This is a genomic window from Pseudonocardia sp. DSM 110487 (genome assembly GCF_019468565.1).
Lineage (GTDB): Bacteria > Actinomycetota > Actinomycetes > Mycobacteriales > Pseudonocardiaceae > Pseudonocardia.
Window position 1 is genome coordinate 1,703,010 of record NZ_CP080521.1, and the last position, 54,738, is coordinate 1,757,747.

Sequence of the window (54,738 nt, forward strand, 5' to 3'; positions counted from 1 at the left end):
GGCGGGCGAGCGAGTACGCCCGCCGCCCGTACCTGTCGTAGAGCGCCGCCAGCGCGGAGTGCGCGCCGGCCACCACGGCCCGCACGAGCTCCTCGTCGGGCTGGTCGAGCGCATCGGCATCGGCCACCGGCGCGGTCCTCACGTCACGTCGTTCGCACCGGAGCGGTCACCGGTTCGTGTGAGGTGAACCATAGGACTCAGAGAGCTCCTGCCAAGCCCCGAACGGCGATACCGACACCGACCACGAGGACGAGCGCGGCCGTCAGCACGGGTGCACCGGCAGCGAGCCGCCCGGCCCGCCGTCGCAGACCATCGGACAACCGGACCCGCTCCATCCGGTCTCGCAGGCCCACGAGCAGCAGCCCGGCCGCGGTGAGAGTGGCCGCCATCCCGAGCCCGTAGCAGAGCACGAGGACGATGCCGAACCAGCTCCGGCCGAGCCCGATCGCGCCGAGCAGGACCAGCAGCGCCGTGGGGCTCGGCACCAGCCCGCCCGCCACACCGAGGCCGACCAGCGCGGCACGCCCGAAACGGGGCGCCGGATGGCCGTGCCCGTGCCCGTGCCCGTGTCCATGCCCGTGTCCATGGCCGTGGCCGACCGGCACGGCAGCGTCCCGCCGGACCGCCGAGCGCATCAGGCCCACCCCGACCCCGGCCACGAGCAGGCCGCTGCCCACCGCCAGGCCGCGCAACACACCGTCGGGAGCGAACGTGGTCGAGACGCTGACCAGGACGCCGAGCACCAGCACACCGGCGGTGTGGGTCGCGGTGACGGTGGCGCCGACCAGCAGTGCGTCCCCCCGCGTTCCGCGACGACCCGCCAGGTAGGCGGCCATCACCGTCTTGCCGTGGCCGGGCAGCAGCGCGTGCGACGCACCGAGCACCAGCGCGAGCGCAACCGCCAGGAGGCCGACGCCACCGGTCAGCTCGGCGACGCCGATGAGACTCGTGAACCACCCGGTGAGCTGGCCGAGTAGCCGGTCGAGCGGGGCGAACACCGGCGGGCCTGCGGTGCCACCGCCACCGGTTCCCGGCTCCACCAGCAGCGATGCCGCGCGGACGTCGAGGGGGTCGGCGAGCAGGTCGACCGGATAGGTCCGCAACTGCTCGCTCACGCTCTCGGCCGGCACCGTCGAGTCGGCCAGGTGGACCCCCGCACCGGTCGCGGTGATCTCCCGCCACCCGGCGCGATCGGAGAGGTAGGAGTCAGCGAACCGGACGTCCGCCTCCCCGTCCAGCGCCGCATCCGCGCGCAGCTCGCACTCGACGCGGGTGGTGGCGAGGCCGGCCTCGCCTTCAGGCATGGTCAGCGTGGCGCGCAGCACGGACCAGACTGCCGCGGACCCGTCGACCGTGAGGGACACCGCCGTCGAGAGGGCGGCGCACTCGGCGTCGGCGCCGCTCTGCGCCTCAGCGGGGGAGACGGCGCCGTCGGCGTCGCCGTCCAGCACGGGCGCCAGCTGCAGGGTCGGGATCTCGGCGTGGTCGACCACCGCGGACAGTTCGACCCGGTCCGGGTAGAGGCGCAGCGCGTCATAGTGGTTGATCGTGACGTTGCCCAGCGGGTGCGCCGTGGCAACCCCGGCGGGCACCGCAAGCGCGACCATGCAGCCGATCACGACAGCCGCCCTCCACCACCAACGGTTCATCGCTTCCCCCCGAGCGCGTCGAGGGTCTGCCGCGCCACCGGCGCGTGCAGCGGCGAGAAGTGCGGGTTGGTGTGCACCGCGTCCTCGAGGGTGGCGATCGCCTCGCCGGTCCGGCCCAGCGCGGCCAGGATCATGCCGCGGTGGAAGGTGGTCATGGCGTCGCGCCGGCCGAGCTGCGCGGCCTGCTCGGCGTACGGGAGGGCCTCCGCGTGGCGGCCGGCCCGGTGCAGCGCCCATGCCAGCGCGTCGGCGGTGAACACGCTGTGGCGCCGGTCCCACTCCGCCTGTGCGAGACGGACCGCTTCCGCCGGGTCGCCGTGGTCGGCCGCCACCTGCGATGCCGTGAGGTCGTCGGAGGAGCCCTGTGCGGCGTAGAGCCGCTGCTGATCGATGATCAGCCGGTACTGGGCCCGCGCCTCGTCGGCCCGCCCGGTCGACTCCAGCAGCTCGCCGTACTCCAGCAGGTACTGCGGCAGCGGCACCCGCTCGGTCAGCAGGCGGTAGCCCTCGTTGGCCTCGTCGGTGCGCCCGCGTGCGGCGAGCACCTTCGCCCTGCCCTGGAGCAGCGCCGGGTCGCCGGGCACGGCGGCGAGCCCGCGGGCGTACTGCGCCTCCGCCTCGTCGAGGTCGCCGCCACCCCAGGCCAGCTCGCCGAGGTGGTAGTGGCAGAACGCGAGCTCGTCGCGGCCGGTCGCGGCCGCGAGGGCGCGTTGCATGGCCGCCCGGGCATCGTCCGTGCGGCCGTGCAGCTCCAGCTCGTAGGACGCCCGGGTGAACGACGCGACGCCGGGGCGCATGTCGAGCATGCGCTGCACCGCGTCCGTTGCGGCGGTGGTGTCGCCGAGCTGGGTCGTGGCGTCCGCGAGCACGCCGTACGCCTCGGCGCTCGCCGGGTTGAGCGCCACGGCGTCCTCGCCGTAGCGGCGGGCGGCGGCGAAGTCGTGCCGGGCGTTCGCGAGCGCGCCGAGACCGACGAGCGCGGCGGCGTTCTCGTCGGGTTGCAGCTGCACGGAACGGTCGAGTGCGCCCTGCGCCTGCGGGTAGTAGGCCGGGTTGGCGAGCGCCCTTGCCTGCTCGACATACGCGGCGCCGAGGTTGGCCCATGTCATCGGGTCGTCGGGCACCCGGCGCAGGCGGTCGCGCAGCTGCTCGATCGTGGCGGTGAGCCGATCGCCGACGGGCTGTGGGGTCGCTGCTCGTGGGGCGGCCGGCTGGAACGCCAGGCCGACGACGAACAGGCCAGCGATCACGAGGGCGGTGACCGGGAGGACCCGGCGCCACATCGCTCGGGGCGCGGGCAGGGTGGAAGTCGGCATGCGAAGTCCTGTCCGTGGGCGGGGAGGTGGGGGCGCGGGGGCGGCCCGGTCGGTCCGGGCCGCCCCCGGCCGATCAGCGGGGCGGCGCCGGTGGGCGGGCGGACCGGCCGCGCCGCCGCACGGCGAGCAGCACAACGGAGGCGAGCAGCGCGCCGCCGATCCCGGCGCCCAGCGCGATCGGCATCATGGGCGAGCTGAACGCCGCGTTGCCGATCCAGGAGTCGCTCTCCGCCGGAACGCTCGCGGCCCCGCCGCCCGTGTCGGACGACCCGGTCGCCGACGGCTGCGCACCGGCCGCGACGGCACGGGTCTCGTTGCCCGGCAGCGCGACGTAGGGGAACTCGTCGAGGAACGTGACGTCGTTGGCGTCCACCCCGTCGCCCGCCGCCAGGGCGTCGACCAGCTTTCCGGCCTGCGCCGCGCCCGCTACCGCCTGCACTTCGATGTCGATGACGTCGTCGGTGAGCCGACGCCCGTTCGGGAAGCCCTGCAGGTCCCCGCCGAGGACACCCAGCCGGTTCGGGTCGGACGCAGGCGCGATCGACGTGTTGAGCCGCAGCATCTCCGACGGCTGGAACTGCTTCGGGTCGGTGTCGGCGTTGAGGACGTGGCTGTTCAGATCCGCCTGGATCGGGGCCTGCGTCCCGTCGAGCGTCGGCGCGTTCTTGGCGATCCCGGTCAGGAAGATCTCGACCAGGTCGTTGCGCGGCGTCGCGGGTGCCGGCACCCCGTAGATGCCTTCGAGGAGCCTCGCGAGCTCCGGATCGGTCACCCACTTCACGACGTCGGGGATGGTCGCGTCCTTCGCCGGGGCCAGCCCGTTGAACGCGTCCTTCAGCCCCGCAGGCAGCACGACCTCGTTGACCAGCGGGTTGCCCAGCCGGGACACCTGCACCGGCTCACCCACCGCGGTGGCCGTGCCCGGGGAGAGCTGCAGCGAGCGGCGCTCCGTGTCGCTCCAGACGCCGATCACCGGGTTGCGCTGTGGGTCGCCCCCGGCCGTGACCTCCGACAGGGGCACCTGCAGCGCCCAGGTGTTGACGTTGGTGCCGGCGAGGGTGTCCTGGCCGACCTCGGACAGGTCACCCCCGTAGAGCAGGTCGAACACGCGCAGGTCGGCGAAGAACGGGTCCTCGGCGGAGCCCACGTAGACCTGGCCGCCGCCCGGAACGTCCTTGATCGCCTGGTCGCGCAGCGTCGCGTAGTCCGGGATCGACGCGGCACCGAGCTGCGACGGCGCGACCTGGCCCTCGAGCAGCTTCGTCCAGCCGCCGCCCTTGCTCACCGAGAGCGTGTAGTACTGGCGGAACAGCAGGTTCTCGTCATCCAGGCTGGTCACCGGGCCGTTGTTGTAGAGGAACGTGTCGTTCCCCCGCCGGTCTTCCGTGCGGAACGTGAGCCGGTAACCGACGTCGGGCTTGGCGTTGCCGTCGGTGTCGATGTTGATGTCGTAGTTCGCGTCGGTGGCCCACGGGTAGAAAGTGGGGCCGCCGTTCGGTTCCTGAAGGCCGAACCAGTCGGCGACGAACGTCACGGTGTCCGGCTTGTCGGGGCTGACGAACGCGTAGACGTCCGTGTTGTCCACGGCAGGGTCCGCGGCGATCAGGGGCGCCTCGCGGTGGCTCGAGGCGGTCGCCGGACCTGCGCCGACGCCGGCCAGTAGCGCGGCGAGCACCACCGCGCCGGTTGCTGCGAACGCAGCTGGTCCGTGACCTCGTGGTCGGGATGGACGGGACATGCGCTTCCCTCCATGGGCAGCACGGGACGACCGGGCACGACACGTCGTCCCGGTTGTCGGATGGGCGAGACCACACGGCCGGCCGCCGGCCCGCGCCGTGCGGGTCCGGGTCGTGCCGGTCTGCCCATGCCTTCGCACGACCCCCCGCGCGCGGTTCGCCGCAGTCAGGACGAGGTGATCCAGAAACGCTGCGTAGGGTGGCTTCGTGGGAACCATCGTCTCCTTCCATGCGCACCCCGACGACGAGTCGATCGCGTCCGCCGGCACCCTCGCCAGGGCGGCCGCCGCAGGTCACCGCGTCGTCCTGGTCTTCGGCACCCGCGGTGAGCTCGGCGAGCCCGTCCCGGGCGTTCTGGCGCCGGGGGAGCAGCTGTCCATGCGCCGATCCGCGGAGTGCTACGCGTCGGCCGCGGCGATCGGGGCCAAGCGCGTGGAGTTCCTCGGCTACACCGACTCCGGGATGATGGGCGAGCCGAGCAATGCCGCTCCGTTCTGCTTCTGGCAGGCCGACGTCGAGCACGCGGCCCGCCGCCTCGCGGTGATCCTCGACGAGGAGGAGCCGGACGTCCTCACCACCTACGACGACAACGGCGGCTACGGCCACCCGGACCACATCCAGGTACACCGGGTCGGCAAGCGTGCGGCCGAGCTGTCGGCGGTCCCGGTGGTGGCCCAGCACACGATCAACCGCGACTGGATGGTCCGCGGCATGCGCGGGATGGCCGAGTCCGGCCAGCTGCCGGAGGGCTGGCAGGGGCCGAACTTGGAGGAGCCGACGTTCGGCAAGCCGGAAGCGGAGATCACCCACCGGGTCGAGGCAATCGACTTCGTCGAGCAGAAGCGCGCCTCCATGCGCGCCCACGCGAGCCAGATGTCGCCCGAGCACTTCTTGCTCGCGATGCCCGATCCGGTCTTCGCGCTGGGGATGGGCACGGAGTTCTACATCGTCGACCCGATGCCAAGCCCGGCGGCGGCGCCGGAGCTGTTCGAGGAGCTGTTCACGTCCCTGCCGTGAGCGGGCGGCGCACGAGCCCGCGGCACACCAGCTCGAGCATCAGCGCCACCGCCACCGTCTCGACGGCCAGCAGGAGCACCAGCACCAAAACCTGCACTGCGCCCGCCTGCACGGGGGTGGCGCCGCCCAGCAGCATGCCGACGAACGCGCCGGGGAGGGTGACGAGCCCGACCGTGCGGGTCTGGTCGAGCGCGGGCACCAGCGCATGGCCCGCGCTCGGCCGGGCGATCTCCAAGGCGGCGTCGCGGGGCAGGAACCCGAGTGAGAGGGCGGCCTCCACTTCGCCCCGGCGGGTCTGGAGCTCGTCGAGGGTGCGGCGGCCGGCGAGCGACGTGGCCGTCATCGTGCCCCCGATGAGGATGCCTGCCATCGGGATCACGGCGACCCCGACCGGCGGCACGACACCGGAGAGCACCAGCAGCGCCGTGACCGGGAGCGGGGCCACCGCGATCGGCAGCACGGCCCACCAGCCGCTGCGGTGCGGCGTGATGCGGCGTGCCGACGTCCATGCCGCGACGGCCACCATCACCAGCACGAACACCGCGCTGAACAGCACCGAGCCGACGATCGCGCCGATCAGCAGCGAGACCGCGCCGAGCTGGAGAACGGCCCGCGCGCCGGCGATGAGGGTCGGCCGGCCGGTGCCGAGGTGCGTCACCGCCGCGAGGGCAGCCGCCACGACCACCGCGAGCACACCGGCCACGGCCAGCCCCGGCCCGATGACCACCGTCGTCGTCCCCATGCGGGGATCATCGCGGCTCAACCAGCTCCTCGCTGGCGCTCGTCGCGGGCGTTCGCCCAAGGCGCTGTGTCCATGATTCGCTCGCAAGCTCGCTCAGTGCGTCGCGTGTCCGTGCGTGCACCGCGTGTCGCATGGACGTGGGGCCTGCCACCCGGACGCCGCCTTCGACGGCGGGTAGAGCTAACATCCTGGGCTGGGTCAACAGGCCCGCCGATCGCGCAGCCGGCAGTTCCAGGAGGACCAGTGACCGCCGTCGCCCCCAAGCCGATCGCGCCGGAGTACCCGGCGCGACAGTCGCCCAAGGGCTCGACCTTCCTGAAGATGCTGCGGACGACGGACCCCAAGGACATCGCGATCCTGTACCTGGTCACGTCGTTCGGGTTCTTCCTCGCAGGCGGCGCGATGGCGTTGCTGATCCGTGGCGAGCTCGCGGTGCCGGGCCTGCAGTTCCTGTCGACGGAGCAGTACAACCAGCTGTTCACGATGCACGGCACGATCATGCTGCTGCTGTACGCGACACCGATCCTGTTCGGGTTCGCGAACTACATCGTGCCGCTGCAGATCGGGGCGCCCGACGTCGCGTTCCCGCGGCTCAACGCCTTCTCCTACTGGCTGTTCCTGTTCGGCGGGCTCACCGTGCTGTCCGGGTTCCTGACGCCGGGTGGGGCCGCCGACTTCGGCTGGTTCGCCTACACCCCGCTGTCGGACGCCATCCGCTCGCCCGGTGCCGGCGCCGACCTGTGGATCGTCGGCCTCGTCGTCTCCGGTCTCGGCACGATCCTCGGTGGCGTCAACTTCATCACCACGATCGTCTGCATGCGCGCGCCGGGCATGACGATGTTCCGGATGCCGATCTTCACCTGGAACATCCTGGTGACGGCGATCCTGATCCTCATCGCGTTCCCGGTGCTGACCGCCGCGCTGCTGGGCCTGCTGGCCGACCGCCACTTCGGCGCCCACGTGTTCGACCCCGCCAACGGCGGCGTGATCCTCTGGCAGCACCTGTTCTGGTTCTTCGGCCACCCCGAGGTCTACATCGTGGCGCTGCCGTTCTTCGGGATCGTCAGTGAGATCTTCCCGGTGTTCAGCCGCAAGCCGGTGTTCGGCTACAAGACGCTGATCTACGCGACGATCGCGATCGCCGCGCTGTCGGTGGCCGTGTGGGCGCACCACATGTACGCCACCGGCGCCGTGCTGCTGGCGTTCTTCTCCTTCACCACCTTCCTGATCGCGATCCCCACGGGCGTCAAGTTCGTGAACTGGATCGGAACCATGTGGAAGGGCCGGCTGACGTTCGAGACGCCGATGATGTTCAGCATCGGCTTCCTGGCCACGTTCCTGTTCGGCGGGCTGACCGGCATCCTGCTTGCCTCGCCGCCGCTCGACTTCCACGTGTCCGACACCTACTTCGTGGTGGCGCACTTCCACTACGTGCTGTTCGGCACGATCGTGTTCGCCACCTACGCCGGCATCTACTTCTGGTTCCCGAAGATGACCGGCCGGTTCCTCGACGAGACCCTCGGCAAGGTCCACTTCTGGCTCACGTTCGTCGGCTTCCACCTGACGTTCCTCGTGCAGCACTGGCTCGGCAACGAGGGCTTCCCCCGCCGCTACGCGGACTACCTGCCGATCGACGGCTTCGGCGTGCTGAACGCGATCTCCTCGATCGGCGCCTTCGTGCTGGGCGCGTCCACGCTGCCGTTCCTCTGGAACGTCTTCCGCAGCTACCGCTACGGCCGCGTGGTCACGGTCGACGACCCGTGGGGCTTCGGCAACTCCCTGGAGTGGGCGACGTCCTGCCCGCCGCCGCGGCACAACTTCACCGAGCTGCCGCGGATCCGGTCGGAGCGCCCTGCGTTCGAGCTGCACTACCCGCACCTGGTGGAGCGCTTCCGCGCCGAGGCCCACATCGGCCACGCCGATCCGGGCGAGCTCGCCACGGCGGCGGTCGCCAAGCACGCCCTGCCCAGCGACGATCCGAAGTCACGCTGACAAGTCCATGACAGCCACGGGCACCAGCGTCCTCATCACGGTCACGGGCCCGGACCGGCCCGGCGTGAGCTCCGTCTTGTTCGCGGCGCTCACCCGGCACGGCGTGGACCTCGTCGACGTCGAGCAGGTCGTGATCAGGGGCAGGCTCACCCTCGGGGTGGTCGTGGTTGCCCACCGCGACCCCGAGGGCCTGCAGGAGGCTGTCGAGCAGGCCATGGCGAGCATCGCCATGCAGGTGCACACCACGCTCGAGGTGCGCGACGACCCGGCCGTCCGGCGGCACTCCACGCACGTCGTCGTGGTGCTCGGCCGGCCGATCACGGCCAGGGCGTTCGGGTCGGTCGCGGCCGCGCTCGCCGATGTCGGTGCCAACATCGACTCGATCCGCCGGGTCGCCGACTACCCGGTCACCGGGCTGGAGCTGATGGTCTCCCCCGAGCCGGGCGGCGGCAGCGAGAACTACCCGCCCGGCACGCTGCGCGCGCGGCTCGTCGAGGTGGCCCGCACCGCGGGCGTCGACGTCGCCGTCGAGCGGGCCGGGCTCGCCCGGCGCAGCAAGCGGTTGATCGTTTTCGACGTCGATTCGACGCTCGTGCAGGGCGAGGTCATCGAGATGCTCGCGGCGCACGCGGGCGCCGAGGCCGAGGTCAGGGCCGTCACCGAGGCGGCGATGCGCGGCGAGCTGGACTTCGCCGAGTCGCTGCGCCGCCGCGTGGCGGTGCTGGCCGGCCTGCCCGAGTCCGTGCTCGACGAGGTGGCCGCCCGGCTGGAGCTCACCCCGGGCGCCCGCACCACGATCCGCACGCTGAAGCGGCTCGGTTTCCGGTGCGGGGTTGTCTCCGGCGGGTTCACGCGCGTGATCAAGGGCCTCGTGGACGAGCTGGGGCTGGACTTCTGCGCCGCCAACGAGCTGGAGATCGTCGATGGGCGGCTCACCGGCAAGGTCGTCGGCGAGATCGTGGACCGGCCGGGCAAGGCGGTGGCGCTGCGCCGGTTCGCCGACAGCTTCGGCGTGCCCCTCGAGCAGTGCGTGGCCGTCGGCGATGGCGCCAACGACATCGACATGCTGTCCACCGCGGGGCTCGGCGTGGCCTTCAACGCCAAGCCCGCGCTGCGCGAGGTGGCCGACACCGCGCTGTCGCACCCGTACCTCGACGTCGTCCTGTTCGTCCTCGGCATCACGCGGGACGAGGTCGAGCGCGCCGACGCCGCCGAGGGCCTCCTACGGCGGGTGCCGATCGCATGACCGGCGGGTGCTGACCGTGGCCCGGTCGAGGCAGCGGCTCCTGGTCGGTCGTGGCGCGCCCGAACCGCCCGCCGAGAGCACCGCGGAAGCGCGGTACGAGGCGGTCTGGAACGCCTACCGCGAGGTGGTGCGGGAACAGGTGGCGGTCGGCCACGACGTGCTGATGCCGCTCCTCGCCGCCCGGGCCGGGCTCGACCTGGCGGATCCCGCCACCGAGCTGCTCGTCGACGAGGTCGAGGGCGATGTCCTGGACGACCCGGCCGGGCCCGTCACGATGCTCGTCCCGGACGTCGTGGTGCACGCGCCCGCGCTGACCAACGACGCCGTGCTCACCCACCGGGTCTCCGCCGACGAGCTGGCCGACGAGCACCTCGACCTCGACACCGACCTCGCCGCGTTCCTGCGCTGCCCCGACCCGTACGTCGACGCCGGACCACTGCACGTGGACGAGCCCGGCGCGGTCGAGCCTGTCCGGTGGGGCGGGCCGCCCGGCTGGCTGGCCGGGCTGACCGCCGGTGCGCTGCTCGCGGTGCGGGCCACACAGGACGGTGCCGTGACGCTGTCGGTGCTGGACGAGGAGCCGGGCGAGCCGGCGGAGCTCGTGGCGGCGCTGAGGGCGGTGTACGAGGCAGAGCTGGAGGAATCCCGCCTCCCGGTGCAGGCGGAGCTGCTCGTCCTCGGCCTGCTGCACAGCGACCGCGCCGCCTTCGCCGAACCCCGCCCGCCGCTCACCGAGCTGGCCGCCGCTGCGGGCCTGCTGCGCCGGGGCGACGAGTTCGCCCACGACGAGTCGGTGTGGACGGAGGCCGAGATCGTCGACCAAGCGATGCGGCTGGTCACCGGGGTGGAGACCGAGGAGCAGGGGGAGGCCGCGCTCCGGGCGTACGAGCTGCTCACCGACGCGCACGACCCGGCGGCGTTGCGGGAGGCGCTCGGCCTCATGGAGGACCCGGACGTCCTCGAATCCGTTGTCGACGAGCTGCTGCGCGAACCCGACGACGACGGGGAGCGGCTGCGGTCCACCGTCGCGCTCGCCGACCGGCTGGTCGCCGTCGCCGGTCGGTCCCCGCGGGAGGCCGTGGCGCGGTGGGTCGCCGCGGTCGCCGCGGAGCGGGACGGCCGGGTGCTGGACGCCGAGTCGCACCTGCGGGCCGCGGCCGTCGCGGCGCCGGGCTGGCCGCTCGTGGAGGACCGGTTGGCCTGGTACGAGTCGGACCGCGGCGACGCCGCGGCCGCTGCCGCCCGGTGGACGGCGATCGAGGTGCCCGCCGACGACCCGGATCTCGCCGCCGTCCGTCCCTTCGCCGCCCCGGCGGGTCCGGAACCCGGCCGCAACGACCCGTGCTGGTGCGGATCGGGCCGCAAGTACAAGCAGTGCCACCTCGGCAGGCCCGCCCTTGCCGAGCTTCCGGCGCGGGCCGGCTGGCTCTACCGCAAGGCGGTGACGTTCCTGGAGCGCCGCGGGGGCGCCGCCACCGCCGAGCTGGCCTGGTGGGCCGACACGCTCGACGTCGACTGGGATGCGCCCGAGGTCGTGGACGCGGCGCTCGACGAGGGCGGCTGGGGCGAGACGTTCCTCGCCGAGCGCGGGCCCCTGCTCCCGGCCGACGAGGCCGAGCTGGCGACGTCGTGGGCGACCGTGGTGCCCGGCCTGTACGAGGTGGAGCGGGTCCAGTTCGGCGAGGGCGTGACGCTGCGGGACCTCCGCGGCGACGGCCGGGTCGACGCCCGGCCCACCACCGGGGTGAGCCCGGGCATGGGCGAGCTCGTCCTCGCCAGGGCGCTGCCGGACGGCTCGGGGTCGGGGCACCTGCTCGTCGCGGCGGTCGCGGTGCCGCGGGGCACCGAGCGCGACCTGCTGGCCCAGCTCGGAGATCTCTGAGGGCCCTGCGGAAGCAGGGCAGGGGCGGATGCGTTTGTCCTGGGCGTGACCGAGGAACTGTCCGGGACCGGGCTCGCCGACCGACCGGCCGTCAGTGTGCTCGCGCCGCTCGCGGCCCGCTACGCCGGGAGAGGAGCTCCGGTGTCGGACGGCGTCGTGCGCGCGATGCCGGTCGTCCTGCGTCTGGAGCGTCCACCGGCCGCCCGCACGCCGGTACTCGAGGCAGCGGCCGCCGCGGCGCTCGCGGTGTGCCTCGACCCGCGCTCGCGGCCGGGAGGCGAGTGGCACGACACCGTCGCGGTCTGGGTGGGCACGCAGATCCGCAAGATCGCCCGCAGGGCCCGCGGCGCCCACTGGGCGGCCGTGCAGGAGCTCCCGGGCGTGACGTGGGAGGTGGACGGCGCGCAGGCGCGGGCGCTGTTACCCGGCCCGGTGGACGACGTGCCCCGCGTCGTGTCCCGGCTGCAGATCGGCGGCACCGAGCTCGAACCCGACGAGCCGGGCCCGCCCCCGACGGGCGCTCCCGTCATCTGGGTGAACGCAGGCCTGAACCTGACCGTCGGCAAAGCGGCCGCGCAGGTGGGGCACGCCTCGATGCTGTACGCCGCGGCCAACGACCTCACGGAAGTGCCACCGTTCGCGGCGCGGAACGCCGACGCGGGACGGTGGGAGCGGCTGTGCGCCGCGGTCGGCCGCGGTGAGGCGGTCGCCGTTCGGGACGCGGGCTTCACCGAGGTGGCGCCCGGCACGATCACCTGCATCGCCACGGCGACCTGAGGTTAGGCTCACCGCACTTTCTCCGACGAGGGGTGTGCAGAGGTGAGGTTCAGGATTGCCGCGCTGGTGGCGGTGCTGCTCGTGATCGCCGGGTGCTCGGCGCCGTCGAGCTCCGCTTCGGTGGCGGAACCGGCGCCGGTCGAGGGCTTCCCGGTCACCATCGAGCACGCGCTCGGCACCACCACGATCACCGCACCGCCCACCCGGATCGTCGCGCTGTCCTTCGAGGAGGACGTGCTCAGCCAGGTGGGTGTGGCAGTGGTGGGGCGCACCGAGAACTACTACGCCCCGGGTGCCCTCCAGCCGTGGCAGGAGGGGCACGTCGATCCGAGGGTCGTCGCGCTGGGCGGCCCGGACGGGCTCGACCTGGAGAAGGTGGCAGCGCTGGCCCCTGACCTCATCCTCGCCACCAACCACTACGAGCTCGACAGCGTGTACGAGGGCCTGAGCGCGATCGCCCCGACCGTCGGGTACCGGACGGGCTGGGGGGAGGCCACCTGGCAGGACACCGCGCGTGTGATCGGCCGGGCGGTCGGCAAGGAGGCCGAGGTCGAGCAGCGGATCCGCGAGGTCGACGGGTCGGTGGCCGCGCTGGCGGCCGAGCTCCCCGGCCTGTCCGGGAAGACGTTCAGCTCGGTCTTCTACCACGACGCCGGCCAGTTCACCGTCGACACGAACCCCGAGGGGCACACCGCGAAGCTGCTCGGGCAGCTCGGCATGGTGATGTCCCCGCGGATCGTCGCCGACGTCGTGAACCGGTCCGTCGGCGCGGAGCAGATGGGCCTGATCGACGCCGACCTCGTACGGCTCGGCTACGCCTCGGACCAGTTGCGCACGCAGCTCGCCGCGAGCCCGCTGTTCCACGCGCTGCCCGCGGTGCGCGACGGCCGGGTGTTCGAGTCCGATGTCTTCGGCGCGACCGCAGGCAACAACCCCACCCTGCTCAACGTGCCGTGGCAGCTGGAGCAGCAGCGAGCGGTGCTGGAGCGCGTGGCGGCGTCCCTAGGAGCGCCCTGAACAACTCAGGCCTACTGCGCGGCGCCCAGGCGGCGCCCTCGCCGCGTTGGACGATCGCCCCGATACAACAGCGGTATCGGCGCGATCGTCCGCCTTGCGAGGACACCACCTGGACGCCGCTCGCTACGGCCTGAGCTGTTCAGGACCCTCCTAGCCCGCCCCCGAGAGGACGGCCGAGCGGGTGCCGGTGAGCTCCTCGGACATCGCCCACAGGCGTTCGGCGAGGTCGACGTCGCTCGCGGGCGGGCGCACCGGGAGGCGGGTGACGCGCATCGGGCCGCGGAACTCGGTGCGCGGTCCGACGAACGTGCCGCCCTCGAGCTCCGGCACGGTGGCCGCGTACAGGATCGGCAGTGCGGCGTCCTCTGGGGCGCGGGCCACGGCGGACGTGAGCGGCGCGACGAGGCGGTCGAGCAGCGTGTGGCAGCGGTCGGTGTTCATCGGTGTGCAGGCCATTCCGGGGTGGGCGAGCACGCTGCGCACCGGGGAGCAGGTGGAGCGCAGCCTGCGGTCGAGCTCCAGCCCGAACAGCATGTTGGCGAGCTTCGAGCGCGCGTAGGCGCGCATGGGGGAGTACCGCCGTCCGCCGGTCAGGTGGTCGTCCCGGTCCAGGTCGAGCTTCCCGTACCGGTACATCGCGGAGGCGACCGTGACCACGCGCGGCTCCCACCCGCGGCTGAGCGCGTCGAGCAGGAGCGTGGTGAGCGCAAAGTGCCCGAGGTGGTTGGTCGCGAACTGGCTCTCCCACCCCCGCGCGTTGTAGCGCAGGGGAGTGCCCCCGATCCCGGCCACGTTGAGCAGCGCGTCGACCGGCTCGGCCGTGACGGCGGCGGCGAAGGCCCGGATCGACGCGGGTTCGAGCAGGTCGAGCGGCAGGACGTCGACGGTGGCCGCCGGGTGCTCGGCCAGCAGGCCCGCGCGGTGCCGGCCGGCCTTGGCGACGTCGCGCGCCGCCATGACCACCCGCGCTCCGCGCTTCGCGAGCTCGCGGGCGACGACGAGGCCGAGCCCGCTGCCGGCTCCGGTGACGACGACGCGCCGGCCCTGCTGATCGGGGACGTCGCTCAGGTCCCATGTGCCCACAGGGATCCCCCATCCTTGAGTAGCTCAAGGGTATGCTTGAGCTACTCAAAGAGATTGTCAAGCGGTTAAGGTCTGATCATGTCCGGTCCCCGGTCCGCTCCAGCACTCGTCGAACAGGTGATGGCGGTGGCCATGGCGATCGTGCAGGAACTGAAGGGGGCCGTGCGCGAGCTCGGACTGAGCGAGTCGGTCGCCCATCTCGTCTGGGTGCTCGACCCCGACGCCGAGCCGGTGCCGCTGCGGCAGGTCGCCGAACAGCTGCGCTGCGATCCGTCGAACGTCACCCTGCTCAGCGACCAGCTCGAGAAGAAGGGTCTCGCCGAGCGCCGCCCGCACCCCGCCGACGGGCGCGTCCGGACGCTCGTGCTCACCCCCGAGGGTGTGGCCACGCGCCGCAGACTCCTCGAGCTCGTGCAGCTCCGCTCACCGCTCGCGGCACTCGACGGGGAGCAGCAGCGGCAGCTCCAGTCGCTGCTCTCGGCGGCCATGGCGGCCCGGAAGGGCTGATCAGACGCCCCGCAGTCGACGCAGGGCGCCGTGCACCTTCTCCCGGTCGTCGGTGGCCCAGAACGGGGGCAGGCTCGCCCGCAGGAAGCCGCCGTAGCGGGCGGTGGCAAGGCGGGAGTCGAGGATCGCGACGACGCCGCGATCTTCCATCCCGCGCAGCAGGCGCCCCGCGCCCTGTGCGAGCAGCAGCGCCGCGTGAGTGGCCGAGACCGACAGGAACCCGTTGCCGCCGCGGGCGTCGGTGGCGCGCTGCCGGGCCGCGACGAGCGGGTCGTCTGGCCGCGGGAACGGGATGCGGTCGATGATCACGCACGACAGCGAAGGGCCCGGCACGTCGACGCCCTGCCACAGTGAGAGCGTGCCGAACAGCGACGTGGCCTCGTCGGCGGCGAACTTTTCCACCAGCTGCATGGTGGAGTCCTCGCCCTGGCACAGCACGGGTGTGTCGAGCCGGCCGCGCATCGCCTCGGCGGCCTGCTTCGCGGCCCGCATCGAGGAGAACAGCCCGAGCGTGCGCCCGCCCGCGGCCTCGACGAGCCCGGCGATCTCGTCGAGGTACGACGGCGGCAGGCCGTCGCGGCCGGGCGGGGGGAGCCGCTTGGCGACGTAGAGGATGCCGCTCTTGGCGTGGGCGAACGGCGAGCCGACGTCGAGGCCGGACCACTTCGGGGCGTCCGGGTCGGGCACGGGGTCGTCGGTCTTCTCCGCTGCCGCCTTCTCCGGCGGCAGCCCCCACTGCCGGGCCAGCGCGTCGAAATTGCCGCCGAGCGCGAGCGTGGCGGAGGTCAACACCACGGTGGAGCGGCCGAAGAGCCGCTCCCGCAGCAGCCCGCCCACCCACAGCGGCGCCGCGTGCAGCGACTTGTGGCGGGAGGCGTCCGGGCCCTGCTCGGCCAGCCAGATGACGTCGTGCCGCTTGGCCGGGTCGGCCTCGTCGAACGCCCCGATCAGCCGTACGGCGGTGTCGGCCACCTCGTCGAGGGACGCCATGGCGATCTTGCGGCCGGCCGCGGCCTCCGGGTCCTCCCTGCGGTCGGAGCCGAGCGACTGCTTGCAGGAGGCCGCGGCGTCGCGGACGGCGGAGAGCGCACCCGCCGCGGCAACGGGCAGCGATTCCCAGCGCCCGGGCGGCAGGTCGTCCAGCACGAGCCCGAGGCCCTCGCCCGCCTCGGCGAGCCGATCGGCGATCGCCTGGTCGACGAGCTTGCCGAGCCGCCGAGCGGTGGCCGCGATCATCCCCGCGGTGAGCTCGGCCGTTGCCACCCCGGTGACGCGGTCGACCAGCTCGTGCGCCTCGTCGACGACCACGACGTCGTGCTCGGGCAGCACCGGCCGCCCCTCGAGCGCATCGATCGCGAGCAGGGCGTGGTTGGTGACGACGATGTCGGCCTGCCCGGCCACCCCGCGGGCCTTCTCCGCGAAGCAGTCCTCGCCGACCGGGCACTTCGCCACCCCGAGGCACTCGCGCGCGGTGACCGACACCTGGCGCCACACCGAGTCCTGCACGCCGGGCACGAGCTCGTCGCGGTCGCCCATCTCGGTGGTGTCGGCCCACTCGTGGATCCGCTTCACCGCCCTGCCCATCGCGGAGATCGCGAACGGGTCGAACAGCTCGTCGCCGGGGTCGGTGTCGTCGCCGCCGTTCAGCTTGTTGAGGCACAGGTAGTTGCGCCTGCCCTTGAGGATCGCGAACGTCGGCGCGCGGCCCAGCAGCGGCTTGAGGGCCTTCGCGAGGCGGGGGAGATCGCGGTCGACCAGCTGGCGCTGCAGCGCGATCGTGGCCGTGGAGACGACGACCGTCGCGCCCTTGCCGACGGCGTGGTGGATGGCGGGCACCAGGTAGGCGAGCGACTTGCCGGTGCCCGTGCCTGCCTGCACGGCCACGTGTTCGCCGGTGACGAGGGCCTTGCGGACGGCCTGCGCCATCGCGTCCTGCCCCTCGCGGCGCGTGCCTCCGACGGCGGTGACGGCTGCTTCGAGCAGCTCCGCAACTCCTGGCAGTTCCGTCCCAGGCTTTTTTGTTGCGGTAGGCACGCGGCGAGGCTACCGGGAGCCCCCGACGCCCCGGGCCGGAACGTCGCAATCCACCCCGGCCGCCATCGTTGCGCGGTTCACACGTGATGAACAACTTCGCGTAACCCGCGGCCGGAGTCGCGGCGCCATCATGGGCGGGGTGACATCCACGCAAGTTCTGCTCCCCCCGACGTCCTACCCCGTGCTGCTCGAGCACGACGCCCGCTACAGCGACCTGGACCCGAGCCGTCGCATCGGCAGGGACGCGCTCGTGCGGTGGTTCGAGGACGCCCGCGTCGCCGTGGAGCGCACCCGGTTCGGCGCCGACCTGACCGGCCGCATGCGCCTGCTGCTCGCTTCCGTGCGCGTCGACGTGCTCGCTCCCCTGCGCGTCACCGGCAGCTACCGCATCGGCCTCGGCGTGACGCACGTCGGCACCTCGTCCTTCGCGTACTCCTACGGCGTCTTCGCCGACGACGAATGCGTGGCCACCGGCGAGTCGGTCAGCGTGCACTCCTCGGACGGCCGCCCGGCCCCGCTGCCCGCGTCCGTCCGGGCTGCGCTCGAGGAGCTGCGGGTCGAGGGCCCGCGCGTCGAGCGCCCCGAGCCCGATCCGGCCCGGCGGGTGCGCGAGGCCTACCCGTTCCGGCTCGACGTGCGCACCCGCTTCGGCGACCTCGACACCAACCGGCACGTGAACAACGTCCGGCTCGCGGGCTGGTACCTCGACGGCCTCGCCGAGCTGCACCTCGACGTGCTCGGCTACCCCACCGGCGGCCCGCTGGACGGCCTCGCGCCGAGCACCCTGTCGGTGCAGTACCTCGACGAGGTGCACTACCCGGGCATCTACCAGCTGCGGGTCGGCGTGGTGGAGCTCGACGACACCACGGCCCGCTACGCATGCGGCCTGTTCGACGGCCCCCGCTGCATCGGCCTCGCGGACGCGGTAGGCACCCACCGCGTGCTGGACGAGAACGGCGTGGTAGGCGACCTGAGCGCCCTACTGGAACCGTTCCGGATGCGAAAGGTCTAAGGCGTCACTTCACAGACCGTGTGCCCGCTTCACACAGGGCCCGCCCTGTGTGAAGCGGGCACTGGGTGTGTGAAGTTCGCTCATGTCAGCTGGACGCCCGCCGCCTGCATCTCCTTCAGGGCCCGGTCCGTCGTCTCCCGGGATACGCCTGCGCACAGGTCGAGGAGCACCTTCGTCTCGAAGCCCGCCTTCGCGGCGTCGAGGGCGGTGGCGCGCACGCAGTGGTCGGTGGCGATCCCGACCACCTCCACGCTGTCGACGCCGCGGGAGCGCAGCCAGTCGGCCAGACCGCTGCCTCCGGGCTCGGCTCCCTCGAACCCGGAGTAGGCGGCGGCGTGCTCACCCTTGCTGAACACGGCCTCGATCGGGGCCACGTCCAGCTCCGGGTGGAACGACGCACCCGGAGTTCCCGCCCGGCAGTGCGGTGGCCAGCTGTCGACGAAGTCGGGGGTGGCGGAGAAGTGTGCGCCGGGGTCGACGTGGTGGTCGCGGGTGGCGACCACGTGGTCGTATGCGGCGGTGCGCAGGTGGCCGGAGATCGCCGCCGCGACCGCGGCACCCCCGTCGACGGCCAGTGAACCGCCTTCGCAGAAGTCGTTCTGCACATCGACGACGATCAGGGCACGCATCAGATCCCCTCGAACACGGTGGGCAGGGCGGGCTCGCCGCGGGAGAGCTTGAGGCCCTCCCACGGTACGGACACCAGCGCGGCGCGCAGGTGCTCGCGGGACTCCTCGAGGGTGGGCAGACCCGGCACCTGCTCGCCACCCCGGACCAGCGGGATCGGGACGACCCGGTCGTGCGGCCCGATCCCCGGCGGCGCGGTGGCCATGTGCACGACCTCCTCGATCGCGGTTCCCGTCGGCTTGTACCGGCGCACGGCCGACTTGCGGCCGCCGTGCGACTCCTTCGACTCGCTGCGCTTGGCGACCGGCCTGCCGTCGACCTCGACCAGCTTGTAGACCATCCCGGCGGTCGGCGCGCCCGAGCCGGTGACGACCGAGGTGCCGACGCCGTACGAGTCGACGGGTTCGGCGCGCAGCGAGGCGATCGCGTACTCGTCGAGGTCGCCGGACAGCACGATCTTCGTGCCGGTGGCGCCCAGCGCGTCGAGCTGGTCGCGCGCCTGGCGGGCGAGCTCGCCGAGGTCGCCCGAGTCGATCCGGATCGCGCCGAGCCCGGTGCCCGCCGCCTCCACCGCCCGCTCGACCCCGCGGCGGATGTCGTAGGTGTCCACGAGCAGCGTGGTGTCCGGCCCGAGCGCCTTCACCTGGTTGGTGAACGCCGTCAGCTCGTCGTCGTGCAGCAGCACCCACGCGTGCGCGGCGGTGCCCGCGGTGGGGATGCCGTGCCTGCGCTGGGCCTCCAGGTTGGATGTGGTGGTGAACCCGGCGAGGTAGGTGGCCCGTGCGGACGCCACGGCGGCGGCCTCGTGGGTGCGCCGCGAGCCCATCTCGATGATCGGCCGGCCCGCGGCGGCGGTGACCATCCGGGCGGCGGCCGACGCGACGGCGCTGTCGTGGTTGAGGATGGACAGCACGAGCGTCTCGAGCAGCACCGCGTCGGCGAACGTGCCGGTGACGGTGAGGATCGGTGACCCGGGGAAGTACAGCTCGCCCTCCGGATAGCCGTCGATGTCGCCGGAGAAGCGGTAGTCGCCCAGCCAGGACAGTGTGTCGTCGTCGACAACGCCCTCCAGCATCGCGAGCTCCTCCTCGCCGAACCGGAACCGCTCGATCGACTCCAGCAGGCGGCCGGTGCCCGCGACCACGCCGTAGCGGCGTCCCTCGGGCAGCCTGCGCGCGAACACCTCGAACACACAGTGCCGGTTCGCGGTGCCGTCGGCGAGCGCTGCGGCCGCCATGGTCAGCTCGTAACGGTCGGTGAACAGGGCGGTGGACACCCCGGCCGACGACGGACTGCCAGTCATGGATCGAGAGCCTATGTGCCGTGCGCGCCGAATGGGGGAGGTGTCACCATGGAGACCATGGCCGCGCCGCTACCCGCACCCACGCGCCAGGTGGAGCCGGACCTCGCTGAGAACACAACGGCCGACGTCCCCTGGCAGGCGATCGTCTGGAACGATCCCGTCAACCTGATGTCCTACGTCACATACGTGTTCCAGAAGCTCTTCGGCTATCCCGAGCCCAAGGCCACCGCCCTGATGCTCGACGTGCACCACAAGGGCAAGGCGGCGGTGTCGTCGGGGGACAAGGACAAGATCGAGGCGGACGTCGCGAAGCTGCACGCCGCCGGTCTCTGGGCCACCATGCAGAAACAATGAACGGCTGAAGCAATGAACGGCTGGAAGAAGGCAGGCCGCGGCGGCAAGGCGCGGCTCGCGGGCACGTTCGACCCCCAGGAGGCCGCCGTCCTGCGCGGGCTGGTCGACGAGGTCCGGCAGATGCTCGCCGGGCGCTCCGCCGACAACCCCGCCGACGAGCTCGCGGTGCTCACGGGGATGCGCACCGGCCCGTCGACCCGCCCCGACGACCGGGTGCTCGCCCGGCTGCTCCCCGACTTCTCCACCGACGACCCCGACCTGTCCGCCGGCATGCGCTCGCTGCACGAGCCCGAGCTGATCGAGGCGAAGGACGCCGCGGCGGCGCTGGTGCTCGACACCCTCCCCGACGACGGGGGCCGCGTGGAGCTCACCACCGAGCAGGCCGACGCCTGGCTCGCCGCCCTCAACGACGTGCGGCTCGCGCTGGGCACCGCGCTCGACGTCAGCGAGGACATGCCCGAGGACCTCCCCGTCGACGACCCGCGGGCCGCGCACCTCGGCGTCTACCACTGGCTCACCTACGTGCAGGACTCGCTGGTACAGGCGCGAATGCAGTTCCGCGGCTGACGCCGGCGCTACTCGACCTGCGGGAGATCCCGCCGGTCGGAGTGGCCGAGGCCGCGGTCGGGCGCCACCCGGTCGCGCACGAGCTGCTTGAGCCGGGCGAGCTCGGGGAAGCCGCCTTCGGCGGCGCGGTCCCACAGCATGTCGTCATCGAGCCGCACCTGGAACACGCCGCCGGTGCCGGGCACCAGCGCGACCTCGCCGAGGTCGGCTGGGAACGTCGTGAGCAGCTCCTGGGCCGTCCATCCGGCGCGGAGCAGCCAGCGGCACTGCGTGCAGTAGGTGATCTCCAGGCGCGGGGCGGGCATCCTGCGAGTCTTGCAGAGATGTGAGCCGCGCCCGGTGATGTGCGTTCGGCCGTATTCGGAACGTAGGCTGGACGGCGTGCTGGTGATCCGACGCGATCTCGTGGACGAGATCGTGGCCCACGCCCGCCGGGACCACCCCGACGAGGCGTGCGGTGTCATTGCCGGCCCCGAGGGATCCGACCGTCCGGAGCGGTTCATCCCGATGCTGAACGCCGCCCGCTCGCCCACGTTCTACGAGTTCGACTCGGGCGACCTGCTGCGGCTCTACCGCGACATGGACTCCCGGGACGAGGTGCCCGTGGTGATCTACCACTCGCACACGGCCACGGAGGCCTACCCGTCGCGCACCGACATCTCCTACGCCTCCGAGCCCTACGCGCATTACGTGCTCGTGTCGACGCGCGAGCCCGCTGTGACCAACAAGACCGGCCATGAGTTCCGGTCGTTCCGGATCGTGGATGGCGTGGTCACCGAGGAAGACGTCGAGGTCGTGGAGAGTTACATGTTCTCGCACACGGGTGCTGACGACGTCCCGGACCACGCCTGACGTCCGTCCGCGTCCCGACCACGACCGAACCACCCTGGAGCATCCGCATGGCCGTCACCGTGTCCATTCCGACCATCCTGCGCACCCACACCGGCGGCGAGAAGGCCGTCGAGGCGAAGGGGAGCACCGTCGCCGAGGTGATCGACGACCTCGATTCCCGCCACAGCGGCATCGCCAAGCGCCTGGTGAACAACGGAAACCTGCACCGCTTCGTGAACATCTACGTCGACGACGAGGACGTGCGCTTCGCCGGCGGGCTCGAGGCACCGGTGGGGGAGAACTCCACCGTGACCATCCTTCCCGCCGTCGCGGGTGGCATGCGCTGAGCCCAGCGCGACCCCAGGAGGCGTCATGGCCCGGTACGACTCCCTGCTGCATGCGGTCGGCGACACCCCGCTGGTAGGACTGCCGTCGCTCTCGCCCGCACCCCACGTGCGGCTGTGGGCCAAGCTGGAGGACCGCAACCCCACCGGCTCCATCAAGGACCGCCCGGCCCTCGCGATGATCGAGAAGGCCGAGGCGGACGGGCTGCTGCAGCCCGGCTGCACGGTGCTGGAGCCGACGTCCGGCAACACCGGCATCTCGCTCGCGATGGCCTGCAAGCTCAAGGGCTACCGGCTGATCTGCGTGATGCCGGAGAACACGTCTCTCGAGCGTCGGCAGCTACTGGAGATGTACGGCGCGCAGATCATCTCCTCGCCCGCGGCGGGCGGCTCCAACCAGGCCGTCGCGATGGCGAAGGAGCTGGCCGCGGAGCACCCGGACTGGGTCATGCTCTACCAGTACGGCAACCCGGCCAACGTCGAGGCGCACTACCGCACCACCGGCCCGGAGATCCTGCGCGACCTGCCGACCGTCACCCACTTCGTCGCCGGGCTCGGCACCACCGGCACGCTGGTGGGCACCGGCCGCTACCTGCGCGAGCACAAGCCGGACATCCAGATCGTGGCGGCGGAGCCGCGCTACGGCGAGCTGGTCTACGGCCTGCGCAACCTCGACGAGGGCTTCGTCCCCGAGCTGTACGACCCCGAGGTGCTCACCGCCCGCTACTCCGTTGGCAGCCGCGACGCCCTGCGCCGCACCCGCCAGCTCGTGGAGCAGGAGGGCATCTTCGCCGGCATCTCCAGCGGCGGCATCCTGCACGCCGCGCTCGCCGTCGCGGAGAAGGCCGCGGGGGCGGGGGAGACCGCCGACATCGTCATGATCGTTGCGGACGCCGGCTGGAAGTACCTGTCCACCGGCGCCTACGCGGGCGAGCTGGACGACGCGGCCGAGGGCATCGAGGGCCACCTCTGGGCCTGACGGCGATCAGTTCGGCACGCCGGTGTTCGCCGAGCGTCAGGGTCTGCGCACCGCGGCCGCGTAGCGGGCCGGGGTGGTGCCCACCTGCCGCCGGAAGTGCCGCGCCAGGTGGCCCGCGTCGGCGAACCCCGTTCGCCGGGCCACCTGGCGCACCGTGACACCGGGCCTGCGGAGCAGCTCCTTGGCCCGCTCGATCCGCCGGTGCAGCACGAACTGGTGCGGCGTGCGGCCGGTCGTCGCCGTGAACAGGCGACTGAAGTGGAACGGGCTGAGCGCGACGACCGCGGCCAAGTCGGCGAGCCGCAGATCGCCTGCCAGGTCGGCGTCCACGCGCTGACGCACCCGCGCGAGGTCCTGTTCCGAGAGCAGCCTGCGTCGCGGGACGCGGATCGGGCGGCCGTGGCGGGCGAGCAGGTGCGCCGCGAGCGCGGTGCGCACCGAGTCGGCGAGCAGCGTGCCGGCGCGGCCGGCGTGCGGCTGCGCGAGCTCGTCCTGCAGCGCCATGGCGAGGTGGCGGGCGTGCGGGTCGGGCCCGAACCAGCTGCGGTCGAGCGTGACCGGGTCACCGCCCGGCAGCTCGGCGGCCACGCGGGCGAGCACGGCCGGGTCGATCGCCACGTTCACGACGTCCGGGATGCCCTCCCACATCGCCTTCGTGACGACCCCGGCCGGCCGGATGATCACGTCCCCCGCGCGCAGCGACACCGGCCCCAGCTCGGCGTCCTCGTAGCGCTCCGGCGGCGTGATCTGGACGCTCAGCAGGTGCCACGGCATGTACCCGTCGGCGGCGCACCCGGGCAGCCGCTGGCGCTCCACCGCGATGCCCTCCCAGCCGGTGTGCTCGCTGCTGAGGCTGATCGTGTCGTCGGGAGCGAGGCGCACCGTCTCCCCGGTGCCGGCCTCGCGGAGGAACAGGGCCGCGCTCGGCATGGCAAGGAACTCCCGCTGGATGGCAGGGACGTCCTCTCCGATCATGCCAGTGTCGAAGACGTGCGATACCGACTTCTCGGCCGCAGTGGCCTGCGGGTGTCCGACGTGGCGTTGGGCGCCATGACCTTCTCCGACCGCGGTCTCACGTGGGGCGCGGACATCGAGACGAGCCGTGCGATCTTCGAAGCGTTCGCCGAGGCGGGCGGCACGTTCGTCGACACGGCGAACATCTACGGCGACAACCCCGGCGGCGAGCAGCACTCGTCCGAGCGCGTGCTGGGGGACCTGCTGGCCTCCGATCGCGACCACTTCGTCCTGGCGACCAAGTACACCTCGTCCAACACCTTCGACATCTCCCGCAGCGGCAACTCGCTGAAGTCGATGCGCGAGTCGGTCGACGGGAGCCTGCGGGCACTGCGGACCGACCACATCGACCTGCTGTGGCTGCACACCTGGGACGAGACGACCCCCGTCGACGAGGTGCTGCGGGGCGCGAACCAGCTCGTGGCGGCCGGGAAGATCCTCTACTTCGGCTTCTCCGACACCCCGGCGTGGGTGGTCTCTCACGCCGCGGCGATGGCGGACGCGCGCGGCTGGACCCCGCCGATCGCGATCCAGGTCGAGTACAGCCTCGCGCAGCGCACACCGGAGCGGGACCTCGTGCCGATGGCCGAGGCGCTCGACCTCGGCGTGACGGCCTGGTCGCCGCTCGCCGGCGGCCGCCTGACCGGCAAGTACGTGGGTACCGAGCCTGCGGTGGGGACCCACCGCCTCGCCGACGAAGCGTTCACCAGCCTCGAGGCTCCCGGCGGCGAGCGGCCCGATGTCGCGGCGAACGCCGTCCTCGAGGTCGCGGCCAAGATCGACCGGCCGCCCGCCCACGTCGCGCTCGCGTGGTTGCGGCAGCGTGGGGTGATCCCGATCCTCGGCGGAAGGCGCCCGGAGCAGATCCGCGAGAACCTGGGCTTCCTCGACCTGCGCCTCGAACCGGAACAGCTCGACGTCCTCGACGCGGCCACCGCGCCGTCGCTGGGGTTCCCGCACGACTTCCTTGCCACCGACATGGTGCGCTCGTACTCGACATCGGGCCACTACGACCGCTTGGACAATCACCGCGTACGAACATGATCACCCATCGGGCCGCCGAGATGCGTAGCCTCGATGGCATGGTCGCCCCTGCGCCTGCCCCTCGCCGGACCGCCCGCGTGCTGCCCCGCAACCCGGTGAGCTCGGCGCTGTTCATGCTCCTGTTCACGGCCGGGCTGTACGTCGTCGAGGCCTTCGACGTCGTCAGTGGCGGGGCGCTCGATCGGACCTACGGCATCGAGCCGCTCCAGGTCGACGGGCTCGACGGTGTGCTGTTCGCACCCCTTCTGCACGGCAACTGGGCCCACCTGATGAGCAACACGGTGCCGTTCCTGGTGTTCGGGTTCCTGGCCATGGCAGGCGGGTTCCGGCAGTTCCTGGTGGTCACCGCCACGATCTGGGTGCTCGGCGGGCTCGGCGTGTGGCTCACGGGCGGCTCCGGCTACCACATCGGGGCGTCCGGGGTGATCTTCGGCTGGCTGGTCTTCCTGCTCACGCGCGGCTTCTTCGCCCGCAGCGGCCTGCAGATCCTCATGGCGGTCGGGCTGTTCTTCGTCTGGGGCGGGATCCTGTTCGGCGTGCTGCCCGGGCAGCCAGGCATCTCGTGGCAGGCCCACCTGTTCGGGGCGCTCGCCGGGCTGCTGGCGGCCCGGCTCGCCGCCCGCGCGGACCGGCGCTCGGCACTGCCCGCCTAGACTCCCCGCGTGCCCCCCGGTCCCGACGCCCCGATCGGCATCTTCGACTCCGGCGTCGGGGGTCTCACCGTGGCCAGGGCGGTGATCGACCAGCTGCCTGCGGAACAGGTCGTGTACGTCGGGGACACCGCACACGGGCCGTACGGGCCGCTGCGGATCGCCGACGTCCGCCGGCACGCGCTCGCCGTCGGCGACGCGCTCATGGAGCAGGGCGTCAAGGCGCTGGTCGTCGCCTGCAACACCGCCACGGCCGCGTGTCTGCCCGACATCCGGGAGCGCTACCCGGTGCCGGTCGTCGAGGTGCTGCGCCCCGCGGTGCGGCGGGCCGTCGCCACCACCCGCAGCGGGCGGATCGGGGTGATCGGCACCAGCGCGACGATCGCATCGGGCGCCTACCAGGACGCCTTCGCCGCCGCTCCCCGCGTGGAGGTCACGGCCGTCGCGTGCCCGCGCTTCGTCGACTTCGTCGAGCGCGGCATGACCAGCGGGCGGCAGGTGCTCGGGCTCGCGCAGAGCTACCTGGAGCCGTTGCAGCGGGCGCGCGTCGACACGCTCGTGCTCGGCTGCACCCACTACCCGCTGCTCGCAGGCGTGCTGCAGATCGTGGCCGGGCCCGACGTCACGCTCGTCTCTAGCGCGGACGAGACGGCCAAGGACGTCGTGCGCGTGCTCATGGAGCACGACCTCGCCCGCGACCCGGCCGACCCGCCGCCCGCACCCCACCGCTTCCTCGCCACTGGCGACCCCGAGCCGTTCCGCCGTCTCGGCCGCCGTTTCCTCGGCCCGGAGATCGGGTCGGTGGCTGGCCTGCCGACGCCGCAGCCGAGTCCCGCCTGACCCCGACTCGCCCGCACCGAGAGCGCGACTCGCGTGCACGGAGAGCGCGACTCGCGGGGTGTGAGAGCGCCCGAGTCGGGCTCGGGTAGCGTCGCGGCGTGATCGGCGCTCTCGTCGTCGTGGTACAGGTGGCGCTCGTGGCGCTCGCGGTCTACGGCGTGGTCCTCACCGTGCTGAACCGGCCCCCGGACGTGTGGACCAAGCGCGCGGTGGGAGTGGCCGTTGCGCTCCTGGTGATCGAGGCTGCGATCGGTGCGGTGCGGGTCTTCGGCGGCACCGCGCTGCCCGAGACCACCACGTTCCTCATCTACCTCGTCGTCTCCGTGTGCGTGCTGCCGATCGCCACGCAGTTCGCGACCGCGGAGCCCACCCGGTGGGGTGGGGCCGTCGTCGCGGTCGGCGCGATCGCCACGGCCGTCGCGGTCTGGCGGCTGCAGGGGCTCTGGGTCACCGGTGCCTGAGGCGGCCCGCGCGACGTCGTCCGGCCCAGGGCGGGTGCTGATCGCCGTGTACGGGGTGTTCGCGCTGTCGGCCACGGCGCGAGCCGGCGTGCAGATCGCCACCCGGTTCGGCGAGGCACCGGTGCCGTACCTGCTGTCGGCGCTCGCCGGTGTCGTCTACATCCTCGCCACGATCGGGCTCGCCGGTCGCGGCCCCGTCGCGCGCGGGCTCGCGTGGGCAGCCGTGGTGTTCGAGCTGGTCGGCGTGCTCACCGTCGGTACGTTCACCGTGTTCGACAGTGGCGACTTCCCCGACGACACCGTCTGGTCGGTGTACGGGCGCGGCTACGGGTTCGTGCCGCTCGTGCTCCCGCTCATCGGCTTGTGGTGGCTGCGGCACACGCGTGCCCGCTAGTTTCACCTCATGCGGCTGATCGTGCTCGGATGCTCGGGCAGCGGGCCGGGGCCGGGCTCGCCGGCATCCGGGTACCTCGTCGAGGCCGGGGACGCGTGCCTCGCACTCGACATGGGCAACGGCACGTTCGGCGCCCTGCAGCGCCACGTCGACCCGTGGGAGCTCGACGCCGTCGCGTTCTCCCACCTGCATCCCGACCACTGCGCCGACTTCACGTCGCTCGTGGTGCACCGCCGCTATCACCCGCGCCCGCCGTACGACCCGGCCGCCCGGCCACTTCCGGTGCACGCCCCCGCCGAGGCACCCGATCGGTTCGCCGCGGCGTACGCGCCCTCGGCCGCCGAGCGGGCCGAGACCGACCTCACCGACGTGTTCACCTTCCACGCACTCACCGACGGCGGGACGTCCGACGTCGGCGCGGTCACGCTCACGGCCCGGCGCGTCGACCACCTCTGTGAGGCCTACGGCCTGCGTGTCGACGCGGGTGGGCGGAGCCTCGTCTACAGCGGCGACACCGGTCCGTGCACAGCGCTCGTGGAACTCGCGCGCGGCGCCGACGTGCTGCTGTGCGAGGCCACATGGCCGCACGTCATGCCGGAGTGGGCGGACGAGCCGCCCACCGGGGTGCACCTGTCCGGGCGGCAGGCGGGCGAGCACGCCGCGGCGGCCGGGGCCGGGCGGCTGCTCATCACCCACGTGCCGGCATGGTTCGACGGGGAGGAGCTGCTCGCCGAGGCCAAGGCCGCGTTCGACGGGCCGGTGGAGCTCGTCGCCCCCGACTGCGCGTACGAGATCTGACTGACTACTGGCCGATTCCCTGCCAGACGGCCATCGATCCGGCGTGCCCGACCAACACCACGATGGCGGCGGTCGCGAGGCCCGTGAGCGCAGCCACCGCCGAGAGCCCGGTGGCCACGCGATAGCGGGTGGGGGTGGCAGCCGGCGCGGCATGCGCGCCCACCTCGGCCCGTACAGCCGCGAGCTCGGTGAGCACGGCGCTGCCCAGCAGGACGAGGAACGCGAGCGCGACCGGCAGGAGCCACGAGGCGCGCTGCATGTGGATATCGAGCACCGGGTTCTGGACATCGAGGGCGGTATACAACTCTGAGCCGGTGCTGGTGGCCATCGGGATCGCCGCGACGCCGGCAAGGGCGATGAGCAGGACGGGGATGCCGAACGAACGCCGCCACGAGCGTCGTACCGCGATCACGACGGCGCCCAGCGCCGCGAGCGGCAGCAGGACGACCACGGCATGGACGACGAGCGGATGCAGCGGGATGCCGTCGATGACCCACATGTCCTGTCCAACGGGCGGCCGCGGCGTCGGGTTCAGCCGGGGTCATAGGGTGGCCGCGTGACACGCGCAGACGGCAGGTCCGACGACGAGCTCCGCCCGGTGACGATCACCCGGGGCTTCCAGAAGCACCCGGCGGGCTCGGTGCTCGTCGAGTTCGGCGACACGAAGGTGCTGTGCGCGGCGAGCGTCGCGGAGGGCGTTCCGCGCTGGCGCAAGGGCTCCGGCCTCGGATGGGTCACCGCGGAGTACGCGATGCTGCCCTCGGCCACCAACACCCGCAGTGACCGCGAGTCGGTGAAGGGCCGCATCGGCGGCCGCACGCACGAGATCAGCAGGCTGATCGGCCGCTCGCTGCGCGCGTGCATCGACCTGGCTGCGCTCGGCGAGAACACCATCGCCCTCGACTGCGACGTCATCCAGGCCGACGGCGGCACCCGCACGGCCGCGATCACCGGTGCCTACGTCGCGCTCGCCGACGCCGTCACCTGGCTCGGCAGCCACGGTGCGCTGGCCGACCCGAAGCCACTGTCCTGCCAGGTCGCGGCCATCAGCGTCGGGGTGGTGGACGGGCGGGTGCGGCTCGACCTGCCGTACGAGGAGGACTCCCGCGCCGAGGTGGACGCGAACGTCGTCGCCACCGACACCGGCACGCTCATCGAGGTGCAGAGCACCGGTGAGGGCGCCACGTTCACCCGCAGCACGCTCGACACGATGCTCGACATCGCGCTCGCCGGCATCCGGCAGCTGTCGGACCTGCAGTCCGAGGTGCTGGCACAGCCCTACCCCCGCGACCTGCCGGGGCGCTCGTGAAGGCCCTGCTCGCCACCCGCAACCCGGGCAAGCTCGCCGAGCTGCGCCGGATGCTCGCCGACGGCCCGTTCGAGGTGCTGGGGCTCGCCGACGTGCCGGAGTTCCCGGAGGCCCCCGAGACGGGCGCCACGTTCGCCGAGAACGCGCTCGCGAAGGCGCGCGACGCCGCGGCCGCCACCGGCCTCCCGTCCGTGGCTGACGACTCGGGACTCGCCGTCGAGGCGCTGAACGGAATGCCCGGCGTGCTGTCGGCGCGCTGGTGCGGTCGCCACGGCGACGACCTCGCCAACCTCGAGCTGCTGCTGGGCCAGCTCGCCGACGTGCCCGACGAGCGGCGCGGAGCCGCGTTCGTCTGCGCGGCGGCGCTGGTGGTGCCGGGCGGGCCGGAGACCGTGGTGCACGGCGAGTGGCCCGGGCGGATCGTGCGGGCGCCCCGCGGCTCCGGCGGCTTCGGCTACGACCCGATCTTCGTGCCGGACGGCGAGGAGCGCACCTCCGCGGAGCTCACCCCCGAGGAGAAGGACGCCGCCTCCCACCGCGGCCGCGCCATGCGCGCCCTCCTGCCCCACCTGCACGCCCTGACCTGAATCCGGGACGCTTCCTCGTTCATGGACGCGGTGGCACGCTGTGGGGGATGAGGACCTACGGGCAGTACTGCCCGATCGCGCGGTCGTCGGAGCTGCTGGGCGAGCGCTGGACCATGATCATCCTCCGCAACATCCTCGTCGGCTTCCAGACCTTCAACGAGATCGCCGACGGTGCCCCCGGGCTGTCTCGTGGACTGCTGTCCAAACGACTGCGGGAGCTGGAGCGCGCCGGGATCATCGAGATCCGTCCCAAGCCCGACGGCCATGGCTCGATCTACGAGCCCACGCAGGCGGGCCGGGAGCTCTCGGAGCTCATGTTGGTGCTCGAGCGCTGGGGTCGAAGGTGGGCGGAGCTGAAGCCCGAACACGCCCATCCAGGCGTGGTGCTGTGGGCGTGGGCGAGCTTCTTCCTGGACCGCGACCGACTCCCGCGGCGCCGGGTGGTGATCCGCTTCGAGTATCCGACGCTGCCGGGTCCCGCCCGTAGGAGCTGGCTGCTAATCGAGGCGCGCGACGTCGAGTACTGCCTGAAGCATCCGGGCGGCGAAGAGGAACTCATCGTCGTCGTCCATGATCCGCAGGCGTTCGTCCGCTGGCACATGGGGCAGATCCAGTGGCGCGACGCCTTGCGCTCCGGGGCGATCGAGGTGACGGGATCCCCGGAGCTGGCCAGGGCGCTTCCGACCTGGAACCGGCACGGATGGGCGGCCGACGACCCGCGGGCGGGCTACGACGGATCGACCCGGCACGAGCCTGTCCCCGAGCTGGCCGACACTCCCACCTGAGCCTCTGCGGCCGGCTCGGGTTCAGACTTTGCACTTCCTGGGCGCAGCCATCGGCGTCACGATCCGCGCACACCAGGAGGTGCGAAATGACGACGATCGAGGGCGCCAACATCGAGACGCTGACGGCGAACTTCGCCGGCGAAGTGATCCAGCCTCAGGAGGCGGGCTTCGACACCGCCCGCCAGATCTGGAACGGGCACGTGCAACGGCGGCCGGCCCTGATCGCCCGTTGCCGAGGCGCCGCCGATGTCATGGCCGCCGTGCGCTTCTGCCGCGACAACGACCTGCCGGCGTCCGTGCGGGGCGGTGGGCACGCCGTGGCAGGCCATGCCATCTGTGACGGCGGGGTCGTCATCGACCTCTCCGCCATGACCGGATCGCGGGTCGATCCACTTGCGCGCACCATCCAGCTGCAAGGCGGTTGTCTCACCGCCCACCTCGACCGGGAGAGCCAGGCATTCGGGTTGGCCACCACGGGCGGAATCGTCAGCCACACCGGGATGGGTGGCCTGACCCTTGGCGGCGGGCTCGGTCACCTGATGCGCAAGCTCGGCCTCGCCATCGACCGCCTCCGGTCCTGCGATGTGGTCACCGCCGACGGGGAGTTCGTCGTGGCCAGCGAACTGGAGCACCCGGAGCTGTACTGGGCGTTGCGGGGCGGGGGCGGCAACTTCGGCATCGTGACCAGCTTCACCTTCGAACTGCAACCCCTCGGCCCGACCGTGCTGGCCGGGATGGTGGCATGGCCCATGGACAAGGCTCCGAAGGTCCTGCGGTTCCTCCGGGAGTTCATGGCCGAGGCGCCCGACGAGGTGGGCATGATGGCCAACCTGCGGTTGGCCCCGTCGCTGCCGATCGTGCCCGAAGAGCTACACGGCAAGCCGATCGTCGCCTTGATCGTCACCTACGCCGGACCGGCCGACGACGGGCGCGACGTGCTGGGGCCGATCCGGCAGCTCGGCAGCCCCGCGCTCGACGCATTGACGACCAAGCCGTACGTCGCCCACCAGAAGATGTTCGACGCCGCATACCCCCACGGCCGGCACTACTACTGGAAGGCCCACAAGCTGGGCCCGCTTTCCGACGAGATCATCGACGTGGTCGTCGAGCACGCTGAGCAGGTCACGTCACCGCTGTCGGCGATTCCGATCTTCTGCCTCGGCGGCGCCGTGGCAAGGACGCCCGAGGAATCGACCGCCTTCCCCTACCGGGACGCCTGCCATGACCTCAACGTCGTGGCGTCGTGGCTGCCCGAGGAAGTCGGCGACGCCGACCGCCACATCGGGTGGGTACGCAAGCTCTTCTCCGCGCTGGAGCCCTACAGTCGTGGCGTCTACGTGAACTTCACCGGCGACGACGCGGCCGAGCGCGTGCGACAGGCCTACACCGATGTCCAGTGGGCCCGGCTGACCGCGCTCAAGGCCAGGTACGACCCCACGAACTTCTTCCGCATGAACGCCAACATCCCGCCCGGGTAGTGCTCAGTGCCGATGTTCGCTCCGCAAGCTCCGCTCAGTCGGTCGGGTCGGGTTCGGCCAGTACCCGGCGGGCGACGGCGAACGCGGAGTTGGCGGCGGGGACGCCGCAGTAGATCGCGCTCTGCAGCAGCACCTCGACGATCTCCTCGCGGGTGAGGCCGTTGCGCAGGGCGGCGCGCAGGTGCATCTCCAGCTCGGCGTAGTGGCCGTGGGCGATGAGCGCGGTGAGGGTGATGGCGCTGCGCATCCGCCGGTCGAGGCCGGGACGGGTCCAGATGCCGCCCCACGCGTACCGGGTGATCAGCTCCTGGAAGTCGGCCGTGACGGCGTCTGCGCGGGCGATCGCGGCGTCGACGTGGTCGGCCCCGAGCACCTCGCGGCGCACGGCGAGGCCGTCGGGGTCGAGGTCGAGGGTGGGCTGCTCCGTGGTCACGCACCGCACCGTAGCTGCCGCTGAGGTGAACGAGCGGTGTCGAGCGCCACCCTTCCCGTGCCGCGGTTTCGGACGCCGGTACCTTCGGTCGAGTGAGCTGGGGACGGATCGCCGCCATGGGCATTGGCGTGCTCGTGGGCGTTGTGATCGTCTTCCTGCTGTTCCAGACCGGCACCGACCTGCTGGACGTCCGCACGGCCGTGCAGGCTGCTGGCCTCTGGGCGCCGCTGCTGTTCGTGCTGTTGCAGGGCATGGTCACGGTCACGCCGGTCCCGCGCACGGTGTTCACGGTGGCGGCCGGCGTGCTGTTCGGCGGGATCGCGGGCGTTGCGCTCGCCGTGGCGGGCACCTCGCTTGCAGCTGGCGTCGCGTTCTGGCTGGTCAGGCTGATGGGCGGCCGGTTCGTCCGCCGGCACGCCGACCACCGCGTCATGACGTGGGTGCGCGCCCGGCTGGACCGCAACGGTCTCCTCGCGATGGTGTCGCTGCGCCTGATCCCGGCCGTGCCGTTCTCGGCGATGAACTACGCCTCTGCGCTGTCGGGCGTGCGCTTCGTGCCCTACCTGCTGGGCACGGTGCTGGGTGTCCTGCCCGGGACGATCGGGATCGTGATCCTCGGCGATGCCGCGGTGGGTGGCAACCCGCACCCGGCGATGCTGCTGGTCTCGGTGTGCTCGGGTGCCGTCGGGCTCACAGGGGCGCTGATCGCGGCCCGGCGACCAGCGAGTGCGCCAGTCGCCACGGCCGGTGGAGACGCGGAGCCCCAGGTGGGGAGCCCCGCGTAGTCGGTGGTGCCGGCGATGGGATTCGAACCCACACTGTCGGCGTTCTAAGCGCCGCCTCTCTGCCAGTTGGAGTACGCCGGCTTCCTGTTACGCCGGCACCAGGTGTCGGTGATGGCGTGGCAGTTCGGGCACAGGATACGGAGGTTCTCGAGCCGGTTGTCGGTGTGGTCACCGTTGATGTGATCAAGGTGCAGAGGCAGCGGCTTGCCCTGCCATCTGGTGATGCCGCACTCGGCGCACTTCGGTGCAAGCAGCCCCGCCTCGATGAGGCGCTTGCGCAGGTTCGAGTTGCCGCGGTACGTGGACCGTCGAACGAGGATCTCCTCCAACGGGATCTTCGGACGTCTCAGACCTCGTGCCCATCGAGTGCCCGTGAAGTGCGACGTGTCCAAGCCTGATGTCCGGATGTGGCCAACGATCATGCGATGCACGCCACCGTTTGGCGTGTATCCCAGACGTCGGCTCACCTCGGACACCGAGTCGCTCGCTGCCACCGCCTCCGCGAGATCCTCCAGCGACCAGGAGCGCCGGTGTTGCCGTACACCCTCGGCGGAAAACGGGATGTGCGACGCATCCAGCCCAAGGCGCGCGATGTGTCTTCGGAGCAAGTCGTACTTGCCTGGGTGAAGCCCGAGCCGGCGCCACACCTCACTGAGCGTCCGGCTCGCCGCCACGGCGGCTTTGAGCTGCTCGTCCGTCCAACTCCGCGCTCGGGGCATGATCCCGACGCTATCGAACATGCGTTCGTAGGCTGTCGTGAAGATCGCGAGTTGTCCACAAGCAGTGCTAGATCAAGCGGTCGGTCAGCTCCGCAGGCGCACGCATGCGCCAGGCGTCGAGGATCAGTTCCTCCAGCCGTGGCAGATCGACGCGCTTAAGCCACACCATCACCAGCGGCAGGCCGTCGTAGCTCGGGTGCGTGAAGAACAGCTCGGGCTCGCCCAGCAGCAGCGCCTGCTTCTCCGCCTCGTCGCCGACGTACAGCACGGCGACGTCGGTGCGGATCACGCGCCGCCTGCCGGGCTCGCGCTCGGGGTAGGACCACACGAAGCCCTTGTTCCCGACGCGGAAGTCGAAGCCATCGCTCGGGATCTCCTCGACGCCGGGCAGCGCGAGCGCGATCCGGCGCACGTCGTCGTCGGTGGCCACCAAACCCCCTCCTCCGACGCGAGATCCTAGGGCCGGGTGACATCGGAGTGGCGGGCGATCGTGGCAGCGGCCCGCCGCACGCCGCAGACGTGCGTGCGTGGCACGAGGTCATCGAGGAATCCGTAGCGGCCTGCGAGCTCGACGGACCGGGGGTTTCCCTCGGCGGCGCATGCGCGGGTGCGTCGCCACCAGTCGCCGATGTCGCCCCAGCCGGGGGCGGCGAGGGAGCCCCCGAACTCGTGGACGGCCAGCGCCGCCGATACCCCGGCGAACCGCAGCCGGTGTTCGAGGGGCCAGCCGGCGATGGTGCCCATCACGAGCGCCGCCCCGAAGACGTCGCCCGCCCCGGTGGGGTCCAGCGCGTCGACGGGAAGTGCGGGCACCTCCGCTTTCTCGCCGGTGACGCCGTCGATGGCGATGGCGCCCTCCGCACCCAGCGTGACGACCGCGAGCGGGACGTGCTCGGCGAGCGCGCGCAGCGCGGCTCGTGGGCTGTCCGTGCGGGTGTAGTGCATGGCCTCGACGGCGTTGGGCATGAACGCGTCGCAGCCCGCGAGCGTGCGCAGCAGGAGGGGGTCCCATGCACCGGTGGGATCCCACCCGGCGTCGGCGAAGACGAGCGCGCCGTCCTGCCGGGACCGCGCCACCCACGACGGGAGGACGGGGGCGGTGACGCCCTCGCCGATGCTGGTGATCACGGCGCGGCACCGCGGGGGCGCGCCGATGAGCTCGTCGGCGCTGATCGGCAGCTCGTGGCCGTGGGTGACCATGCTGCGGTCGCGCTGCACGGCCATTGAGACGGTGACGGGGGAGTGCCACTCGGCGAAGCGGCGGGACCGGGAGAGGTCGACGCGCTCCTGGTCGGCCAGTGTCTGCCAGAGGAAGTCGGCGTAGACGTCGTCACCGAAGCCCGCTGCGAGGCTCGTGCGCAGGCCCAACCGGGCGGCGGCCACCGCGAGGTTGGCGATGCCGCCGGGGCAGGAGGCCATGCCGGAGGCCCACACCTCCGTGCCCGCGGCCGGGGCCGAGGGCAGCCCGGTGAACACGATGTCGAGGAACACCGTGCCGGACATGAAGACGTCGACGGCCGGGGAGTCGGCGTCGCGCAGGTCGGCGAGCGGATCCCACAACACGGGCTCGTGGGGGGTCTCCACGATCGCGCTGGTCACTTGCCTGCACCACCTGTCCGTCGGCTCGCCTGCCCGGATCCTGCCGGGTGGGCTGCGCAGATGGCAACCATCTGTGCGCGAAGTTGCTCAGAACTGCTCACTCGTGGCTGTTCGGGTGCTCGTTGCTGCGTTACGGTGTGCGCGTGCTTCCGGCGACGCGTCACGGGGAGATCCTCCGCCTGGTGCGGTCCTCCGGCGTGGTCTCCGTGGAGGCGCTGGCCGAGAACCTCGGTGTGAGCCCGTCGACGATCCGGCGCGACCTGCAGTCGCTCGACGCCGACGGCGCGTTGCGCCGCGTGCGGGGTGGTGCCGGGTGTGTCCCTGACGACGACCCGGTGCCGTTCGCGCAGGTGGCCACCGTGGCCGCAGGCGACAAGGAACGCGTCGCGCGGGCGGCGGCCGAGCTCGTCGGTGACGGTGAGGTGGTGCTGATCGACATCGGCACCACGACCGCGCGGCTCGCGAGGGCCTTGCGGGGCAGGCGGATCACGGTGATCACGAGCAGCCTCGCGGTCGTCGACGAGCTGCGCGACGACCCAGCCGTCGAGCTGCTCGTGCTCGGCGGCATCCTGCGGCGCAACTACCACTCGCTCGTCGGGATGCTCACCGAGCAGGCACTGCGCGAGGTGCGCGCCCACCGGCTGTTCCTCGGCACCAGCGGCATCGCGCGTGACGGCCAGGTGCGCGACTCCACGCTCGTCGAGGTGCCGGTCAAGCGGGCGATGATCGATGCGGCCGAACAGACCGTGGTGGTGGCCGACCGCGGCAAGTTCCCCGGCACCGGACTGCTCACCGTGTGCGGGCCAGAGCAGGTCGACGTGATCGTCACCAACGAGGGCGCCGACAACGCCACACTCGCGGCGTGCGCCGCGGCCGGGACGGAGATCCGGCTGGTGGCGCCCCGCGCCGGGAGTCCACCACGTACCTGGACGGCCCAGCTCCCCGCTGTGCGCACCGGCGAACCGCCCGAGTACGCCCGGTACGAGGACGGCCCGCCGGCGCATACGGCGGAAACCTGGATCCGCCGATCTACGCACCGGACTCCCGGCGCGTGGAGCTGATGAAACTCACGATCCTCGGCGGTGGCGGGTTCCGGGTGCCACTGGTCTACCAGTCGCTCGGGGACTCGTCCCCGATCAGCGAGGTGGTCCTGCACGACGTCGCGCCCGGGCGGCTCGCGGCGATCCAGGCCGTTCTCGAGCAGGTCGGGGGCGGTCCTGCCGTGCGTGCCACCACCGACCTCGACGACGCAGTGGCCGACGCCCGGTTCGTGTTCTCCGCGATACGGGTGGACGGGCTCGCCGGCCGCACCGTGGACGAGCGCGTGGCGCTGTCGTGCGGTGTGCTGGGCCAGGAGACCACCGGGCCGGGCGGGATCGCCTACGGCCTGCGGACGGTGCCGGTCGCGCTGCGCGTCGCCGAGCGGGTGGCCGCGGTGGCGCCGGACGCGTGGGTCATCAACTTCACCAACCCCGCCGGCATGATCACCGAGGCCATGCAGCGGGTGCTCGGCGAGCGCGTGGTGGGCATCTGCGACTCGCCGATCGGGCTGGTGAACCGGGCCGCTCGGGCTCTGGGGTTGCCGGCGGGTGAGCGCGTCGTCGACTACGTCGGGCTCAACCACCTGGGCTGGCTGCGCGGGCTTCGCGTGGACGGGGTGGACCGGCTGCCCGACCTGCTGGCCGACGACGCCGTGCTCGCGTCCATCGAGGAGGCGCGGCTCGTGGGTGCCGACTGGGTGCGCGCCATCGGGGCGCTGCCCAACGAGTACCTCTACTACTTCTACCGCAACCGCGAGGCGGTGGCGTCGATCGGCGGCGCCGAGAGCACGCGCGGGGAGTACCTGCTCGCCCAGCAGGAGCGGTTCTACGCCGACACCGCGGCCGACCCCGCGGGTGCCCTGGAGCGCTGGACGCGGGTGCGCGCAGAGCGCGACGCCAGCTACATGGCCGAGAGCCGGGAGGCGAGCGGCGCGGGCGAACGCGCGACCGAGGACGTCGCAGCCGGTGGCTACCAGCAGGTGGCGCTCGAGCTGATGGCGGCGCTGTCCGGCGGGGAGCCGCGCACGATGATCCTCGACGTCCGCAACGGTGCCGCCGTGCCCGGGCTGCCTGCCGAGGCGGTGGTGGAGGTGCCCTGCCTGGTGGGCCCGCACGGCGTCACGCCGCTGGCCACCACCCCGCTGCCCGGCGCGATGCTAGGCCTGTTGCAGCAGGTCAAGGCGGTGGAGCAGGACACCATCGAAGCTGCCGTCACCGGGTCGGATGCGCTGGCGCTGCGCGCGTTCGCCCAGCACCCGCTCGTCGACTCGGTGGGCGTGGCGCAGCGGCTCCTCGACGGCTACCGCGCGCAGCTTCCCGGAATCGCCGAGATCTTCGAGTAGGCCCCCCAACCCCGGCCGCCCTCATCGGGTCGTCACCACCGGTGGACGACCGAGGAGGTGGGCACGGTGGGGGAGCGGAGGCGCAAGGCCGTCGAGAACGTCGTCGGTGGAGCACTCGGGTTCGCGGTCGGCGTTGTCGTGATGGGCCTGGGGATGAAGGCCCTGGAAGCCGTCGGTGCGGACCCGCTGGTGTTCGTCGTCGTCCTCGCCACCGCAGGCGGGGGGTTCGCCTACGGGTGCGTGCAGGCCGGTATCGCCGCCGTCGAGGCCGTCAGCCTGTACGACCGGGCCCGGCGGCACCTGCGGGCCGGCCGGTGGGAGGAGCTCGCCCCGCTCCTTCGCAGGCTGTTGGAGTGGGACGAGCTGTTCCCCGGCTTCGATCACCCGAGGACCGTCACGCGTCGCCGCGCGTTGATCTCCGTCCTCGCCCGTCTCGACCGCTTCGCGGAGGCCGGCCTGATCGCCGAGCGGAACATCGGGAGCCTGTCCCGCAGGCTCGGCGCCACCCACCCGGACACGGCGGAGGCCCGGGACGTCGCACGGCTCCTCCGGGAGGCGGCACTGGACCCCTCGGTTGCCGAGGTCGTGCGGGAGGCGATGCGGGCCAGGACCTGAAGGTCGGCGCCGGCGAGCGGTGGTCGGCCTCGTGGTGCTCAGACCGCGAGGTCCTTGCGCAGCTTCGCGACGTGCCCGGTGGCGCGCACGTTGTAGAACGCCTGCTCGATCTTCCCGTCAGGGCCCACCACGAACGTCGACCGGATGACACCGGTGACCGTCTTGCCGTACATCTGCTTCTCCCCGAAGGCGCCCCATGCGGTGAGCACCTCCTTGTCGACGTCGGAGAGCAGCGGGAACGTGAGGCCCTCCGTCTCGCGGAACTTCACGAGCTTCGCCTGCTTGTCGGGCGAGATCCCGATGACGTCGAGGCCCGCGTCGCCCAGCTCGGCCAGGTTGTCGCGGAAGTCGCAGGCCTGCTTCGTGCAGCCGGGCGTGCTGGCGGCCGGGTAGAAGTACACGATCACCCGGCGGCCGCGGTAGTCGGAGAGGGACACGGGCTTGCCGTCCGCGTCGGGAAGGGTGAAGTCGGGAGCCGTGTCGCCGGGGGCCAGACGGGTGGTCATGCCGCGATACTGGCACCTCAGCCGCTGATCTACGGTGGCACCCTCCGCAAGACAGTCGACCGCAGCCCCAGGAGGCGTCGTGCCCCGCGACCCGGACACCATCCAGCGCGAGATCGAGCAGGCAAGGGACGCGCTCGCGGACAGCCTCGACGAGCTCTCGGAGCGGGCTCATCCGAAGCACCTGGTGGCGGCCGGCAAGGAGAGCGTGGAGCACCGCCTGGCTGACCCGCGGATCCGCTACGGCCTGATGGCCATCGGCGCCCTGCTCGTGTTCGCTCTGCTCCGCAAGCTGTTCCGCTGAGCCCCGGAATCGGTGCGCTCAGGTAAGCGTCGCCGCCATGGCGCGCGCCTCTGCCAATGGGGCGCCCGCGGCGACCAGGGGGCGGTAGCGGGCCACCAGGCGGGCGGCGCCGAAGCCCGTCACCGCCATCACCCGGTCGCCCGCGACGTACGCGGCCACCGTGCCGCGCACGGGGCCGCTGTCGAGGCCGGTGCCGTGCAGCGGCACTACCTCCTCGCCCAGCTCCGGCCGCCCCAGGATCTGGATCTTGAGCCCGAACTGGTCGGACCAGCAGTAGGGCACCGCCGGTTGCGGGGGCGGGGCCGCCAGGACGTCCCTGGCCACGACGGCGGCCTGGTCGCCCGCGCTCGTCCAGTGCTCGTGGCGGTGCCGGGCGCCGGTCACCGGGTCGTCCCACGACGCAACGTCGCCGACGGCCCATACGCCTTCCAGGCCGTGGACCCGGCCCGTGTCGCCGCAGGGGATGCCGCGGGACGTATCGACGCCGGTGCCGGCCAGCCAGTCCAGCCGCGGAACCCCGCCGATCCCGACGACGGCGGCATTCGCGCCGAGCTGCCTGCCGTCGGCGAGCTCGACCGTCACCCCGTCCGTTTCCTCCACGAAGCGCGTGATCTTGGCGCCGGTGTGCAGCTCGACCTCGCCCTCGATGAGCAGTCGGCCGGCGAGCCGCCCCACCTGCGGCCCGAGCGCGTGGACCGCGGGCACGTCGAGCGCCTCCACCACCGTGACGGTGACGCCGCGCGTGCGGGCCGAGCTTGCCACCTCGGCCCCGATGAACCCGGCCCCGACGACGAGGAGTGAGCCGGCCGTCTCCAGCGTGGCCCGCAGGGCGAGCGCGTCGTCGAGGGTGCGCAGGGTGTGCACCTGCGCGGGCTGGTCCGGGAACTCGCGCGCGACCAGCCCCGTGGCGATCACGACGGCGTCGGCGTGCAGTGCGGCCCCATCGGCGAGCTCCAGCTCGTGGCCCCGGTCGCCGGGGCGCAGGGCCACGGCCGGGTTGCCGAGGTGGGTGCGGACGCCGAGCTCGTCGAACGTGTCGGGCTCGGCAAGCCCGGTGCGCTCGGGGCCCCACTCCCCGGTGAGCAGCTGCTTGGACAGCGGCGGCCGGTCGTACGGCAGGCGTGATTCGGCACCGACGAGGCTGATCCGGCCCTGCAGCCCGGCCGACCGCAGCTGCTGTGCCGTGCGCAATCCACCCAGCCCGGCACCGACGATCACCACGTGTTCCGGCTGACCGGTCACGATGTTCCCCCTCCAGCGCCCCGCGAGCGATTGTGTCGCAGCGGTCAGCCGACGCGGGTCTCGGGGTCCAGTCGGGTGCGCAGCCGGTCGAGGGTCTGTGCCAGCAGCCGGGACACGTGCATCTGCGAGATGCCGACCCGATCGGCGATCTGGGTCTGGGTCATGTTGCCGAAGAACCGCAGCAGCACGATCGTGCGCTCGCGTTCGGCGAGCTCGGCGAGTACGGGGCGCAACGCCTGCCGGAAGTCGACGCGGTCGAGCTCGGCGTCGGCCTCGCCCACCAGCTCGCCGACGGTGGCGCTGCCCTGTTCGGAGGAGAGCATCTCGTCCAGCGACGAGCTGCGGTACGCCTCGGAAGCCTCCAGGCCCTCCAGCACCTCGGAGACGGGCACCCCGAGGCGCTCGGCGATCTCGGTGGGCTTGGGCGCGCGGCCGAGGCTCTGTGACAGCTCCGACACCGCGCTGTTGATCGAGACGTGCAGGTCCTTGAGCCGCCGCGGGACGCGCATCGACCAGCCGAGGTCCCGGAAGTGGCGCCGGACCTCGCCGCTGATGGTGGGCACGGCGAACGAGAAGAAGTCGGTGCCGCGGTCGGGCGCGTAGCGGTCGATCGCATTGATCAACCCGACCGTGGCGACCTGGATGAGGTCGTCGAGCGGCTCGCCGCGGTTGGAGAAGCGGCGAGCGATGTGCTGGGCCACCGGGAGGAACCCCCGAACCAGCTCGTCCCGCAGCTTCTCCCGGTCCGGGTGGTCGGCCGGCAGTGCTGCATAGCGTTCGAGAAGGGGCGAGAGGTGTCCGTACTCGGGGTCTGCTCGGGTCACCGCATCACGTCGCCGGAGCGCTTGTCCAACCGGATGCCCACCGTGGGCGCTGCGTCGTCGCGACCGGGCTCGTGGTGGACGGTGACCTCGTCGGCGAGGGTCTGCAGCACGCGCCAGCCGAAGGTGTCGGTGGAGACCACCGCCTCGGAGTGCTTCGTCTGCACCTCCGCGTGCACCTCGATGCGCTCGGGGCGCACCAGGAACGTGCACCGCAGCCACGAGGTGGGGGCGGCGACATCGACGAGCGTGGCGCAGGCCTCGTCCACGGCCATCCGCAGGTCGGAGATGGCGTCGAGGTCGAAGTCGGCCCGTGCGGCCAGGTCGGAGGCGACCGCGCGGATGGTCGGGATCAGCGCGGCGCTCGCCGACGTCCGGACCTCCACGGTCGATGCCCCGTCGAGTGCGTCGGCGGGCGAGGGGGAGTCCAGGTCGGACACGCTGCCGGGTCTCCTTCCGGTCAGTCGGGTGCGGTCAACCGCACCGGCGGCTTCATCTTGCTATCTGGTGTTTGCGGGTTCAATCGCGCCCCCCGTATGCGGACTCCGTGTCGGGGTGCAGGTCGAACAGCGGGGCGGTGCCGGTGATCTCGAGCGGGCGGCGCACCGCCCGGTTGCCGATGACCAGCCGCAACCGGATGCCCCTGTCCTCGGCCCGGTGTGCCGCGGTGATCAGCACCGCGAGGCCGCTCGAGGCGAGGAACCGGACCTCGGTGAGGTCCATCACGAGAACCTCACCCGATGCGGTGAGCAGTTCCTCGGTGGCGGCCGTGAACGCCGGTGCGGTGAGCGTGTCGATCTCGCCCCGCACCGTGAGGACCGCCGTATCCGGGTACGGCCGGGTCAGGGAGGTGTCGAGGAACTCGGAGCAGGGCCGGCTCGACTCGCCCATCTCTCACCTCCGCCCTCGGGACGGCCGACCCTACCTCGCGTTCCCGGTGCCAAGCGGCGGGTCACCCGCTTAGAGTGCGGTGCGTGGTCGAGACGTCTGATGAGGTGAAGCTGGCGGCGCTTCGGGAGCGGGTACGCGCCGAGCCGCGGCTGTTGGTCGCCTACTCCGGCGGGGTCGACTCGGCGCTGGTGGCGGCCGTCGCGGCGCAGGAGCTCGGGGACCGGGCTGTTGCCGTCACGGCCGTGTCGGCAAGCCTGCCGCGCAGCGAGCGGGCGGCCGCGCGGGCGTTCGCAACGGCCCACGGGATCGCTCACGTGGAGGTCGCCACGGACGAGCTCGACCGGCCGGAGTACGTCGCCAACGGCGGCGACCGCTGCTACCACTGCAAGTCCGCGCTCTTCGACGCGCTGGCCCCGCTCGCGGCGCTCTCCGGGGCGCGGATCGCGCTCGGCACCAACACCGACGACCTCGGTGACCACCGGCCCGGCCAGGCCGCGGCCGTCGCGCGCGGGGCGATCGCGCCGCTGCTCGACGCCGGGTTCGGCAAGGCCGACGTGCGCCGCGTCAGCGCGGCGCTCGGGCTCGGCACCGCCGAGAAGCCGGCCGCCGCGTGCCTGTCCTCGCGGGTGGCGTACGGCGACCCGGTCACGCCGGAGGTGCTGCACCGCATCGAGCTGGCGGAGGAGGCGGTTCGCGAGCTCGGCTTCGGCGTCTGCCGGGTGCGCGCGCACGGAGGCGGATCGGTGGCGCGCGTCGAGGTGCCTGCCGACGACGTGCCGCGGGCCGCCGAGCTGCGGTCCGAGCTGGACCGGGCCGTCCGCGGCGCGGGCTTCGAGTTCTGCGCGCTCGACATGCAGGGGTTCGCGAGCGGGCGCATGAACGTCCTCCTGGGGATGCCGAGCGCCCGATGACGGGTTTCGATGATCTCGGGTACGCGCGTCCCGACACCGACCGGGAGGCCCGGCTCGGTCTCCCCGAGGTGGTGTACGGGCCGGGGAAGACCGTCGAGCAGATCGTCGGCGTGGTGCGGTCGCTGCTCGCGGGCAACGACGGCCCGGTGCTGGTCAGCCGCATCGCCGCTGACGACGCCGCCGAGGTGCGGGCCGCTGTCGAGGGCGGCGGCTATGACCCGGTGGCCCGCCTGCTGGTCTGGCGACCGGCGGCACCCAGGCCGTTCCGGGTTGTCGTGGCCTCGGCCGGAACGTCGGACTGGCCGGTGGCTGCCGAGGCGGCGGCCGTCGCGACGGCGATCGGGCTGCAGGTCGACGAGGTGCGCGACGTCGGGGTGGCGGGCGTGCACCGGCTCCTCGCGGAGAAGGAGCGGCTCGCCGCGGCCGACGCCGTGATCTGCGTGGCCGGCATGGAGGGCGCACTGCCCAGCGTGGTCGGCGGACTGGTGGGCTGCCCGGTCATCGCGGTGCCCACCTCCGTCGGGTACGGCGCGGTGTTCGAGGGCGTCACGCCGCTGCTGGCGATGCTCAGCTCCTGCGCGGCGGGGGTCGTGGTCGTGAACATCGACTCCGGGTTCGGGGCGGCGATCGCGGCCCATCGCATGGCGATGCGGGTCGCTCGGTGATCCTCTGGCTCAACCCCTTCAGCGGGATCTCGGGCGACATGTTGCTGGGCGCGCTGCTCGACCTCGGCGCGCCCATCGACGGGGTGCGGGCCGCGGTGGCGAGCACCGGGCTCGACGGCTGGGAGCTGCGGGCCGAGCGCGTCACGCGGGGTGGGATCGGGGCCACCCGGGCGGTTGTCGAGGTCACCGACACGGCCACCGAACGGCATGCGGCCGAGCTGCTCGCGCGGGTCGCCGATGTACCGGTCGCCGCGCGCGCCGTGCGCGAGATCGCCGAGGTGGAGGCGGGGATCCACGGCATCGACCCGGCTCGGGTGCACCTGCACGAGATCGGCGGGCTGGACACCGTCGTCGACACGGTCGGAGTGGCCGCCGCCTTCGACCTCCTCGGCGTCAGCGAGGTGCACTGCGGGCCGCTCACGCTGGGCTCGGGCACGGTCGTGACCCGCCACGGCGTGCTGCCGGTGCCCGCGCCGGCCACCGCGGCGCTGCTGGCGCGGGCCGGTGCCCCGGTCGTCGGCGCGGGCGAGGGGGAGACCGTGACGCCCACCGGCGCGGCCCTGCTGCTCGCGGTCGGGGCACGGTTCGGACCGCTGCCCGCGATGGCCCTGCGTGGCGTCGGATACGGGGCGGGGGGGCGCGACCCGGCCGGCCGGGCGAACGTGCTGCAGGCCCTGCTCGGCGACGTCGCAGGGCAGGGCGAGCGGATGCTGCTGCTGGAGACGAACGTCGACGACGTCACCGGCGAGGTGCTCGGCCACCTCGTCGGACGGCTGCTCGACGCCGGTGCCGCGGACGCGTGGCTCTCGCCGATCGTGATGAAGAAGGGCAGGCCCGCCCACACCGTCCACGTCCTGGTGGCTCCGGAGCGGGCGGCCGGCTGCGAGCGGATCATGCTCGCCGAAACCGGGAGCCTCGGCCTGCGCCGCACACCGGTCGACCGCGCCGCGCTGCCCCGGCACACGACCACCGTGGACGTCGAGGGTCACCCGATCCGGCTCAAACACGGACCGTGGGGTGTGAAGCCCGAGCACGACGACGTGGCGGTGGCCGCGGCGGCCCTCGACCTCCCGCTGAGGGATGTGGCCCGCCGAGCGTTGGAGCAGCCTTCCTAGACATCGGACGTTTGACTGCTCACACATCAGAGGAGTTGCGTTGACCTGGTGGGCGGCCGCACATAGCCTCGGGTGGCAGGCCGCGCACAAGGGGGTTGTCGTGAGCACGCATCTCGGTCCGTTCGAAGCCGTCCGGAACCTGACGTACGACGTGCCGTTCCCCCGGCTGCTGCCGGTGCGGCAGCGGTTCGATCCCCAGCAGGTGGCCGACGTCGCCGCCGCCACCGCGCAGGCCCTCGAGCCAATGCGGGCGCGGATCCGCCCCGGTATGACCGTGGCGATCACCGCGGGCAGCCGCGGCATCCACGACAAGCCCGCTGTGGTGCGCGCGGCCGGGGAGTGGCTGCGCGCGGCGGGCGCCGAGCCGTTCGTGGTGCCGGCGATGGGCTCGCACGGCGGCGCCACCGCGGAAGGCCAGGTGGAGCTGCTCGCCGATCTCGGGATGACCGAGGAGAGCCTCGGCATGCCGATCCGCGCCACGATGGAGACCGTCGAGATCGACCGGCTGCCCGACGGCCCGGCCGTGCACCTCGACGCCAACGCCGCGAAGGCGGACGGCATCCTCGCGGTCAACCGGATCAAGGCGCACACCGACTTCCAGGGCGACATCGAGAGCGGCCTCACCAAGATCATCGCCATCGGGCTGGGCAAGCAGCGGGGCGCGGAGGGCATCCACCGGTTCGGCCCGGCCAACCTGGCGGTCTGGCTCCCGCGGGTGGCGCGCCGGATCGTCGACACCGGCAAGGTGCTCGGCGGCCTTGCGATCGTCGAGAACGCCTATGACCGGGCCGCCCGCATCGAACTCCTGGACGCTCCGGAGATCGCCGGACCCGCCGAGACCGCGCTCCTCGCCGACGCCAAGCGCCGGATGGCCACGCTGCCGTTCGACGACATCGACGTCGCGGTGATCGACGAGATGGGCAAGAACTACTCCGGCGCCGGCATGGACACGAATGTCATCGGCCGCATGATGATCCGCGGCAGCGCCGAGTTCGAGCGCCCGCGCATCCGCAACATCGCGGTGCTCGACGTCAGCGACGCCTCCCACGGCAACGCCGTCGGCCTCGGGCTCGCCGACTTCGTGCCGTTCCGCCTGCTCGAGCGGATCGATCTGCGCAGCGTCTACATCAACGCGATGACCTCGGGCCTCGGTGGCCCCCAGCGCGCACAGATCCCGATGGCCTTCGCCACCGACCGCGACACGATCGCGGCCGCCATCGCCACCTGCGGGGTGGCGGACGTCGGCGCCGTCACGCTCGTGCGCATGCGCAACACCCTCGACCTCGAGCACCTGCTCGTGTCGGAGTCGCTGCGGGATGCCGTCGACGCCCACCAAGACCTCGAGACCACCGGCGACGCCGTCCCGATGGAGTTCGGCGACGACGGACAGCTCAAGCCCTGGAACTGAACTGACGCCCTCATCCACCACAGGGGAGAACCGATGACCGCACCGTCCACCGACGATCTCGGCGTGCGCCTGCACGCCGCCGACAACGTGGTGGTCGCCGCCCGCGAGATACCCGAGGGCACGGTGGTGGGCGGCGTCCCGGCACGGCGCGCCATCCCGCGCGGCCACAAGGTCGCCGTCGCCGGGATCGCCGAGGGCGAGCCGGTCCGCAAGTACAACCAGATCATCGGGTTCGCGACCGTGCCGATCGCGCCCGGCGACCACGTGCACACCCACAACGTCGAGTTCCGGGCGTTCGAGCGGGACTACGCCGTGGGCGCCGACGTCACCGAGACGCGGTTCGTGCCCGAGGCCGAGCGCGCCACGTTCCAGGGGATCGTGCGGCCCGACGGCAAGGTCGCCACGCGCAACTACCTGGGCATCCTCACGTCGGTGAACTGCTCGGCCACGGCCGCGAAGATGATCGCCGACCAGTTCCGGCGGCCCGGACTGCTCGACGAGTTCCCGAACGTCGACGGTGTCGTGGCGCTCACCCACGGCACCGGCTGCGGCATGGCCGACGACGGCGAGGGCATCGCGGTGCTGCGCCGCACGCTCGCCGGCTATGCCGAGCACCCCAACTTCGCCGGGTTCCTCATGCTCGGCCTCGGCTGCGAGGTCAACCAGATCCGCGGTGTGTCGGAGGGCTGGCGGCTCGACCCGTCCCGGCCCGTCGCCACCATGACGATCCAGGAGCAGGGCGGCACGGTCGCCACCGTCCGGGCGGGCGTCGAGGCGTTGAAGGCGATGCTGCCGCAGGCCAACGAGGTGAGCCGCCAGACCGTCCCGGTCAGCGAGCTCGTGCTCGGGCTCAACTGCGGCGGCTCCGATGCCTACTCCGGCATCACCGCCAACCCCGCGCTCGGCGCGGCCGTCGACATCCTGGTGCGCCACGGCGGCACCGCCGTGCTCGGCGAGACCCCGGAGATCTACGGCGCCGAGCACCTGCTCACCCGGCGCGCGGTCAGCCCGGAGATCGCCGAGAAGCTCGTCGAGCGGATCAAGTGGTGGGAGGAGTACACCGCCAAGAACAACGGGTCGATGGACAACAACCCGTCGCCGGGCAACAAGGCGGGCGGGCTCACCACGATCCTCGAGAAGTCGCTCGGCGCCGTCGCGAAGGGCGGCACGACGAACCTCACGGGCGTCTACAAGTACGCCGAGCGGGTCACCGCCAAGGGCTTCACGTTCATGGACACGCCCGGCTACGACCCGGTGTCGGTTACCGGGATCGTGGCGGGCGGGGCCACCGTCATGTGCTTCACCACGGGGCGCGGCTCCGTGCTCGGCACCAAGCCGACGCCCAGCATCAAGCTGGCCACCAACACCGAGATGTACGAGCGGATGTCCGGCGACATGGACGTCAACTGCGGCGTGATCCTCTCCGAGGGTGAGTCGGTGCAGGCCGTGGGGGAGCGGCTGTTCCAGTTCATCCTCGACACGGCGTCCGGGCGCAAGACGTTCAGCGAGGAGCTGGGCTTCGGGCAGGAGGAGTTCGTGCCGTGGCAGCTCGGCGCGGTGATGTGACGATGCTGGACTTCTCCGGTCAGGTCGTACTGGTCACGGGCGCAGGCAGCGGGATCGGCGCCGCCGTCGCCGAGGGGTTCGGCCGCCTCGGCGCCCACGTCGTCGTGCACTACGGGCACAACCGCGAGGGCGCGGAGAAGGTCGCGGGCTCCATCCAGGAGGCCGGCGGGCAGGCATCGGTCGTCTCGGCCGACCTCGCGCGGCCCGCGGAGGCCGCCCGGCTCGTCGACGAGGTCGCGGCGCGGCACGGGCGGCTCGACGTCCTGGTCAACAACGCCGGTGACCTGCTCGGGCGGATGCCGGTCACGGAGATGACCGACGAGCAGTTCGCGCGGGTGATGGACCTCAACATGAGCTCGGTGTTCGCCGCATGCCGGCAGGCCGTGCCCGTGATGCAGCGCAACGGCTCGGGCGCGATCGTCAACCTCACGTCGGTGGCGGCACGCACTGGTGGCGCGGGCGGGTCGGTCGCATACGCCACGGCGAAGGGCGCGGTCAGCACCTTCACGCGGGGCCTCGCCAAGGAGGTCGCGCGCACCGGGATCCGGGTGAACGCCATCGCGCCCGGCATCATCGTCACGCCGTTCCACGAGCGGCACACGTCCGACGATCAGATGGCCGCGATGGTGTCCGGCATCCCCATGGGCCGGTCGGGCACACCCGACGAGTGCGTCGGCACCGTACTCTTCCTCGCCGATCCCGCCATGAGCGGTTACGTCACCGGTCAGGTGATCGAGATCAACGGCGGGCAGCTCACCCCGTGAAAGAAGGAATCGTGACTGCGTCAAACAGTTCAGCCGGAAAGCGCCTGCGCAGCCAGGCGTGGTTCGACAACCCCGAGAACCCCGGCATGACCGCCCTCTACATCGAGCGGTACATGAACTGGGGCATCACCCGCGAGGAGCTGCAGTCCGGCAAGCCGATCATCGGGATCGCGCAGACCGGCTCCGACCTCTCGCCGTGCAACCGCCACCACCTCGTGCTCGCCGACCGGGTGCGCGAGGGCATCCGGGAGATGGGCGCGATCGCGTTCGAGTTCCCGGTGCACCCGATCCAGGAGACCGGCAAGCGGCCCACCGCGTCGATCGACCGCAACCTCGCCTACCTGGGGCTGGTCGAGGTGCTGCACGGCTACCCGCTCGACGGCGTCGTGCTCACCACCGGCTGCGACAAGACCACCCCGGCCTGCCTGATGGCCGCGGCCACCGTCGACATCCCGGCGATCGTGTTGTCCGGCGGCCCCATGCTCAACGGCTGGTACAACGGCGAGCGGACCGGCTCCGGAACGATCGTGTGGAAGGCCCGCGAGATGCTGGCCGCCGAGGAGATCGACCAGGCCGAGTTCGTCGAGATGGTCGCCTCGTCGGCGCCGTCGCCGGGGCACTGCAACACCATGGGCACCGCGTCCACGATGAACGCGCTCGCCGAGGCGCTGGGGATGAGCCTTCCCGGCTCGTCGGCGATCCCGGCGCCGCACCGCGACCGCGCCCGCAACGCCTACCTGACGGGGCGGCGGATCGTCGAGATGGTGCACGAGGACCTCAAGCCGTCCGACGTCATGACGCGCGAGGCCTTCGAGAACGCGGTCATCGTGAACTCGGCGATCGGCGGCTCCACCAACGCGCCGATCCACATCACAGCCGTCGCCCGGCACATGGGCGTCGACCTGCCGATGGACGACTGGCAGCGCCTCGGCCTCGAGGTCCCGCTGATCGTCGACCTGCAGCCCGCCGGTAAGTACCTCGGCGAGGAGTTCTACCGGGCAGGCGGCGTGCCCGCCGTCGTGAACGAGCTGATGGCGCACGGCCTCATCCGGGAGGGCGCCCACACCGTCAACGGGCGCACGATCGGTGAGAACTGCCGCGACACCGTGGCCACCGACCGCGATGTGATCCGCACCTTCGACAACGCCATGCAGGACGACGCCGGGTTCCTCGTGCTGAAGGGCAACCTCTTCGAGTGCGCGATCATGAAGACGAGCGTGATCTCGACGGAGTTCCGGGAGCGCTACCTGTCCGACCCGGAGCACCCGAACGTCCTGGAGGGCCGCGCGGTCGTCTTCGACGGCCCCGAGGACTACCACCACCGCATCGAGGACCCCGACCTCAAGATCGACGAGGACTGCCTGCTGTTCATGCGCGGCGCGGGCCCGCTCGGCTACCCGGGCGCGGCCGAGGTCGTGAACATGCAGCCACCCGCGGAGCTGATCAAGCGGGGCGTGCACGCGCTGCCGTGCATCGGCGACGGGCGCCAGTCCGGCACGTCCGGCTCGCCGTCGATCCTCAACGCCTCCCCGGAGGCTGCGGCAGGCGGCGGCCTGGCGATCCTGCAGACCGGCGACCACGTGCGCATCGACCTGAACACCGGCACGGCCGACATGCTCGTGCCCGAGGCGGAGCTCGCCGAGCGGCGTCGTCGGTTGGATGACGCGGGCGGCTACCCGATGCCCGCGTCGCAGACGCCGTGGCAGGAGATCCAGCGGGGCATGGTGGACCAGCTCTCCGCGGGCATGGTGCTCAAGCCCGCAGTGGCCTACCAGCGCGTGGCGTCGAAGGGGTTGCCGCGGGACAACCACTGACCACCCCTGGGTGGATACGCGTGCTGCAGCGCGCGTATCCACTCACACCTGATCAGCGGAAACATGTCGTCCAGTGTGGCGGCATCGAGTACCCGCTCGGACCAGAGGTCGAGCTCGTCTTCGCCCGACTCAAACGGTGAGCGGGGCGAACAGGTCCACGATGTTGCCGTCCGGGTCGAGGACGGTGGCGTAGCGCTGTCCCCACGGCGCGTCGTAGGGCGGCAGCGGGCCGGCGTGCCCCGCCGCTGTGAGCTGATCGAACATCGCGTCGACCTCGGCGGGCGAGCCGAGTCCGAACGCGAGCGCGACCCGGCCGGCGGTGTCGGGAGGGCTCCACTCCGGATGCATGCCCGTGATGGTCTCCTCGGCGTCGATCGACAGCCGGTTGCCGCCCGGAAGCTCGACGCCGACGTGCGGGTCCGGCGTACCCGGCTCCGGAACCGTCAGGCCCAGCAGGCGGTAGAACTCGATCGAGCGTCGGACATCCTTGGCGAAGATCTGGACGACTGCCGAGGTCAGCACAGACATGGCGGGACAGTAAGCCGGCTGGGCAGTGGCGGTCGTGAATGAATCGGACAACGAGGTGGTCTTGGCAAGATCTGAGCGGATCGCCCGGCGGCCACCGATTTGCAAGGATCCTGCTGATCACGGGTACTTCCGCGAATCAGGCCCTCGAGTTGATCTCAACGCGCTGCGCCTCATTGGACCCGATCAAGGAGATCGGCGAGCTCGTCAGGCATCGACATCATCGGTAGATGCGACGAGGGGAGCCGGTGACGATGGTCGACGACAGCCGCCAACTGCTCCCGGGCAGCGGGGGAGAAGGCCTGGTCCTGCTCGCAGATGATGTAGGTCGTGGGGTGGCCGCGGTCGGGTGCGGTGCTGGGCGCGGTACCGCTGGCGAGGGAAGCCGGCATGAAGCGGCGCAGGTAGGGATAGGCGTGCTGGGGGTCGACGTCGGCGCACAGCTTCTGCCGGACCAGCTCTAGATCGTCGACGGCTCTGAGCGTGCCATCGTCGTGCGCCGTCACCCATGTGGCTTGCGGTCCCGCAGCTGCCCATGCTTCCATCGCCGACTGCCCCCGCTGCGCCCGAGGCGGAGCTCGCCGAGCGGCGTCGTCGGCTGGATGACGGGGGCGGCTACCCGATGCCCGCGTCGCAGACGCCGTGGCAGGAGATCCAGCGGGGCATGGTGGACCAGCTGTCGGCGGGCATGGTGCTCAAGCCGGCAGTGGCCTACCAGCGCGTGGCGTCGAAGGGGCTGCCGCGAGGCAACCACTGACCTGCTCGTGCGTGGGTACGCACGTTTGTGAGGGTGGGGACAGCGCCGCCTGGTCAGGCAACGCGCCGTCCCTCCTCGCACAACACGGTCACGCCCTGCTCCACGGCCACCAGCGCCGCGGCGATGCGATCGGCCAGGAGCGGTTTGACCTTGCTCCTGGCCTGCGCCAACGTGTGGAATCCGGCGGAGAGGATCTCGGCGTCCGGGAACACCGTTCCCACCAGATCGGCATCGTCCAGCACGCCGCCGTCGAAGACGAACCGCAGACCCTCGGGGCGCGAGTCCTGCGGACGCACGTGGTCCACCACCAGCAGCCGCCCCAACGGGACGTCCCAGCCCAGTTCCTCGGCCAGCTCGCGCGTCGCCGCCGCCCACGGGGACTCGTCGGCCTCCACCACGCCGCCCGGGATCTCCCAGTTCGGCTTGTAGGACGGCTCGACCAGCAGTATCCGATCCGCCCGGTCGCGGAACAGCATGCCTGCGGCCATGGCCTTGCGGGCCAGGCCCGCCACGTACTGCTCCACCGGCCGTGCCTCAGGGCGTCGACTGGGCGACATCATCTCCACGGACGTTACCGCGAGGGCGATGCGGTGGGTGCCAGGTCACCGAGCGCCGCCGGGTCGTGACCGGCGCTCGGTGACTGCTCGATCGCCTCGACGCGATACCCGGCCTTCCGCAACCGGTTCGCGACCTCACGCCAGTGCGAGCCCTCGACGAAGCCGCCGGGGACGAGGACGAAGGTCGACATCGCGTGATTGTGGTGCCCGTCACTCCCGGCGACGATCGGCCGGTCGGCCGCGACGACCCGCTCAGAACGGCGGCTGCTCGTCCGGTGGAGGTTCGGGTTTCGGTGGTGGTGCTGGGCGGGGCGGGTCGGCCTCGGGTCGTTCCAGGATTCGCGGGTCGACCTTGCGCAGGCGTTGGTCGACGTCGGCGGTGGTTTCGTCGTGCGGGTGTGGGGCGGGGTCCGGGTCGGGTAGGTCGGGGCGGACCGGTTCGCCCTTTGTGACGTAGATGCGCCCGAGCGGACTGATCCACAGGAACAGCCCGGGCTGGGGTTGGGCCAGGGACCAGTGCCGATCCTTGTCCGGATGGTGACGCTTGCAGGCGGGGCCGATGTTCACCTCGACGGTTTCGCCGCCGCGGGCGTGGTCGCGGGTGTGGTCGAGGTCGCTGCGCCGTGCCGGGCGGGTGCAGCCCGGGCCGCAGCAGTTGCGGTCGCGGATGCGGATGTGGTCGGCGAGCCGGCCGCGCGCGAACCGCGCCTGCGGGTTGGCGGCCAGTCGCCGGCGGAGCTCGTCGCGGTCGGCCCAGGCGTCGGCGATCTCGGCCAGCAGCCCGTCCCAGTCGCCGAGGACCGGGTCGGTGCCGTAGCCGCCGAGCTCGTCGAGGGTGAGGTGAAGCTCGACGATCCCGCCCCGCACCGGAAGAGCTCGCGTGGAGGTGCGGGGGCGGCGCCGGAGCGGTCCGGCGAGCAGAAGGTGGCCGTCGGTGTCGACGATGGCGAACTTCCAGGACGCCCCCGCCGTTGGGCGGCGACGGCGGTGCGGGCGAGGTGGGCACCGACGGGTCCGAGGCCGGGGATCTCGCCGGGCCGGTCGTCGAGCCCGGCGAGGGTGGCGAGCCCGACTCGGATCTCGATGCCCTCGCGGGTGGCGACCCGGTCTCCGGTCCACCGCTCGGCGTTCTCGCCCGCCGGGGCGGCAGCTGTGGCAGCGGCCTCGGCTGCGGGGTGGTCGTCGGGATGGTCGATGTCGGGGCCGTCTTCGGGTCGTTGGGTGGCCAGGAGCCGGTTGATGATGTCGTTCTCGGTGAGGCCGTGGAAGGTGCCGTTGAGCATTCCGAGGTAGATGTCGGCGCTGATCTGTGCCCGTCGTGCTGGGTGCCCGGCCCGTTTGGTGGCTTCTACGAGCCGGTCGATCCGCTGGCCCGCGGCGGCCGCTTCGTCGGGTGGGAGTCCGTTCCCGACCAGGGTGGCGGTGCCGGTGCGCGGGTCGAGGTACAGCGCTACGCCTCGGCCTTGCACGGCGCGCTCGTATCGGCGGCGGCGCAGGTCGGGGTCGATCGCGTGCAGCGCCCGGTACAGCCGGTCCGAGAGCTGTTTGGTGGTCAATCCCGGCGCTTGCGGCACGAATTTCTCGCAGAGCCGCCGGCTCTGCTGGTCGGTGAGGTCACCGTTCGCCGGGTCGAGGTATTCGACGAAGACCCGTGCCTTGCCGCGGTCGATGTGGCCGTGCTGGAGGGATTCGTGGACCAGCGGTAGGCGTTCGACCAGGGCGGTGGCGAACCCGAGTTCCCGGTCGGTGGCGGTGGGGGTCCAGGTGAGTCCGGCGGCGATCTCGTGGGAGGCCCACTCGAACTGCTCCGCGGCCCGCGCCACCGCCTCGGCTCGGTTGCCGGGCAGGTCGGCGACGGTGACCGCGTGGGCGATCTCCACCAGGTCGGCGAACAGTTCCGCCTGGTCATGGGCCAGCTGCCGGGCCCGGGCCCGGGCCACCTCGACCAGGCGGACGTTCGGGACCTTGTCCCGAGGCAGCGCGTCC

The 54,738-nt window shown here is 72.2% G+C and carries 63 protein-coding genes and 1 tRNA gene (2 of these 64 running past the window's edge); 36 read left to right on the plus strand and 28 right to left on the minus strand.

Annotation, left to right across the window (positions count from 1 at the left end; translation table 11 throughout):
* The 4 genes from K1T35_RS07695 to K1T35_RS07710 form a co-directional block, all read right to left on the minus strand.
* On the minus strand, window positions 1-142 hold the 5' portion of the coding sequence (locus K1T35_RS07695; protein ID WP_220259471.1) for an RNA polymerase sigma factor. It extends 479 nt beyond the left edge of the window; the window shows 142 of its 621 coding nt (coding positions 1-142); it begins with the start codon at window positions 140-142; its stop codon lies beyond the left edge, outside the window.
* 55 nt (window positions 143-197) lie between these two features.
* Window positions 198-1,649 carry a nickel/cobalt transporter gene (locus K1T35_RS07700; RefSeq protein WP_255621686.1) on the minus strand — a complete coding sequence of 484 codons (1,452 nt, stop codon included), beginning with the start codon at window positions 1,647-1,649 and terminating at the stop codon, window positions 198-200.
* On the minus strand, window positions 1,646-2,965 hold the full coding sequence (locus K1T35_RS07705) for a tetratricopeptide repeat protein (protein ID WP_220259472.1): 1,320 nt from the start codon (window positions 2,963-2,965) through the stop codon (window positions 1,646-1,648). Before K1T35_RS07705 ends, K1T35_RS07700 begins: the two co-directional genes overlap by 4 nt.
* 73 nt (window positions 2,966-3,038) lie before the next feature.
* Window positions 3,039-4,703 (minus strand): DUF4331 domain-containing protein, encoded by a 1,665-nt coding sequence (locus K1T35_RS07710; RefSeq protein WP_220259473.1) that lies wholly within the window; start codon window positions 4,701-4,703, stop codon window positions 3,039-3,041.
* A 205-nt stretch (window positions 4,704-4,908) separates the two neighbouring features.
* Here K1T35_RS07710 and K1T35_RS07715 point away from each other — a divergent pair, with 205 nt between their 5' ends.
* The gene (locus tag K1T35_RS07715; RefSeq protein ID WP_220259474.1) at window positions 4,909-5,718 is read left to right on the plus strand and encodes a PIG-L family deacetylase; all 810 of its coding nucleotides are present in this window, start codon (window positions 4,909-4,911) and stop codon (window positions 5,716-5,718) included.
* Here K1T35_RS07715 and K1T35_RS07720 read toward each other — a convergent pair.
* The gene (locus K1T35_RS07720) at window positions 5,702-6,460 is read right to left on the minus strand and encodes an ABC transporter permease (protein ID WP_220259475.1); all 759 of its coding nucleotides are present in this window, start codon (window positions 6,458-6,460) and stop codon (window positions 5,702-5,704) included. The genes K1T35_RS07715 and K1T35_RS07720 overlap by 17 nt on opposite strands.
* Window positions 6,461-6,703: 243 nt before the next feature.
* On the opposite strand from K1T35_RS07720, the gene ctaD reads away from it, so the two are divergent.
* The 5 genes from ctaD to K1T35_RS07745 are packed head-to-tail and all read left to right on the plus strand — an operon-like array spanning window position 6,704 to window position 13,374.
* The gene (gene ctaD / locus K1T35_RS07725) at window positions 6,704-8,452 is read left to right on the plus strand and encodes a cytochrome c oxidase subunit I (RefSeq protein WP_220259476.1); all 1,749 of its coding nucleotides are present in this window, start codon (window positions 6,704-6,706) and stop codon (window positions 8,450-8,452) included.
* Window positions 8,453-8,459: 7 nt separating this feature from the next.
* A complete protein-coding gene (serB, locus tag K1T35_RS07730) occupies window positions 8,460-9,698 on the plus strand; it encodes a phosphoserine phosphatase SerB (RefSeq protein WP_220259477.1) in 1,239 nt (412 codons plus the stop codon).
* Window positions 9,699-9,714: 16 nt separating this feature from the next.
* Window positions 9,715-11,580 carry a YecA family protein gene (locus tag K1T35_RS07735; protein WP_220259478.1) on the plus strand — a complete coding sequence of 622 codons (1,866 nt, stop codon included), beginning with the start codon at window positions 9,715-9,717 and terminating at the stop codon, window positions 11,578-11,580.
* 45 nt (window positions 11,581-11,625) lie between these two features.
* Window positions 11,626-12,357, plus strand: a complete 732-nt coding sequence (locus K1T35_RS07740) for a peptidyl-tRNA hydrolase (RefSeq protein WP_370645323.1) — start codon at window positions 11,626-11,628, stop codon at window positions 12,355-12,357.
* A 42-nt stretch (window positions 12,358-12,399) separates the two neighbouring features.
* Window positions 12,400-13,374 carry an iron-siderophore ABC transporter substrate-binding protein gene (locus K1T35_RS07745; RefSeq protein WP_220259479.1) on the plus strand — a complete coding sequence of 325 codons (975 nt, stop codon included), beginning with the start codon at window positions 12,400-12,402 and terminating at the stop codon, window positions 13,372-13,374.
* Between the two features lie 150 nt (window positions 13,375-13,524).
* Here K1T35_RS07745 and K1T35_RS07750 read toward each other — a convergent pair whose 3' ends face one another.
* Window positions 13,525-14,457 carry an SDR family NAD(P)-dependent oxidoreductase gene (locus K1T35_RS07750; protein WP_255621687.1) on the minus strand — a complete coding sequence of 311 codons (933 nt, stop codon included), beginning with the start codon at window positions 14,455-14,457 and terminating at the stop codon, window positions 13,525-13,527.
* Window positions 14,458-14,535: 78 nt separating this feature from the next.
* Between K1T35_RS07750 and K1T35_RS07755 the strand changes: the two genes are divergently transcribed.
* Complete coding sequence (locus K1T35_RS07755) at window positions 14,536-14,964, plus strand: MarR family winged helix-turn-helix transcriptional regulator (RefSeq protein WP_220259480.1); 429 nt, start codon at window positions 14,536-14,538, stop codon at window positions 14,962-14,964.
* Here K1T35_RS07755 and K1T35_RS07760 read toward each other — a convergent pair whose 3' ends face one another.
* Window positions 14,965-16,998: an ATP-dependent DNA helicase gene (locus K1T35_RS07760; protein ID WP_370645324.1), complete on the minus strand. Its 2,034-nt coding sequence runs from the start codon at window positions 16,996-16,998 to the stop codon at window positions 14,965-14,967.
* 139 nt (window positions 16,999-17,137) lie between these two features.
* On the opposite strand from K1T35_RS07760, the gene K1T35_RS07765 reads away from it, so the two are divergent.
* Window positions 17,138-18,010, plus strand: a complete 873-nt coding sequence (locus K1T35_RS07765) for a thioesterase family protein (protein ID WP_220259481.1) — start codon at window positions 17,138-17,140, stop codon at window positions 18,008-18,010.
* Between the two features lie 80 nt (window positions 18,011-18,090).
* Here the strand turns inward: K1T35_RS07765 and K1T35_RS07770 are convergent, their stop codons facing one another.
* Entirely contained in the window at window positions 18,091-18,642 is a 552-nt protein-coding gene (locus K1T35_RS07770) for a nicotinamidase (protein ID WP_304940860.1), read from the minus strand.
* Window positions 18,639-19,940 carry a nicotinate phosphoribosyltransferase gene (locus K1T35_RS07775; RefSeq protein ID WP_220259483.1) on the minus strand — a complete coding sequence of 434 codons (1,302 nt, stop codon included), beginning with the start codon at window positions 19,938-19,940 and terminating at the stop codon, window positions 18,639-18,641. Before K1T35_RS07775 ends, K1T35_RS07770 begins: the two co-directional genes overlap by 4 nt.
* A gap of 57 nt (window positions 19,941-19,997) precedes the next feature.
* On the opposite strand from K1T35_RS07775, the gene clpS reads away from it, so the two are divergent.
* Both clpS and K1T35_RS07785 read left to right on the plus strand, forming a co-directional pair.
* Window positions 19,998-20,294 carry an ATP-dependent Clp protease adapter ClpS gene (clpS, locus tag K1T35_RS07780; protein WP_220262468.1) on the plus strand — a complete coding sequence of 99 codons (297 nt, stop codon included), beginning with the start codon at window positions 19,998-20,000 and terminating at the stop codon, window positions 20,292-20,294.
* Between the two features lie 12 nt (window positions 20,295-20,306).
* Entirely contained in the window at window positions 20,307-20,861 is a 555-nt protein-coding gene (locus K1T35_RS07785) for a DUF2017 domain-containing protein (protein WP_220259484.1), read from the plus strand.
* Window positions 20,862-20,869: 8 nt separating this feature from the next.
* Here K1T35_RS07785 and K1T35_RS07790 read toward each other — a convergent pair whose 3' ends face one another.
* Window positions 20,870-21,166 (minus strand): SelT/SelW/SelH family protein, encoded by a 297-nt coding sequence (locus tag K1T35_RS07790; protein ID WP_220259485.1) that lies wholly within the window; start codon window positions 21,164-21,166, stop codon window positions 20,870-20,872.
* A 76-nt stretch (window positions 21,167-21,242) separates the two neighbouring features.
* Between K1T35_RS07790 and K1T35_RS07795 the strand changes: the two genes are divergently transcribed.
* Genes K1T35_RS07795 through K1T35_RS07805 form a run of 3 tightly spaced genes read left to right on the plus strand, consistent with a single transcriptional unit; the run spans window position 21,243 to window position 23,015 of the window.
* Complete coding sequence (locus K1T35_RS07795) at window positions 21,243-21,713, plus strand: Mov34/MPN/PAD-1 family protein (protein WP_370645325.1); 471 nt, start codon at window positions 21,243-21,245, stop codon at window positions 21,711-21,713.
* 47 nt (window positions 21,714-21,760) lie between these two features.
* Entirely contained in the window at window positions 21,761-22,039 is a 279-nt protein-coding gene (locus K1T35_RS07800) for a MoaD/ThiS family protein (protein WP_142105045.1), read from the plus strand.
* A 25-nt stretch (window positions 22,040-22,064) separates the two neighbouring features.
* Entirely contained in the window at window positions 22,065-23,015 is a 951-nt protein-coding gene (locus tag K1T35_RS07805; protein WP_220259487.1) for a PLP-dependent cysteine synthase family protein, read from the plus strand.
* A 36-nt stretch (window positions 23,016-23,051) separates the two neighbouring features.
* Here K1T35_RS07805 and K1T35_RS07810 read toward each other — a convergent pair whose 3' ends face one another.
* Window positions 23,052-23,990 (minus strand): helix-turn-helix domain-containing protein, encoded by a 939-nt coding sequence (locus K1T35_RS07810; RefSeq protein ID WP_220259488.1) that lies wholly within the window; start codon window positions 23,988-23,990, stop codon window positions 23,052-23,054.
* A gap of 15 nt (window positions 23,991-24,005) precedes the next feature.
* On the opposite strand from K1T35_RS07810, the gene K1T35_RS07815 reads away from it, so the two are divergent.
* The 6 genes from K1T35_RS07815 (at window position 24,006) to K1T35_RS07840 (ending at window position 28,216) form a co-directional block, all read left to right on the plus strand.
* On the plus strand, window positions 24,006-25,073 hold the full coding sequence (locus K1T35_RS07815) for an aldo/keto reductase (protein WP_255621690.1): 1,068 nt from the start codon (window positions 24,006-24,008) through the stop codon (window positions 25,071-25,073).
* A 38-nt stretch (window positions 25,074-25,111) separates the two neighbouring features.
* Window positions 25,112-25,726, plus strand: coding sequence for a rhomboid family intramembrane serine protease (locus tag K1T35_RS07820; RefSeq protein WP_220259489.1), 615 nt, complete (start codon window positions 25,112-25,114; stop codon window positions 25,724-25,726).
* 9 nt (window positions 25,727-25,735) lie between these two features.
* On the plus strand, window positions 25,736-26,563 hold the full coding sequence (gene murI / locus K1T35_RS07825; protein ID WP_220259490.1) for a glutamate racemase: 828 nt from the start codon (window positions 25,736-25,738) through the stop codon (window positions 26,561-26,563).
* Between the two features lie 98 nt (window positions 26,564-26,661).
* Window positions 26,662-27,024, plus strand: a complete 363-nt coding sequence (locus tag K1T35_RS07830) for a hypothetical protein (RefSeq protein WP_220259491.1) — start codon at window positions 26,662-26,664, stop codon at window positions 27,022-27,024.
* On the plus strand, window positions 27,017-27,418 hold the full coding sequence (locus K1T35_RS07835) for a hypothetical protein (protein ID WP_220259492.1): 402 nt from the start codon (window positions 27,017-27,019) through the stop codon (window positions 27,416-27,418). The genes K1T35_RS07830 and K1T35_RS07835 overlap by 8 nt, the downstream gene beginning before the upstream one ends.
* Window positions 27,419-27,427: 9 nt before the next feature.
* Complete coding sequence (locus K1T35_RS07840) at window positions 27,428-28,216, plus strand: MBL fold metallo-hydrolase (protein WP_220259493.1); 789 nt, start codon at window positions 27,428-27,430, stop codon at window positions 28,214-28,216.
* 4 nt (window positions 28,217-28,220) lie between these two features.
* Here the strand turns inward: K1T35_RS07840 and K1T35_RS07845 are convergent, their stop codons facing one another.
* Complete coding sequence (locus K1T35_RS07845) at window positions 28,221-28,715, minus strand: DUF2231 domain-containing protein (protein WP_220259494.1); 495 nt, start codon at window positions 28,713-28,715, stop codon at window positions 28,221-28,223.
* 57 nt (window positions 28,716-28,772) lie between these two features.
* Here K1T35_RS07845 and rph point away from each other — a divergent pair, with 57 nt between their 5' ends.
* The 4 genes from rph to K1T35_RS07865 all read left to right on the plus strand — a co-directional run bounded on the left by rph (window position 28,773) and on the right by K1T35_RS07865 (window position 32,375).
* Entirely contained in the window at window positions 28,773-29,525 is a 753-nt protein-coding gene (rph, locus tag K1T35_RS07850; protein ID WP_220259495.1) for a ribonuclease PH, read from the plus strand.
* The gene (gene rdgB / locus K1T35_RS07855; protein ID WP_220259496.1) at window positions 29,522-30,112 is read left to right on the plus strand and encodes an RdgB/HAM1 family non-canonical purine NTP pyrophosphatase; all 591 of its coding nucleotides are present in this window, start codon (window positions 29,522-29,524) and stop codon (window positions 30,110-30,112) included. The genes rph and rdgB overlap by 4 nt, the downstream gene beginning before the upstream one ends.
* A gap of 47 nt (window positions 30,113-30,159) precedes the next feature.
* Window positions 30,160-30,897, plus strand: a complete 738-nt coding sequence (locus tag K1T35_RS07860; RefSeq protein WP_220259497.1) for a helix-turn-helix domain-containing protein — start codon at window positions 30,160-30,162, stop codon at window positions 30,895-30,897.
* An 86-nt stretch (window positions 30,898-30,983) separates the two neighbouring features.
* Window positions 30,984-32,375, plus strand: a complete 1,392-nt coding sequence (locus K1T35_RS07865; RefSeq protein ID WP_220259498.1) for an FAD-binding oxidoreductase — start codon at window positions 30,984-30,986, stop codon at window positions 32,373-32,375.
* Between the two features lie 34 nt (window positions 32,376-32,409).
* Here the strand turns inward: K1T35_RS07865 and pcaC are convergent, their stop codons facing one another.
* The gene (gene pcaC, locus K1T35_RS07870; RefSeq protein WP_220259499.1) at window positions 32,410-32,808 is read right to left on the minus strand and encodes a 4-carboxymuconolactone decarboxylase; all 399 of its coding nucleotides are present in this window, start codon (window positions 32,806-32,808) and stop codon (window positions 32,410-32,412) included.
* A gap of 92 nt (window positions 32,809-32,900) precedes the next feature.
* Here pcaC and K1T35_RS07875 point away from each other — a divergent pair, with 92 nt between their 5' ends.
* Window positions 32,901-33,593 carry a TVP38/TMEM64 family protein gene (locus K1T35_RS07875; RefSeq protein WP_255621691.1) on the plus strand — a complete coding sequence of 231 codons (693 nt, stop codon included), beginning with the start codon at window positions 32,901-32,903 and terminating at the stop codon, window positions 33,591-33,593.
* A 4-nt stretch (window positions 33,594-33,597) separates the two neighbouring features.
* Here K1T35_RS07875 and K1T35_RS07880 read toward each other — a convergent pair.
* The 4 genes from K1T35_RS07880 to K1T35_RS07895 form a co-directional block, all read right to left on the minus strand.
* Window positions 33,598-33,674: transfer RNA gene (locus K1T35_RS07880), tRNA-Leu, on the minus strand.
* Window positions 33,638-34,333 carry an HNH endonuclease gene (locus K1T35_RS07885; protein ID WP_220259500.1) on the minus strand — a complete coding sequence of 232 codons (696 nt, stop codon included), beginning with the start codon at window positions 34,331-34,333 and terminating at the stop codon, window positions 33,638-33,640. The genes K1T35_RS07880 and K1T35_RS07885 overlap by 37 nt, the downstream gene beginning before the upstream one ends.
* Before the next feature lie 46 nt (window positions 34,334-34,379).
* Window positions 34,380-34,742, minus strand: coding sequence for an MmcQ/YjbR family DNA-binding protein (locus K1T35_RS07890; protein ID WP_220259501.1), 363 nt, complete (start codon window positions 34,740-34,742; stop codon window positions 34,380-34,382).
* Between the two features lie 26 nt (window positions 34,743-34,768).
* Window positions 34,769-35,911 carry a carbohydrate kinase family protein gene (locus K1T35_RS07895; protein ID WP_370645326.1) on the minus strand — a complete coding sequence of 381 codons (1,143 nt, stop codon included), beginning with the start codon at window positions 35,909-35,911 and terminating at the stop codon, window positions 34,769-34,771.
* 143 nt (window positions 35,912-36,054) lie between these two features.
* Between K1T35_RS07895 and K1T35_RS07900 the strand changes: the two genes are divergently transcribed.
* The 3 genes from K1T35_RS07900 to K1T35_RS07910 all read left to right on the plus strand — a co-directional run bounded on the left by K1T35_RS07900 (window position 36,055) and on the right by K1T35_RS07910 (window position 38,909).
* Window positions 36,055-36,972 carry a DeoR/GlpR family DNA-binding transcription regulator gene (locus K1T35_RS07900; protein WP_220259502.1) on the plus strand — a complete coding sequence of 306 codons (918 nt, stop codon included), beginning with the start codon at window positions 36,055-36,057 and terminating at the stop codon, window positions 36,970-36,972.
* Window positions 36,972-38,294 (plus strand): 6-phospho-beta-glucosidase, encoded by a 1,323-nt coding sequence (locus K1T35_RS07905; protein WP_220259503.1) that lies wholly within the window; start codon window positions 36,972-36,974, stop codon window positions 38,292-38,294. The genes K1T35_RS07900 and K1T35_RS07905 overlap by 1 nt, the downstream gene beginning before the upstream one ends.
* Window positions 38,295-38,360: 66 nt before the next feature.
* A complete protein-coding gene (locus tag K1T35_RS07910) occupies window positions 38,361-38,909 on the plus strand; it encodes a hypothetical protein (RefSeq protein WP_220259504.1) in 549 nt (182 codons plus the stop codon).
* 38 nt (window positions 38,910-38,947) lie between these two features.
* Here K1T35_RS07910 and bcp read toward each other — a convergent pair whose 3' ends face one another.
* Entirely contained in the window at window positions 38,948-39,415 is a 468-nt protein-coding gene (bcp, locus tag K1T35_RS07915) for a thioredoxin-dependent thiol peroxidase (RefSeq protein WP_220259505.1), read from the minus strand.
* Between the two features lie 79 nt (window positions 39,416-39,494).
* Here bcp and K1T35_RS07920 point away from each other — a divergent pair, with 79 nt between their 5' ends.
* Window positions 39,495-39,716 carry a DUF3618 domain-containing protein gene (locus tag K1T35_RS07920; RefSeq protein ID WP_220259506.1) on the plus strand — a complete coding sequence of 74 codons (222 nt, stop codon included), beginning with the start codon at window positions 39,495-39,497 and terminating at the stop codon, window positions 39,714-39,716.
* A gap of 18 nt (window positions 39,717-39,734) precedes the next feature.
* Here the strand turns inward: K1T35_RS07920 and K1T35_RS07925 are convergent, their stop codons facing one another.
* The 4 genes from K1T35_RS07925 to K1T35_RS07940 form a co-directional block, all read right to left on the minus strand.
* Complete coding sequence (locus K1T35_RS07925; RefSeq protein ID WP_220259507.1) at window positions 39,735-40,958, minus strand: NAD(P)/FAD-dependent oxidoreductase; 1,224 nt, start codon at window positions 40,956-40,958, stop codon at window positions 39,735-39,737.
* 44 nt (window positions 40,959-41,002) lie between these two features.
* Window positions 41,003-41,782: a SigB/SigF/SigG family RNA polymerase sigma factor gene (locus K1T35_RS07930; RefSeq protein WP_220259508.1), complete on the minus strand. Its 780-nt coding sequence runs from the start codon at window positions 41,780-41,782 to the stop codon at window positions 41,003-41,005.
* Window positions 41,779-42,219 carry an ATP-binding protein gene (locus K1T35_RS07935; protein WP_220259509.1) on the minus strand — a complete coding sequence of 147 codons (441 nt, stop codon included), beginning with the start codon at window positions 42,217-42,219 and terminating at the stop codon, window positions 41,779-41,781. The genes K1T35_RS07930 and K1T35_RS07935 overlap by 4 nt, the downstream gene beginning before the upstream one ends.
* 79 nt (window positions 42,220-42,298) lie before the next feature.
* Window positions 42,299-42,670, minus strand: a complete 372-nt coding sequence (locus K1T35_RS07940) for an STAS domain-containing protein (protein WP_220259510.1) — start codon at window positions 42,668-42,670, stop codon at window positions 42,299-42,301.
* 83 nt (window positions 42,671-42,753) lie between these two features.
* Between K1T35_RS07940 and larE the strand changes: the two genes are divergently transcribed.
* The 7 genes from larE to K1T35_RS07975 are packed head-to-tail and all read left to right on the plus strand — an operon-like array spanning window position 42,754 to window position 50,913.
* Window positions 42,754-43,581 (plus strand): ATP-dependent sacrificial sulfur transferase LarE, encoded by an 828-nt coding sequence (gene larE, locus K1T35_RS07945; protein WP_255621692.1) that lies wholly within the window; start codon window positions 42,754-42,756, stop codon window positions 43,579-43,581.
* Entirely contained in the window at window positions 43,578-44,246 is a 669-nt protein-coding gene (gene larB / locus K1T35_RS07950) for a nickel pincer cofactor biosynthesis protein LarB (protein ID WP_220259512.1), read from the plus strand. The genes larE and larB overlap by 4 nt, the downstream gene beginning before the upstream one ends.
* On the plus strand, window positions 44,243-45,361 hold the full coding sequence (larC, locus tag K1T35_RS07955; RefSeq protein ID WP_255621693.1) for a nickel pincer cofactor biosynthesis protein LarC: 1,119 nt from the start codon (window positions 44,243-44,245) through the stop codon (window positions 45,359-45,361). Before larB ends, larC begins: the two co-directional genes overlap by 4 nt.
* 40 nt (window positions 45,362-45,401) lie before the next feature.
* Window positions 45,402-46,769, plus strand: coding sequence for a DUF362 domain-containing protein (locus tag K1T35_RS07960; protein WP_220259513.1), 1,368 nt, complete (start codon window positions 45,402-45,404; stop codon window positions 46,767-46,769).
* Window positions 46,770-46,802: 33 nt separating this feature from the next.
* The gene (locus tag K1T35_RS07965; protein WP_220259514.1) at window positions 46,803-48,335 is read left to right on the plus strand and encodes a UxaA family hydrolase; all 1,533 of its coding nucleotides are present in this window, start codon (window positions 46,803-46,805) and stop codon (window positions 48,333-48,335) included.
* Window positions 48,311-49,099 (plus strand): SDR family NAD(P)-dependent oxidoreductase, encoded by a 789-nt coding sequence (locus K1T35_RS07970; protein ID WP_220259515.1) that lies wholly within the window; start codon window positions 48,311-48,313, stop codon window positions 49,097-49,099. Before K1T35_RS07965 ends, K1T35_RS07970 begins: the two co-directional genes overlap by 25 nt.
* A gap of 11 nt (window positions 49,100-49,110) precedes the next feature.
* Window positions 49,111-50,913, plus strand: coding sequence for an IlvD/Edd family dehydratase (locus K1T35_RS07975; RefSeq protein WP_220259516.1), 1,803 nt, complete (start codon window positions 49,111-49,113; stop codon window positions 50,911-50,913).
* A gap of 129 nt (window positions 50,914-51,042) precedes the next feature.
* Here the strand turns inward: K1T35_RS07975 and K1T35_RS07980 are convergent, their stop codons facing one another.
* Both K1T35_RS07980 and K1T35_RS07985 read right to left on the minus strand, forming a co-directional pair.
* Window positions 51,043-51,441: a VOC family protein gene (locus K1T35_RS07980; RefSeq protein WP_220259517.1), complete on the minus strand. Its 399-nt coding sequence runs from the start codon at window positions 51,439-51,441 to the stop codon at window positions 51,043-51,045.
* Between the two features lie 170 nt (window positions 51,442-51,611).
* Window positions 51,612-51,944, minus strand: coding sequence for an alpha/beta fold hydrolase (locus K1T35_RS07985; protein WP_220259518.1), 333 nt, complete (start codon window positions 51,942-51,944; stop codon window positions 51,612-51,614).
* Window positions 51,945-51,973: 29 nt separating this feature from the next.
* On the opposite strand from K1T35_RS07985, the gene K1T35_RS07990 reads away from it, so the two are divergent.
* Window positions 51,974-52,195, plus strand: a complete 222-nt coding sequence (locus K1T35_RS07990; RefSeq protein WP_220259519.1) for a hypothetical protein — start codon at window positions 51,974-51,976, stop codon at window positions 52,193-52,195.
* Window positions 52,196-52,248: 53 nt separating this feature from the next.
* On the opposite strand, the gene K1T35_RS07995 is transcribed toward K1T35_RS07990, so the two are convergent.
* The 4 genes from K1T35_RS07995 to K1T35_RS08010 form a co-directional block, all read right to left on the minus strand.
* A complete protein-coding gene (locus K1T35_RS07995) occupies window positions 52,249-52,719 on the minus strand; it encodes an NUDIX hydrolase (RefSeq protein WP_255621694.1) in 471 nt (156 codons plus the stop codon).
* A gap of 47 nt (window positions 52,720-52,766) precedes the next feature.
* Window positions 52,767-52,943 (minus strand): hypothetical protein, encoded by a 177-nt coding sequence (locus tag K1T35_RS08000; RefSeq protein WP_220259520.1) that lies wholly within the window; start codon window positions 52,941-52,943, stop codon window positions 52,767-52,769.
* A gap of 61 nt (window positions 52,944-53,004) precedes the next feature.
* Window positions 53,005-53,319 (minus strand): hypothetical protein, encoded by a 315-nt coding sequence (locus tag K1T35_RS08005; protein WP_220259521.1) that lies wholly within the window; start codon window positions 53,317-53,319, stop codon window positions 53,005-53,007.
* On the minus strand, window positions 53,316-54,738 hold the 3' portion of the coding sequence (locus K1T35_RS08010) for a DUF222 domain-containing protein (RefSeq protein ID WP_220259522.1). 71 nt of this gene lie beyond the right edge of the window; only the last 1,423 of its 1,494 coding nucleotides appear in the window; its start codon lies off the right edge, out of view; its stop codon occupies window positions 53,316-53,318. The genes K1T35_RS08005 and K1T35_RS08010 overlap by 4 nt, the downstream gene beginning before the upstream one ends.

Excerpts from the sequence above, each read along its gene's own strand:
- K1T35_RS07700 (WP_255621686.1), bottom strand. The coding sequence starts at position 1,649 with ATGAACCGTTGGTGGTGGAGGGCGGCTGTCGTGATCGGCTGCATGGTC.
- K1T35_RS07705 (WP_220259472.1), bottom strand. The coding sequence starts at position 2,965 with ATGCCGACTTCCACCCTGCCCGCGCCCCGAGCGATGTGGCGCCGGGTC.
- K1T35_RS07710 (WP_220259473.1), bottom strand. The coding sequence starts at position 4,703 with ATGTCCCGTCCATCCCGACCACGAGGTCACGGACCAGCTGCGTTCGCA.
- K1T35_RS07720 (WP_220259475.1), bottom strand. The coding sequence starts at position 6,460 with ATGGGGACGACGACGGTGGTCATCGGGCCGGGGCTGGCCGTGGCCGGT.
- serB (WP_220259477.1), top strand. The coding sequence starts at position 8,460 with ATGACAGCCACGGGCACCAGCGTCCTCATCACGGTCACGGGCCCGGAC.
- K1T35_RS07755 (WP_220259480.1), top strand. The coding sequence starts at position 14,536 with ATGTCCGGTCCCCGGTCCGCTCCAGCACTCGTCGAACAGGTGATGGCG.
- K1T35_RS07775 (WP_220259483.1), bottom strand. The coding sequence starts at position 19,940 with ATGACTGGCAGTCCGTCGTCGGCCGGGGTGTCCACCGCCCTGTTCACC.
- clpS (WP_220262468.1), top strand. The coding sequence starts at position 19,998 with ATGGCCGCGCCGCTACCCGCACCCACGCGCCAGGTGGAGCCGGACCTC.
- K1T35_RS07785 (WP_220259484.1), top strand. The coding sequence starts at position 20,307 with ATGAACGGCTGGAAGAAGGCAGGCCGCGGCGGCAAGGCGCGGCTCGCG.
- K1T35_RS07790 (WP_220259485.1), bottom strand. The coding sequence starts at position 21,166 with ATGCCCGCCCCGCGCCTGGAGATCACCTACTGCACGCAGTGCCGCTGG.
- K1T35_RS07800 (WP_142105045.1), top strand. The coding sequence starts at position 21,761 with ATGGCCGTCACCGTGTCCATTCCGACCATCCTGCGCACCCACACCGGC.
- K1T35_RS07805 (WP_220259487.1), top strand. The coding sequence starts at position 22,065 with ATGGCCCGGTACGACTCCCTGCTGCATGCGGTCGGCGACACCCCGCTG.
- K1T35_RS07810 (WP_220259488.1), bottom strand. The coding sequence starts at position 23,990 with ATGATCGGAGAGGACGTCCCTGCCATCCAGCGGGAGTTCCTTGCCATG.
- K1T35_RS07820 (WP_220259489.1), top strand. The coding sequence starts at position 25,112 with ATGGTCGCCCCTGCGCCTGCCCCTCGCCGGACCGCCCGCGTGCTGCCC.
- K1T35_RS07840 (WP_220259493.1), top strand. The coding sequence starts at position 27,428 with ATGCGGCTGATCGTGCTCGGATGCTCGGGCAGCGGGCCGGGGCCGGGC.
- K1T35_RS07845 (WP_220259494.1), bottom strand. The coding sequence starts at position 28,715 with ATGTGGGTCATCGACGGCATCCCGCTGCATCCGCTCGTCGTCCATGCC.
- K1T35_RS07860 (WP_220259497.1), top strand. The coding sequence starts at position 30,160 with ATGAGGACCTACGGGCAGTACTGCCCGATCGCGCGGTCGTCGGAGCTG.
- K1T35_RS07865 (WP_220259498.1), top strand. The coding sequence starts at position 30,984 with ATGACGACGATCGAGGGCGCCAACATCGAGACGCTGACGGCGAACTTC.
- K1T35_RS07885 (WP_220259500.1), bottom strand. The coding sequence starts at position 34,333 with ATGTTCGATAGCGTCGGGATCATGCCCCGAGCGCGGAGTTGGACGGAC.
- K1T35_RS07905 (WP_220259503.1), top strand. The coding sequence starts at position 36,972 with ATGAAACTCACGATCCTCGGCGGTGGCGGGTTCCGGGTGCCACTGGTC.
- bcp (WP_220259505.1), bottom strand. The coding sequence starts at position 39,415 with ATGACCACCCGTCTGGCCCCCGGCGACACGGCTCCCGACTTCACCCTT.
- K1T35_RS07940 (WP_220259510.1), bottom strand. The coding sequence starts at position 42,670 with ATGGGCGAGTCGAGCCGGCCCTGCTCCGAGTTCCTCGACACCTCCCTG.
- larB (WP_220259512.1), top strand. The coding sequence starts at position 43,578 with ATGACGGGTTTCGATGATCTCGGGTACGCGCGTCCCGACACCGACCGG.
- K1T35_RS07965 (WP_220259514.1), top strand. The coding sequence starts at position 46,803 with ATGACCGCACCGTCCACCGACGATCTCGGCGTGCGCCTGCACGCCGCC.
- K1T35_RS07980 (WP_220259517.1), bottom strand. The coding sequence starts at position 51,441 with ATGTCTGTGCTGACCTCGGCAGTCGTCCAGATCTTCGCCAAGGATGTC.
- K1T35_RS07990 (WP_220259519.1), top strand. The coding sequence starts at position 51,974 with ATGCTTCCATCGCCGACTGCCCCCGCTGCGCCCGAGGCGGAGCTCGCC.
- K1T35_RS08000 (WP_220259520.1), bottom strand. The coding sequence starts at position 52,943 with ATGTCGACCTTCGTCCTCGTCCCCGGCGGCTTCGTCGAGGGCTCGCAC.